This is a genomic window from Streptomyces fumanus (assembly GCF_014655295.1).
Taxonomy (GTDB): Bacteria; Actinomycetota; Actinomycetes; order Streptomycetales; family Streptomycetaceae; genus Streptomyces; species Streptomyces fumanus.
In genome coordinates, this window is record NZ_BNBI01000009.1 from 282,359 (window position 1) to 335,609 (window position 53,251).

Sequence of the window (53,251 nt, forward strand, 5' to 3'; positions counted from 1 at the left end):
TGACCCGCTTCACGCGGTCCGCGGCCCGCCGACGAGCACCGCGCCGGACTCCGCCCGATCCGCGTGTCCGTGACGTCCCGTCAGGTCCCGCGCATCGCTCTCACCCGCCCCCCGGCCGACCTGGGCCGCTCCTCGTGCTCCACCACCGACTACGTGTGCTGCTCGGCGTGGTCGCCGAGCAGGTCACCGGGCACTCGTGCGCCGTGGAGGCCGAGCGCCGTCTCATCGCTCCGCTGGGTCCGACAGATACCTCCTTCCCCGGTTCCCGGACTTCACCGCCCCGCCGCACGGCCGCGCCCGCACGGCCGGCGGTGCCGGCGGGCCGTCAAGCCACGGCCGCCCGGCGCCGGGTCCTCTCCTCCTCCCAGACCAGTCCGGCGGCGCGCATCCTCTCCAGTGCCTCCACCAGAGACGGCAGGGGGGCGCCGAGGTAGAGCCGGACGTAGCCCCGGGAGTCGTTCACCGGCAGGCCGGGGGTGGACATGTGGCCCTCGCCGAGGAGGACACCGCAGCGGTACAGGCAGTACCGCCGGAAGTCCGGCCGCGCACCGGGGGCCGCGTCCTGCGCGTACCACGGAGGTGTGCGCGCCAGCAGGAAGGGACCGCTCCGCCCGGGGAAGAAGGCCCCTTCCGGGTAGCCGAGGCCGTCCGTGAGGCGGCCGCCCACCTCCGCGCGCTTGGCCGCGTACTCCTCGCGCTGCCGGGCGAGGTACGCGTCGCTGGCGGGCGACCTCAGCCAGCGGGCCATCGCGGCCTGCAGGGGGACGGCGGAGACATAGGTGTACTGGGGCAGCAGGCGGGTGCAGAGCTGCGTCAGCGTACCGGGCGCGGCGGTCAGGGCGCCGATGCCCCAGCCGTTGCAGTGGTACTGCTTGCCGAGGGACCGTACCGCCAGCCAGCGGGGGCGGCGGGCCGGGGGCAGCCCGCCGACCTCCTCCAGCAGGATGCGCAGGGTGTTGGTGGGGGTGATGCCGGGGTCGTACACGGCGTAGAAGGCGTCGTCGACGAGCAGGTCGGCACCCGTCTCGACGGCGGCCCGGATCATGGCGCGCACGGTGTCCGGGGCCCAGTTGGCTCCCGTGGGATTGTGCTGGGCGTTGAGGATCAGCAGCACGGGGCCGTCGGTGTCCCGCCGTGCCCGGCGCAGCACTTGGGCCACTTCCTGGGGGTCGGGCTGGTAGCCGGTCTCCGGGGCGAGGGAGAAGTGCCGCATCTCGTAGCCGAGTGCCGTGCAGACGCCGGAGTAGTCCCAGGCCGGCGTGGAGCAGACGGCGACCGGCGGTCCCGTGACGGCTGCCGGGGTGGTCTCCCGCAGCCACCGGCCGAAGTGGAACATGGCGTTGCGGGTGCTGTTCTGGGAGACGCACACGTCGTAGTCGGTGCCGAGCGCGGCGGCGTCCGCAAGGCCGTGGTCGGCGCGGATGTAGGCCCGCAGGGCGCGTTGCAGCTCGGGCAGGCCGTACGGGCTGAGGACGTACCCGTGGCAGTACGCCGGCAGGGCCGAGGCGAGGATGTCACGCAGGCCCGGGGCGGCTTGCGTCCAGGTCTCGCCCAGGCTGAGGTAGATCACGTCCGCCGGGTCGTGTCCGGCGTCCTGGTACTCCATCAGCAGAGCGGCGTCTCCATAGGGATTCGGCAGGCCCCGGTCGGCGGTGATGTCGGCCAGTGGGTGCATGGAGGGCGTTCTCTTTCCTGTCTCCGTGGCGCGTGAGCGTGACGGCCGGTCGCCGCCGCGGTCGTGGCCCTCCGGCGCCCCGCCTGTTCGCGCGCGCGGCCGGTACCCCGCCATCCGACGCGCCGCCCTGACCCGGCCCGGAGAACTCGTCCGCGACGACGCCGTCCCTGCGCCTCCCGAAACGTGTTCCACCTCCGCGCGGTTCAGCGCGGCGAGCGAGACGGAGCAGGTGACGAGGGCGCGTGTCAGGGCGTCACGGCGGCAGCGCGGCGCCTCACAACGGCACGATGTCCGGCGCCCCCAGTCGTGCCGCGTCCGCCGTCAGGTCGTCGGGCTGGCGCTGGGACTCCCGTTCCGCCTCGACCCGCTTCTCGTAGTGCTCCACCTCGCGCTCCACCTGGTCCTCGTCCCAGCCCAGCACGGGCGCCATCAGCCCGGCCGCCGCACGGGCGCTGAGGGTGCCCCGGTCGAAGGTCTCGATGGAGATGCGGGTGCGCCGGGTCAGTACGTCGTCCAGGTGCCGCGCGCCCTCGTGCGAGGCGGCGTACACGATCTCGGCGCGCAGGTAGTCGTCGGCGGCGGGCAGCGGTTCGCCGAGCGAGGGGTCGGCGGCGATCAGCGCCAGGACCTCCTCGGCCAGGGTGCCGTAACGGTTCAGCAGGTGTTCCACGCGGACCACGTGCAGGCCGGTCCGGGCGGCGACCCGCGCCCGCGCGTTCCACAGCGCGCGGAAGCCCTCGGCGCCCAGCAGCGGCACGTCCTCGGTGACGCAGTCGGCGACCCGCTGGTCCAGGCCGTGCACCGCCGCGTCGACCGCGTCCTTGGCCATCACCCGGTACGTGGTGTACTTCCCGCCCGCCACGACCACCAGCCCGGGGACCGGATGGGCGACCGTGTGCTCGCGGGAGAGCTTGCTGGTGGCGTCCGACTCGCCGGCCAGCAGCGGCCGCAGCCCCGCGTACACCCCCTCGACGTCGTCCCTGGTCAGCGGCACGGCGAGCACCGAGTTGACGTGTTCGAGGAGGTAGTCGATGTCCGCGCTGGACGCGGCCGGGTGAGCCTTGTCGAGGTCCCAGTCGGTGTCCGTGGTGCCGATGATCCAGTGCCGGCCCCAGGGGATGACGAACAGCACGGACTTCTCGGTGCGCAGGATCAGCCCGGTCGAGGAGTGGATGCGGTCCTTGGGGACGACGAGGTGGATGCCCTTGGAGGCCCGGACGTGGAACTGGCCGCGCTCCCCCACCAGCGACTGGGTGTCGTCGGTCCACACCCCGGTGGCGTTGACCACCTGCCTGGCGCGGATCTCGTACTCCCCGCCGCCCTCGACGTCCCGCACGCGGGCGCCCACGACCCGCTCGCCCTCGCGCAGGAAGCCGGTCACCCGCGCACGGTTGGCGACCGGCGCGCCGTACGCCGCCGCGGTGCGCACCAGGGTGGCCACGAACCGGGCGTCGTCCATCTGCGCGTCGTAGTACTGCAACGCCCCGACCAGCGCGTCCTTCTTCAGCGCGGGTGCCACGCGCAGGGCGTGGCGGCGGCTGAGGTGGCGGTGGGCCGGCAGGCCCCGGCCGTGCCCGCGGGCCATCGACATCGCGTCGTAGAGCGCGACGCCGGACCCGGCGTAGAGCCGCTCCCAGCCCTTGTGGCGCAGCGGATAGAGGAACGGCACCGGCTTCACCAGGTGCGGGGCGAGCCGCTCCAGCAGCAGGCCGCGCTCCTTCAGCGCCTCCCGGACCAGCGCGAAGTCGAGCATCTCCAGGTAGCGCAGGCCGCCGTGGATCAGCTTGCTGGACCGGCTGGAGGTGCCGGAGGCCCAGTCGCGCGCCTCGACCAGGCCGGTGGACAGACCGCGGGTGACGGCGTCCAGGGCGGTGCCCGCGCCCACCACGCCGCCGCCGACGACCAGCACGTCCAGTTCCCGCTCGGCCATCGCCGCCAGCGACTCGGCGCGCTGCGCCGGGCCCAGTATCGCTGTCCTCACCGCTGCCTCCCGCTCGTCCGGTCGTCCCGGTCCATCGGTCGCGTCGGCCGCACCCGTGGGGCGAGGCCCGGTCGTACCGCGTACCCCCCATGCCCAGATTCTGACCGGCTTGCCCGACTTCAGCCACCACGAGTCCTCACCTGTGGACAACCGTCACACCAACACTCGGGGAGACTCGGCCGACCAATCCCGCAAATCGGTCATATTTACTCCTAGTCTGACCGTGTGCTCGCCCGGGTTGTCCACCGGGCTTGCGCGCCTGTCCCGCTTCGGTTACTGGGAAGGACGGCCCACGCCATGCCCGCAGATCTCGCCGTCATCGGACTCGGCCCCTACGGCCTGCCCCTGGCCCAGGCCGCCGTCGCCGCCGGCATCCCCACGCTCGGTTACCGCACCGGGCCCGAGGCCGGCTCCCTGACCCCCGCCGAACTGCGCCGGATGCTCGCCGGCGGCTTCCGGACCGCCGCCGGACCGGCCGAGCTGGGCCGGGTCCGCACCGCCGTCATCTGCGCGCCGACCCCGCCGGGCGCGGACGGCGGCCCGGACCTGGCCCAGGTGGAGGCCGCGGCCCGCACCCTCGCCGCCCATCTGCGCCCGCACACCACGGTGATCCTGGAGTCGCCGGTGCGCCCGGGGACGACGGAGGACTTCCTCCGCCCGGTCCTGGAACACGGATCGGGCCTGCGCGCGGGGCGCGACTTCCACCTCGCCTACTCCCCCAGCCGCGTCGACCCCGGCAACCGCGACTTCACCCCCGCGAACATCCCGAAGGTCATCGGCGGCCTCACCCCCGCCTGCACCGAGTCGGCCGCCGCCTTCTACGGCCGCCTGACCGACAAGGTGGTCCGCGCCCGGGGCCCCCGGGAGGCGGAGACGGTGCAGCTCCTGGAGACCAACTTCCGGCATGTGAACATCGCACTCGTCAACGAGATGTCCGTCCTCTGCCACGATCTGGGCGTCGACCTGTGGGACGTCATCCGCTGCGCCGAGACGAAACCGTTCGGATTCCAGACCTTCCGCCCCGGCCCCGGCGTCGGCGGCCACTCCGTCCCGCAGGACCTCACCGGCCGGGCCCCACACGCCCTGCGCATGGTGGAGCTGGCCCAGCGGGTCAACAGCCAGATGCCCCGCTACGTCGTCCAGCGCGCCGCCGCCCTCCTCAACGAGCACGGCAAGTCGGCCCGCGGCGCCCGCGTCCTCCTCCTCGGCGTCACCTACAAGGCCGACCTCGCCGACCTGCAGGCCGCCCCGGCCGAGGAGATCGCGACCCGGCTGGTGTCGATGGGCGCCGCGGTCAGCTACCACGACCCGCACGTCCCGTCCTGGTCGGTCCTGGACCGCCCGGTCCCCCGCGTCGACTCCCTGTACGAGGCCGCCGCCGACGCCGATCTGACCATCCTGCTCCAGCAGCACCGCACGTACGACCTCCAGGGCCTGTCGGTGAAGGCCCAGCTCCTGCTGGACACCCGCGGCGCCACGCCCACCGGGGCGGCCCACCGGCTGTGAGGGAACGCGCGAAGGGCCGGCCACCACCAGGTGACCGGCCCCTCGTCCGCGTACGCGGCTCAGCGGCGGTGCTGGGAGTCCGCCACCGTCACCTCGACGCGCTGGAACTCCTTCAGCTCGCTGTAGCCGGTGGTGGCCATGGCGCGGCGCAGGGCACCGAAGAAGTTCATCGAGCCGTCGGGGGTGTGGGACGGACCGATGAGGATCTCCTCTATGGTGCCGACGGTGCCGAGGTCGACCTTCTTGCCGCGCGGCAGCTCCTCGTTGACCGCCTCCATGCCCCAGTGGTGGCCCTTGCCCGGCGCGTCGGTGGCGCGCGCCAGCGGCGAGCCCATCATCACCGAGTCGGCGCCGCAGGCGATCGCCTTGGGCAGGTCGCCGGACCAGCCGACCCCGCCGTCCGCGATGACGTGCACGTACCGGCCGCCGGACTCGTCCATGTAGTCGCGGCGGGCCGCCGCCACGTCCGCGACGGCGGTGGCCATGGGGACCTGGATGCCCAGCACATTGCGCGTGGTGTGCGCGGCGCCGCCGCCGAAGCCGACCAGGACGCCGGCCGCGCCGGTGCGCATCAGGTGCAGGGCGGCGGTGTAGGTGGCGCAGCCGCCGACGATGACCGGGACGTCCAGCTCGTAGATGAACTGCTTGAGGTTGAGCGGCTCGTGCGAGCCGGAGACGTGCTCCGCCGAGACGGTCGTCCCGCGGATGACGAAGATGTCCACGCCCGCGTCGACCACGGCCTTGGAGAACTGGGCGGTGCGCTGCGGGGAGAGCGCGGCGGCGGTGACCACGCCCGAGTCGCGCACCTCCTTGATGCGCTGCCCGATCAGCTCCTCCTTGATGGGAGCGGCGTAGATCTCCTGCAGCCGGCGGGTGGCGGCCTCGACGGGCAGGCCGACGATCTCGTCGAGCAGCGGCCGAGGGTCCTCGTACCGGGTCCACAGCCCTTCGAGGTTCAGCACGCCGAGGCCGCCGAGCTCGCCGATGCGGATGGCGGTGGCCGGGGAGACGACCGAGTCCATCGGGGCGGCCAGGAACGGCAGCTCGAAGCGGTAGGCGTCGATCTGCCAGGCGATCGAGACCTCCTTCGGGTCCCGGGTACGGCGGCTGGGGACGACGGCGATGTCGTCGAAGGCGTACGCCCGGCGGCCGCGCTTGCCGCGCCCGATCTCGATCTCAGTCACGTCTGTGGCCTTTCCCTCTGCGTTTCAGCGTCTTCCAGTATCGCCGACGGGCACGGCAGGGCGTTGCTGCGGGATCTCCGTGGAAGAAGGAGCGGCGTTCGGTGCGTGCGCTCGGCGTGCGGTGTGAAGGGTCATGTGGCGGAGCCACCTGGCCCTTCACACCGTGCGGCGAGGGTGCGTGCCGGGCGTCGTGACGCCGCGGAGATCCCGCAGCAACGCCCTGGGCGGCCCCGGATCTCCCGGGACCGCCCTGGCAGGCGCCGGCTACTTGGTGCGGCTGTAGTTCGGTGCCTCGACCGTCATCTGGATGTCGTGCGGGTGGCTCTCCTTGAGGCCGGCGGAGGTGATCCGCACGAACCGGCCGTTGCTCTGCAGCTCCGGTACGGTCCGGCCGCCGACGTAGAACATCGACTGGCGCAGACCGCCCACCAACTGGTGGACGACCGAGGAGAGCGGGCCCCGGTAGGGCACCTGGCCCTCGATGCCCTCGGGGACGAGCTGCTCGTCGGAGGCGACGCCCTCCTGGAAGTAGCGGTCCTTGGAGAACGACTTGCGGTCGCCGCGGGTCTGCATGGCGCCCAGCGAGCCCATGCCCCGGTACGACTTGAACTGCTTGCCGTTGATGAACAGCAGCTCGCCCGGCGACTCCTCGCAGCCCGCGAGCAGCGACCCCAGCATCACCGTGTCGGCGCCGGCCACCAGGGCCTTGGCGATGTCGCCGGAGTACTGCAGACCGCCGTCGCCGATCACCGGCACACCGGCCTCGCGGGCGGCCAGGGACGCCTCGTAGATCGCGGTGACCTGCGGGACGCCGACGCCGGCGACCACGCGGGTGGTGCAGATGGAGCCGGGGCCGACACCGACCTTGATGCCGTCGGCGCCCGCGTCGACCAGGGCCTTGGCGCCGTCCCGGGTGGCGATGTTGCCGCCGATGACGTCGACGCCGGTGGAGTTGGACTTGATCTTGGCGACCATGTCGCCGACCAGCCGGGAGTGGCCGTGCGCGGTGTCCACGACGATGAAGTCGACGCCCGCCTCGATCAGCGCCTGGGCCCGCTCGTAGGCGTCGCCGGCCACGCCGACCGCGGCGCCGACCAGCAGCCGGCCCTCGGCGTCCTTGGAGGCGTTGGGGTACTTCTCGGCCTTGACGAAGTCCTTGACGGTGATCAGACCCTTGAGGACACCGCCGTCGTCGACCAGCGGCAGCTTCTCGATCTTGTGGCGGCGCAGCAGCTCCATCGCCTCGTGACCGGAGATGCCGACCTTGCCGGTGACCAGCGGCATCGGCGTCATGACCTCGCGCACCCGGCGGGCCCGGTCGGTCTCGAAGGCCATGTCGCGGTTGGTGACGATGCCGAGCAGCTTGCCGCCGCCGTCGGTGACCGGCACACCGCTGATGCGGAACTTGGCGCACAGGGCGTCGGCCTCGGCGAGCGTGGCGTCCGGGTGGATCGTGATGGGGTGGGCCACCATGCCCGACTCGGACCGCTTGACCAGGTCGACCTGGTTGGCCTGGTCCTCGATGGACAGGTTGCGGTGCAGCACGCCGACGCCGCCCTGGCGGGCCATCGCGATCGCCATGCGCGACTCGGTGACCTTGTCCATGGCGGCGGACAGCAGCGGGATGTTGACCCGCACGTTCTTGGAGACGTACGAGGCGGTGTCGATCTCGTCGGGTGCCATGTCCGACGGGCCCGGCAGCAGCAGCACGTCGTCGTAGGTCAGCCCGAGTGTCGCGAATTTCTCGGGCACTCCGTCGACGTTGGCAGTCATGACACCTTCCCCAAATGGCCTTGATCGGTGCGGATGTCCATGCTAACGGGGAATGGACGTGGGTCATTCCACGATCAAGGAGGCGGCGGGCCTTCGTAGCTTCGTACGGGCCTGGTCGGCGGCGGGTCCGCCGGCCCCGGGGCTACTGCTCCGCGAGCGCCCGCAGACGGCTGAGCGCCCGGTGCTGGGCGACCCGGACCGCGCCGGGTGACATTCCCAACATCTGGCCGGTCTCCTCGGCGGTGAGGCCGACGGCGATCCGCAGCAGCAGCAGCTCGCGCTGGTTCTCGGGCAGGTTGGCCAGCAGTTTCTTGGCCCACTCGGCGTCGCTGCTGAGCAGCGCCCGCTCCTCCGGGCCGAGGGAGTCGTCCGGCCGCTCGGGCATCTCGTCGGACGGCACGGCGGTGGAGCCGGGGTGGCGCATCGCGGCGCGCTGGAGGTCGGCGACCTTGTGGGCGGCGATGGCGAACACGAACGCCTCGAACGGGCGGCCGGTGTCCTTGTAGCGCGGCAGCGCGAGCAGGACCGCGACGCAGACCTCCTGGGCGAGGTCCTCGACGAAGTGCCGGGCGTCGCCGGGCAGCCGGGAGAGCCGGGTGCGGCAGTAGCGCAGGGCGAGCGGGTGGACATGGGCGAGCAGGTCGTGCGTGGCCTGCTCGTCCCCGTCGACGGCCCGGTGGACGAGCGCACCGACCGTCCCCCCTTGCTCGGGGGCCGCCTCGTCGTCACGCATCGGTCCATGGTGCCCTGCGGCCGTCCGATCCGTGACACCGCGTCCGGTGTTGTGCACCGAAGCGTTATGAGCAGGTGCGCCGGAACTCATCCCCTGCGCCCTCCCCTTCCGCTCGACCGACTCGTCCCCGAGGAACTCCACACCTCAAGGATGCGGCATCCGCGGCGAAACGAGCAGCGGGCACCGACAGGGCTACGTGACCGGCCCCGCTCCCGCGCCCCGGGGGGCGCGGGGCCGTGGCGACCCGTGGCCCGCGCCGGCCCGTCCGACCGGCGGCGATGTCCTGCGGGCGCCGGACGGTACGGCGCGGCGGCCGGGGAACCTAGCGGACCAGGCCCCAGCGGAAGCCGAGGGCCACCGCGTGGGCGCGGTCCGAGGCCCCGAGCTTCTTGAACAGCCGCCGGGCGTGCGTCTTGACGGTGTCCTCGGAGAGGAACAGCTCGCGGCCGATCTCGGCGTTGGACCGGCCGTGGCTCATGCCCTCCAGCACCTGGATCTCCCGCGCGGTGAGCGTCGGCGCGGCGCCCATCTCGGCGGAGCGCAGCCGCCGCGGGGCGAGCCGCCAGGTCGGGTCGGCGAGGGCCTGGGTGACCGTGGCCCGCAGTTCGGCGCGCGAGGCGTCCTTGTGCAGATAGCCCCGGGCGCCGGCGGCGACCGCGAGGGCCACGCCGTCGAGGTCCTCGGCGACGGTGAGCATGATGATGCGCGCGCCGGGGTCGGCGGACAGCAGCCGCCGGACGGTCTCGACACCGCCCAGGCCGGGCATGCGCACATCCATCAGAATCAGGTCGGAGCGGTCGGCGCCCCAGCGGCGGAGGACTTCCTCGCCGTTGGCAGCCGTCGTCACGCGCTCGACGCCGGGCACGGTCGCGACCGCGCGGCGGAGCGCCTCTCGGGCAAGCGGGGAGTCGTCGCAGACGAGGACGGATGTCATGACCGTCCTCCGCAGCTAGTGCGCGTCACCTTGAGCCTCCAGGCTGGTACGGAATCGTCACCTGTGCGGTCGACCGTCTCGGACACCCGCCCGAGCACTTGTCCTTCAACCGCCTCCGCACTCTCAACGACGGTCACTCGAAAGAGTTACGGGGCTGTGTGTCGTCTTCGGCACTCTACGTGAGGGGACGGACACGAGTCAGTCACACGCAGCGAACCCACAATCTTTCATCACAACCTATGCCCCATTTGGCCGCTTTTCTTCCGCTTCGGCGGTGTCTGCGACTAGATTCGCAATGAGTCATATTTTCATCTCCTTAGACCGTAGTTGTACGGTCGTGGATTTCGTATCCACCCAGATCGGTTGCAAGGGGTCACGCCATGGCAGATTTCTCCCGCCTTCCCGGACCGAACGCGGACCTGTGGGACTGGCAGCTCCTGGCTGCGTGCCGCGGGGTGGACAGCTCGCTCTTCTTCCATCCGGAGGGCGAGCGCGGCGCGGCCCGCAGCGCTCGTGAGAACTCGGCCAAAGAGGTCTGCATGAGGTGCCCGGTCCGCGCGGAGTGCGCGGCGCACGCGCTGGCGGTGCGCGAGCCGTACGGCGTGTGGGGCGGACTGACCGAGGACGAACGGGAAGAGCTGATGGGGCGCGCGCGCAACCGGCTGGTGTCGGCCTCGCCGGCCGGCGGCGACTCCGCCGCGCACACCTGAAAGAACGTTTCTCCAACGCCGGACGCCGGACGCCGCTCGCCGCTCGCCGCACGCCGCACGCCGGGCCCCGCACCGCCCGGCGCCCGGGCGGGTCACGCGCCCGCGGCCCGCGCCAGCTCGTCCAGCGTCGCCGCCACCGCCGGCACCTGGGCCAGGTCGGGCAGCGTCAGGGCGACGATCTCCCGGCGCACCACGGGTTCCAGCCGGACCGTGCGGGCGCCGCGCGGGCGGACCGAGTCCACCGCGAGCTGGGGCAGCACGGCGACCCCGAGACCGGCGCCGACCAGGCCGACGACGGCCGGGTAGTCGTCGGTGGCGAAGTCGATGCGGGGCGCGAAGCCGGCCGCCTCGCACACCTCGACCAACTGGCCCCGGCAGCGCGGGCAGCCCGCGATCCAGGACTCCCCGGCCAGTTCGCCGATGGCCACCGACCCGGCGCGGGCCAGCGGATGCCGCTCGGGCACCAGCGCCACCAGCCGGTCGCTCAGCAGCGGCCGGACCACCAGGTCGTCCCACTCCTCCGCGCCCGCCGCCCCCTCGTAACGGAACGTGAGGGTCACATCGCAGTCGCCCTCGCGCAGCCGTTCGACGGAGGCCGGGGGCTCGGCCTCCTCCAGGGAGACCCGGGTGCCGGGGTGGGCGGCCCGCAGCGCGGCGAGGGCGGTGGGGACGAGGGTGGAGCTGCCGCTGGGGAAGGAGACCAGCCGGACCCGGCCGGCCCGCAGCCCGGCGATGGCGGCGACCTCCTCCTCGGCGGCGGTGAGCCCGGCGAGGATGCCGGAGGCGTGCCGCACCAGCGCCTCGCCGGCCTGGGTGAGCCGCATCTCCCGGCCCGCGCGGACCAGCAGGGGGGTGCCGACGGAGGCTTCCAGGGCCTTCATCTGCTGGCTGACGGCGGGCTGGGTGCAGCCCAGCTCACGCCCCGCCGCGGAGAAGGAGCCGGTGGCGGCGACGGCACGCAGTACCCGGAGATGACGAGCCTCGATCACGCCCCCGAGGATAAGCCCTGCTTTGATACGGCGGCGAATAATCCGTCGACGCTTTGAGGCCGCGTTGTCTACCGTGCCGCCATGGAACTTCTGTCCGTGAACCTGGGCCGGCCCGAGGCCGTGCCGTACACCGACCATCCGCAGGGTGTGACCGGCATCGACAAGCGGCCCGTCGAGGGGCCGGTGCGGGTGGCGGCGCCGGGGCCGAAGGGGACCGGTGGCAGCGGGCTCGCCGGGGACGCGGTGTGCGACACGCGGCACCACGGCGGTGACGACCAGGCGGTGTACGCGATGGCCCGCGAGGACCTCGACGACTGGGAGCGGGAGCTGGGCCGGCCGCTGCGCAACGGCGCGTTCGGCGAGAACCTCACCACCCGGGGCCTGGACGTGTCCGGCGCGCTGATCGGCGAGCGCTGGCGGGTCGGCGCGGACGTGGTCCTGGAGGTGACCAGCGGGCGGATACCCTGCCTGACCTTCCAGGGCCATCTGGGTGAGAAGCAGTGGGTGCGGCGGTTCACCCGCAAGGGAGCGCCGGGCGCGTACTTCCGGGTGATCGAGCCCGGTGAGGTGCGGGCGGGCGATCCGGTGGAGATCGTGCACCGGCCGAGTCACGGGGTGACGGTGGCCCTGCAGTTCCGCGCACTGACGACCGAGCGCGAGCTGCTGCCGGAGCTGCTGGCGGCGGCCGACGCGCTGCACCCGCTGGCGCTGGAGACGGCACAGAAGTACGTGGCCGGGCACGCCTCCTGACGGACGGACGCCGGACCGTCTTCACCGGGGCTTCACCGACCGGGGGGCTCGGTGTGCGGAGCGCGCCCGCCCGGTCCGGGTCACTAACCTTGCGCCATGACAACGGCATTGATTACGGGATCGACGGCGGGCATCGGCGCCGCGTTCGCCCGGAAGCTGGCGGCCGACGGGCACGACCTGGTGCTCGTCGCCCGCGACACCGAGCGGCTGCGCGAACAGGCGACCGAACTGCACGACCGGCACGGCATCGAGGCCGAGGTGCTGGCGGCCGACCTGGCGACGGACGACGGCATCGAGGCGGTGGCCGCCCGGCTCGGCGACCGCAAGAACCCCGTCGACCTGCTGGTCAACAACGCCGGTTTCGGTAACAAGGGCCTCTACCTGGAGGTGCCCCTCGCCGACGAGCTGCGGATGCTCAAGGTGCACTGCGAGGCGGTGCTGCGGCTGACCTCGGCGGCGGCCGGGGCGATGCGGGAGCGGGGGCGCGGCGGGATCGTGAACGTGGCCTCGGTCGCCGCGTTCGTACCGCGCGGCTCGTACGGCGCCTCCAAGGCGTGGGTGGTGCAGTTCACCCAGGGCGCGGCACGGGACCTGGCGGGCAGCGGCGTACGGCTGATGGCGCTGGCCCCCGGCTTCGTCCGTACCGAGTTCCACCAGCGGGCGGGCATGGGCACGGACGGCATCCCGAACTGGATGTGGCTGGACGCCGACAAGCTGGTCGCCGCGGCCCTCACCGACCTGGCCCGCGGCAAGACCCTCTCCATCCCCGACCCCCGGTACAAGGCCCTGATGGGCGCGGCCAAGCTGGTCCCCCGGGGACTGCTGGGCGGGATCAGCTCCCGGACCGGCCGCAAGTACGGCCCGCGGTAGCCCGTGGACGCGGAGAGGCCCGGCGCCCCCGAGGGGTGCCGGGCCTTTCCGGAAGGGGTGGGGCTCAGTGGGCGTGGCCGTGGCCGTGGCCCGCGGCGGCCGGCTCTTCCTCTTCCTTCTTCTCGACGACCAGGGTCTCGGTCGTCAGCAGGAGGGAGGCGATGGAGGCGGCGTTCTCCAGGGCGGAGCGGGTGACCTTCACCGGGTCGATGACTCCGGCCTTGACCAGGTCGCCGTACTCGCCGGTGGCGGCGTTGTAGCCGCTGCCCTTCTCCAGCTCCTTGACCTTGGAGACGATGACGTAGCCCTCCAGGCCCGCGTTCTCCGCGATCCAGCGCAGCGGCTCGACCACGGCGTTGCGGACGACGGAGACGCCGGTGGCCTCGTCGCCGGTCTTGTCGAGGTTGCCCTCCAGGACCTTGGAGGCGTGCACCAGGGCGGAACCGCCACCGGAGACGATGCCCTCCTCGACCGCGGCGCGGGTCGCGGAGATGGCGTCCTCCAGACGGTGCTTGCGCTCCTTCAGCTCCACCTCGGTGGCGGCGCCGACCTTGATCACGCACACGCCGCCGGCCAGCTTGGCGAGGCGCTCCTGGAGCTTCTCGCGGTCCCAGTCGGAGTCCGTGGTCTCGATCTCGGCCTTGATCTGGTTGACGCGGCCCTCGACGTCGGCCTTGTCACCGGCGCCGTCGACGATGGTGGTGTCGTCCTTGGTGACGGTGACGCGGCGGGCGGAGCCGAGCACGTCCAGGCCGACCTGGTCGAGCTTGAGGCCGACCTCCTCGGAGATGACCGTGGCGCCGGTGAGGACCGCCATGTCCTGGAGCATGGCCTTGCGGCGGTCGCCGAAGCCGGGGGCCTTCACCGCGACGGCGTTGAAGGTGCCGCGGATCTTGTTCACGACCAGGGTGGAGAGCGCCTCGCCCTCGACGTCCTCGGCGATGATCAGCAGCGGCTTGGAGGAGTTGGCCTGGATGACCTTCTCCAGCAGCGGCAGCAGGTCGGCGATGGAGGAGATCTTGCCCTGGTTGATGAGGATGTACGGGTCCTCCAGGACGGCCTCCATGCGCTCCTGGTCCGTCACGAAGTACGGCGACAGGTAGCCCTTGTCGAAGGCCATGCCCTCGGTGAAGTCCAGCTCCAGGCCGAAGGTGTTGGACTCCTCGACGGTGATCACACCGTCCTTGCCGACCTTGTCCATCGCCTCGGCGATCAGCTCGCCGACCTGCTGGTCCTGGGCGGACAGCGCGGCCACGGCGGCGATGTCGGACTTCTCGTCGATCGGCCGGGCGGTGGCGAGGAGGTCCTCGGAGACGGCGGCGACGGCCGCGTCGATGCCCTTCTTCAGGGCGGCCGGGGAGGCGCCCGCGGCGACGTTGCGCAGACCCTCGCGGACCAGCGCCTGGGCCAGCACGGTGGCGGTGGTCGTACCGTCACCCGCGATGTCGTTGGTCTTGGTCGCCACCTCCTTCACGAGCTGGGCGCCGAGGTTCTCGTACGGGTCCTCGATCTCGACCTCGCGGGCGATCGTGACACCGTCGTTGGTGATGGTCGGGGCGCCGAACTTCTTGTCGATGACGACGTTGCGGCCCTTGGGGCCGATCGTCACCTTCACCGTGTCGGCGAGCTTGTTGACGCCGCGCTCGAGGGCGCGACGGGCGTCCTCGTCGAACTTCAGGATCTTCGCCATGGGAGCGTGAGCCCTCTTCCGGAATCTGGGTTAACGACGCTGCGCCCCGGGCGCCCGGCTTCTCAAGTGACGCGGGGGGCCAGGGGCGCAGCAGCAAAGCATTGAAGCGAAGTGCTTCGGTGAATTACTTCTCGACGATCGCGAGGACGTCGCGGGCCGAGAGGACGAGGTACTCCTCGTTGTTGTACTTCACCTCGGTGCCGCCGTACTTGCTGTAGAGGACGACGTCGCCGACCTTGACGTCGAGCGGAAGGCGGTTGCCGTCCTCGAAGCGGCCCGGGCCCACGGCCAGGACGACGCCCTCCTGGGGCTTCTCCTTGGCAGTGTCCGGAATGACCAGGCCAGAGGCCGTGGTCTGCTCGGCGTCCAGCGGCTGGACCACGATGCGGTCCTCGAGCGGCTTGATGGCAACCTTGGAGCTGGCGGTCGTCACGATCCGACCTCCCCCTTCGGAGATCTCACGGGGTTAACTGTCTGAGGTGGCGACCAGGTCGATCCGTCGTCGCGGGTGCCGGACCTGCCCGTCGCTGTGTTGGCACTCTCCTGGGGGGAGTGCCAGACCTGAGACTATGACCGGGGTTAGCACTCGGTCAAGCGGAGTGCCAATTGCCTGCGGCGCGTCGGGGGGGATCGGCCTGCGGCCTCGTCCTCGAACGCCGGACGGGCTGGAGGGCGGGCGTGCGGGTCGCCGTCCGGCTTCCTCGCGATCGAAAAGATCTACAGGTAGTCGTCCAGGCTTGCCACCCTCAGGTTGTGGCGGGCGAGGTGGGCCAGGAGGGCCTCTGTGCGGGGGGCCAGGGGTGGGTACGGCAAGGTGATGATGTCGCCGGGGTGGAGGCGGGGCTCGCCGCGGGTGTAGGTGAGGGTGCCCGTGGGGGTCACCGCGGCGCGCCAGTGGACGACGGCGGTGATGCCGCAGTCGGCGGCCGCGCGCAGCGTGGTGGTGTCGTACCTGCCGTAGGGCGGGCGGAAGAGGCGGGGGCGGACGCCGAAGCGGGAGGTGAGCTTGTGCTGCTGGCCGCAGATCTCGGCGCGCTGCCCGGCGTACGGCAGGCCGCGCAGGGCGGGGTGGTCGAGGGTGTGGTTCTGCAGGCTCGCGCCGACCGAGCGGAGCCCGGCGAGGCGGCCGTAGGCCGGGCCGGCCACGGTGTCGGTGAGGAACAGGGTGACCGGCAGTTGGCGGGCGCGGACCAGGTCGACCAGGGCGGGGTCGCGTTCGGCGCCGTCGTCGTAGGTGAGGAAGACGACCCGGTCGCGGGTGCGGACGTGGTCCACGACGGGCGGCAGGTCCCGGGCCCGGGGCGGCTTCGCGCCGGCGTACGCGCCGGTGCCGGTGGTGAGCGGGGCGCAGCCCGTCAGGAGGGCCGCCGCGAGGACGGCGGCCCCGGCGAGCCGGGCGCGGCTCACAGGTAGTCCTCCAGGCGGGCCACCGCGTACCCCTCGGCGGTGACCTTGTCGAGGAAGCGGCGGGCCATGTCGGCCATGGTGCCGCCCCAGTCGCCCCGGCCCCGGAAGTGGGTGAGCACGATGTCGCCGCGGTGCAGTTCGCGGTCCCACTCGCGGTAGTCCCAGTGGTCGGCGAAGACCTCCTCGTTCCAGAGGGGTACGTGGGTGATGCCGCAGCTCTTGGCGGCGAGGAGGGTGTTCTCGTCGTAGTTGCCGTAGGGCGGGCGGAAGACGGTGGGGCGCTTGCCGAAGTGCCGGCGGATCACCTTCTGCATGCCGCAGATCTCGCGCTTCTGCCGGGCGTAGGAGAGGTCCGGCAGGTACGGGTGGTGCAGGGTGTGGTTGTTGAGGGTGACGCCCCGGTCCTGCATCCGCTTGAAGTAGCCGTAGTCCTCCTTGGCCAGGTAGTCGCTGAGGAAGGCGGTGTACGGGACCTTGAGGTCGGTCATCATCCGCAGGAACGCGCGGTCCTTCTCGGCGCCGTCGTCGATGGTGAGGAAGACGACCTTGCGTTGGGTGGGCACGGTCGTGAAGACCGGCGGCAGCCCGCGTTCGGCGTGGTCGTCGACCTCGAAGCCGTCGCGGGTGGTGATCTGCGGCTTCTTCGCGGGCGGCGGCGGGGCGGGGAGCGGGACGCGCTTGAGGCCCCAGCGGTTCGCGGCGGCGACCCGGGCGGCGTGCGCCGCGCGCAGCCCGGTGGCGTACGCGTCGAGCGCGCGGGCCGGGGGCGCCTGGAGGGGCTGCTGGCCGGCGGCGGACCGCACCTCGCCGGCGCCCTGCGCACAGCCCGGGACCAGGGCGGCGACGGCGAGCGCGGCGAGGCAGCCCCGGAGCCGAGCCGCCCGGAACACCCGAGATTTATCGTTTTGTACGACTGCTCGCATGGTGCCGGATCCTCGCAGTCGGCCGCGCCGGAGCCCGGCCGACACCGCGGCCGGCGGCGCACGGTCCACCGACTGGCCCACAATGACCCGGTGAACGACCTCGACGCCCTCCTCACCCCCGAAGGCCGCGCCCTCCTCGACGAGGTCCGCGACACCGACCCCGCACGCGAACTCGCCGTCGCCACGAAGCTGCGGCGCGCGCACCCGGCCGGCCTGGTGTCGGCGGCGCTGGGGCAGGCGAGGCTGCGGCAGCGGGCGGTGGCGAAGTTCGGGGCCGAGGACGCGGGGCGGATGTTCTTCACCCCGAACGGGGTCGAGCAGTCGACCCGGGCGAGCGTGGCCGCGTACCGCGCCCGGCGGTTCGGCGAGCTGGGCGTGGCCTCCGTGGCCGACCTGTGCTGCGGGATCGGCGGGGACGCGATCGCGCTGGCCCGCGCGGGCATCCGGGTGCTCGCCGTGGACCGGGACCCGGCGGCGGTCGCGGCGGCCCGCGCCAACGCGGAGGCCCTGGGGCTGGCCGGACTGATCGAGGTGCGCGAGGCGGATGTGACGGAGGTGGACACCGGTGCCTACGACGCGGTCTTCGTCGACCCGGCCCGGCGAGGGGGCCGGGGCCGGATCTTCGACCCCGAGGCGTACGCGCCGCCGCTGTCCTGGGCGGTCGGCGCGGCCCGTACGGCGTCCGTCGCCGCCGCGCTGAAGGTCGCGCCCGGCATCCCGCACGAGGCCGTGCCGGAGGAGGCCGAGGCCGAGTGGATCTCCGACGGCGGGGACGTGAAGGAGGCGGTGCTGTGGTTCGGCACCGATCCGGGCGCCGTGCGGGCCACGCTGCTGCCGGGGCCGCGCACCCTGCGCTCCCGGCGCCTGCCCGACCCGCCGGTCCGCCCGCCCGGCCGGTACCTGTACGAGCCCGACGGCGCGGTCGTGCGGGCCCATCTGGTCGCCGAGGTCGCCGAGGCGGTCGGCGGCGGGCTGCTCGACGCGACGATCGCCTACGTCACCGCGGACGCCCCGCACCCGACGCCGTACGCCACCGCGTACGAGATCACCGACGTCCTGCCGTTCAACGTCAAGAAGCTGAAGGCACTCCTGCGCGAGCGGGGCGTCGGCACGCTCACCGTGAAGAAGCGCGGCTCGGCGGTGGAACCGGAGGAGCTGCGCCGCAAGGTGAAGCCGCAGGGACCGCACGCCGCCACCGTGTTCCTGACCCGGGTGGCGGGGGCGCCGTCGATGCTGATCGGGGGGCCGGTGCGCTGACGGCGCTCCTCGGCGCGGCGGGCGGGCGGCCGGTGCCCGTCCGTGCTCAGCGCAGCGACTCCCACAGCTCCCCCGCCTCCGGCTGCCGCGCCACCACCCGGTTGGCGTCGCTCGGGGCCGGGTCCACCGGCATGGTGAGGGTGCGGACGTCGTCCGCCGCGAGGCCGCGGAGGCTGCGGCCGAGGCCGATCAGGTCGCTCAGGGAGTCCAGTCCGGTGTCGGTGGTGAGGCCGCCGGTGACCGCGTCGGCGACCCGGTACAGCTCGGCGGGGTCGGTGAGCAGGTCGGTCCTGGAGATCTGGGTGAGCAGGGCCTTGACCAGTTGCTGCTGGAGGCCGATGCGGGCCAGGTCGCTGCCGCCGGCGATGCCGTAGCGGGTGCGGGCGAGTCCGAGGGCCTGCTCGCCGTCGAGGTGGTGGGTGCCCGCGTCGAGGTGGAGGTGGCTCTTGTCGTCGTCGATGTCCTCCTCGACGGTGACGGTGACGCCGCCGAGTTCGTCGACCAGCTTGGCGAAGCCGGAGAAGTCGATCTCGATGTAGTGGTCCATGCGGACGCCGGTGAGCGCCTCGGCCGTCTTCACCGCGCACACCGGACCGCCCACGGCGTAGGCGGAGTTGAACATCACCTGGTGCGCCTCGGCGGTCGATCCCCCGTCCGGCCGCGGGCAGGCCGGGCGGGTGACGAGCGTGTCGCGGGGGATGCTGACCACGGTGGCGGCACTCCGGCCGGCGTCGAGGTGGACGACCATCGCGGTGTCGGAGCGGGCGCCCTCGCTGTCGCCGCCGCCCAGCTTGCTGTTCTCCGCGCCGCTGCGCGAGTCGGAGCCGAGCACCAGGATGTTCAGCGCCCCGGTGGGCACCTCGGAGGCCGAGGCGGAGGGTGCCGGGGCGGTCGGGCGGGCCGGGCGGTCGTCGCCCAGCGCGCTGTTGATGTCGACGCTGGTGATGTTGTCGTTGAGGTGCCAGTAGACCCAGCCGGCCGCCGCGATACCGAGCACCAGCGCGCCCGCCAGCGTCAGTCCGGCAGCCTTCAGCACCCTCGACCGGCCGCCCATGTGCCCGCCCCCGTCCCGGTGTTCGCGTCCATGACCCACTGCCCCGCCACGAGGAACGTAAGTCCGAATTGTTGCGAGGGGCGACGGACGACCGGTATTTCTGCGGGAATTCTCAGACTCTCAGGCTCGCCTCAGCATCGTCTCGGGCAAACGGTCGAAACTTTCGACACCCGAGCCGACCGGCTTCGCTACAGCACCGGGGGCGCCGCCGTGCTGCTGCGCACCACCAGGCTCGTCGCCAGCTCGACCCGGGTGGCCGCCGCGGAGCCCTCGTCGCGCCCGAGGTCCAGCACCAGGCGGGCGGCGGCCTCGGCCATCTCGGTCAGCGGCTGCCGTACGGTCGTCAGCGGCGGCCCCACCCAGCGGGCCACCGGCAGGTCGTCGAAGCCGACCACGCTGAGGTCCTCCGGCACCCGCAGCCCCAGTTCGCGGGCGGCCTCGTACAGGCCGAGCGCCTGGAGGTCGTTGCCGGCGAAGATCGCGGTGGGGCGGTCGGGGCGGCGCAGCAGTTCCAGGCCCTGGCGGTAGCCGGTCTCGTGGTGGAAGTCGCCGGTGCGCACCAGGCCCGGGTCGGCGGGCAGCCCGGCGGTCTCCAGGGCCGCCCGGTAGCCGTCGACACGGGCGCGGCTGCACATCATCCGGGTGGGCCCGCTGATCGCCCCGATCCGGGTGTGGCCGAGTTCGATCAGGTGCCGGGTGGCGGCCAGCCCGCCCTGCCAGTTGGTGGCGCCGATGGACGGCACGTCACCGCCCGGGTCGCCGGCCGGGTCCATCACCACGAACGGGATGGACCGGCTGGTCAGCAGCGCGCGCTGGGACTGGTCCAGCCCCGACAGGACCAGCACCACGCCGTGCGGGCGGCGGGCGGCGACCTGGTCGGCCCAGGTCCGGCCGGGGGTGAGCCGGCCCGCGCTCTCGGAGAGCACCACGCTCAGCCCGGTCTCCCGGGCCACGTTCTCCACGCCCCGGATGACCTCCATCGCCCAGGCGCTCTCCAGCTCGTGGAAGACCAGGTCGATCAGGGGCGAGCGGGTCGCCTCGGCGCGGCGGCGCCGGTAGCCGTGGGCGCGCAGCAGCTCCTCCACCCGGGCCCGGGTGGCCGGGGCCACATCGGCACGGCCGTTGAGCACCTTCGAAACAGTCGGCGCCGAGACACCGGCCTCGCGGGCGATCTCGGCGAGGGTGGCCGTCTGCGCGGACCGCCCTCGCGTCCGGGTTTCAGCGGGCTGGGGGGATGTCATGGCGGCGATCGTATCCCTGCGGGCCCTCTTGACGAAGTCCTCGGCGGGCCATAGGTTCCCGGAACATTCGGATGATTAATCGAAACATTCGAAAGCGGCACGTCCGAGCGACCGTACGCGGCACGTGTCAGCACCGTGTGAGAGGGCCGTCCGTCCACCCGACAGGAGTTCCATGACCACCGCGCCCTGGCGTGACCCCGCCCTGCCCGCCACCGCCCGTGTCGACGACCTCCTGGCGCGGATGACCCTGGAGGAGAAGGCCGCCCAGTTGTACGGCGTGTGGGTGGGCGCGGAGACGGACGGCGACGGCGTCGCCCCCCTCCAGAGCGAGATGAGCGCCGACTACGACTGGGACGAGCTGATCACCCACGGACTGGGCCAGCTCACCCGCCCCTTCGGCACCGCCCCCGTCGACCCGGCCGTCGGCGCCCGGGCGCTGGCCAACGCCCAGCGGCGGATCACCGCGGCCGGGCGCTTCGGCATCCCGGCGCTGGCCCACGAGGAGTGCCTGGCCGGGTTCACCACCTGGCGGGCCACCGCCTACCCGGTGCCGCTGGCCTGGGGCGCCACCTTCGACCCGGGCCTGGTCGAGGAGATGGCCGGGCGGATCGGCCGCGACCTGCGCTCGGTCGGCGTCCACCAGGGCCTCGCGCCCGTCCTGGACGTCGTCCGCGATCCGCGCTGGGGCCGGGTGGAGGAGACCATCGGCGAGGACCCGTACCTGGTCGGCACGGTCGGTGCCGCGTACGTACGGGGCCTGGAGTCGGCCGGGATCGTCGCGACGCTGAAGCACTTCGCCGGGTACGCCTCCTCGGCCGGGGCCCGGAACCTGGCGCCGGTGCGGGCCGGGGTGCGGGAGTTCGCGGACGTGACCCTGCCGCCGTTCGAGCTGGCGCTGCGCGAGGGCGGGGCGCGGTCGGTGATGGCGGCGTACACCGAGACCGACGGCGTCCCGGCCTCCGCGGACCCGGTGCTGCTGTCCGGGCTGCTGCGCGGCGAGTGGGGCTTCGAGGGCACGGTGGTCGCCGACTACTTCGGCATCGGCTTCCTGGAGAGCCTGCACCGCGTCGCCGGCTCCCCCGCCGAGGCGGCGCACCTGGCGCTCACCGCCGGCATCGACGTGGAGCTGCCCACCCTGAAGTGCTACGGCCGTCCGCTGCTGGACGCGGTCCGCGCGGGCCGCGTCCCCGAGGACCTGGTGGACCGGGCGGCCCGCCGGGTCCTGCTGCAGAAGTGCGAGCTGGGCCTGCTGGACGAGGACTGGACCCCCGAGCCGCCCGGCGACCCGGCCGCCGTCGACCTGGACTCCCCCGGCAACCGCGCCCTCGCCCGGCGCCTGGCCGAGGAGTCGGTCGTCCTGCTGGACAACCCGGACGGCCTGCTGCCGCTCGCCCCCGACACCCGGATCGCGGTGGTCGGGCCGCGCGCCGCCGACGCGCTGGCGATGCTCGGCTGCTACTCCTTCCCGTCCCATGTGCTGCCCCGGCACCCCGAGGTGGCCACCGGCATCGACATCCCCACCGTGCTGGACGCGCTGCGCGCCGAACTGCCCGACGCCAAGGTGACGTTCGCCGAGGGCTGCGACACCTCCGGGCCGGACACCTCCGGCTTCGAGGAGGCGGTCGCGCGCTGCGCCGAGGCGGACGTGTGCGTGGCCGTGCTGGGCGACCGGGCGGGCCTGTTCGGCCGGGGCACCTCGGGCGAGGGCTGCGACGCCAGCGACCTGGCCCTCCCCGGCGTGCAGTGCGAGCTGCTGGACGCGCTGGTCGCCACCGGCGTGCCGGTCGTCCTGGTGCTGCTGACCGGACGGCCGTACGCGCTGGGCCGCTGGCACGGCAGGCTGGGCGCCGTCGTCCAGGCGTTCTTCCCCGGGGAGGAGGGCGGCCCGGCGGTCGCGGGGGTGCTCTCCGGCCGCGTCACCCCCTCGGGGCGGCTCCCGGTGAGCGTCCCGAGGCTGCCCGGCGGCCAGCCCTGGACCTACCTCCAGCCGCCCCTGGGCCTGGCGGGCGAGGTCAGCAACCTGGACCCGACCCCGCTGTACCCCTTCGGCCACGGCCGCTCGTACACGACGTTCGCCTGGGAGGACTTCACCGGCGGCCCGGCCGAGGTGCTCGGCACGGACGGCTCGTACGACCTCTCCGTCACCGTGCGCAACACCGGGGACCGGGCGGGCGCCGAGGTGGTCCAGCTCTATCTGCACGACCCGGTGGCGAGCGTGACCCGGCCCGACGTCCGGCTGGTCGGCTACCAGCGGCTGGACCTGGCGCCGGGACAGGCGCGCCGGGTGACGTTCCGCTTCCACGCGGACCTGTCGGCCTTCACCGACCGCTCCGGCCGGCGCGTGGTCGAGCCGGGCGCCCTGGAGCTGCGCCTGGCCGCCTCCAGCGCGGACGTACGCCACACCGCGCACCTCACCCTGACCGGCCCGGAACGCGTCCTGGGCCCGGACCGCGAGCTGCGCTGCGGGACGGAGGTCGCGGAGGTGACGGGCTGACGGGGGCGGCGGACGGGACGGGGGCGGCGGACGGGACGGGGGCGCCGGGGTCGGCGTCCCCGCTCAGTCGTCCACCGTCTCGAACCGCCACCGGTGCACCGCCCGGGTGACCAGCTCCCCGTCGGGTTCGGGGAGTTCGGGCAGGTCGCTGTCGTACTCCGCGTCCCACCAGGTGATCACCAGGACCCGGTCCTGGGGGGCGCGGAGGGTCTCGCGGCGCAGCGGCTCCGCGGGCAGCGCCTGGGCCCGGGCCCAGGCCAGCAGGTCCGCGCCCCGGCCGGGGACGGCGCGGGCCTCCCACATCAGGGCGACGGTCATGAGTACAGGTTCTCCTTGGCGGTCTCGTGCACATGGTCGTGGCCGGGGACGTGCGGGTCGGTCACCGGCAGCGAGGAGTCCGCGGACAGCTCCCAGTCGGAGACGGGCCGGTCGCGGGCGACCATCTCGGCGCCGAGGGCGGCGACCATCGCCCCGTTGTCCGTGCACAGCTTGGGCCGGGGCACCCGCAGCCGGATGCCGGCCGCCTCGCAGCGCTCCTGCGCCAGGGCCCGCAGCCGCGAGTTGGCGGCGACGCCGCCGCCGATCATCAGGTGGTCGACGCCCTGGTCCTTGCAGGCCCGGACCGCCTTGCGGGTCAGCACGTCGACGACGGCCTCCTGGAAGGAGGCGGCCACGTCCCGCACCGGCACCTCCTCGCCCGCCGCCCGCTTGGCCTCGATCCAGCGGGCCACGGCCGTCTTCAGCCCGGAGAAGGAGAAGTCGTACGCGGGGTCGCGGGGCCCGGTCAGGCCGCGCGGGAACGCGATCGCCGCCGGGTCGCCCTCGCGGGCGTACCGGTCGATGACCGGACCGCCGGGGAAGCCCAGGTTCAGCACCCGGGCGATCTTGTCGAACGCCTCGCCGGCCGCGTCGTCGATGGTCGCGCCCATCGGCCGGACGTCGGAGGTGATGTCGGAGGAGAGCAGCAGCGAGGAGTGGCCGCCGGAGACCAGCAGCGCCATCGTCGGCTCGGGCAGCGGCCCGTGCTCCAGTTGGTCCACGCAGATGTGCGAGGCGAGGTGGTTGACGCCGTACAGCGGCTTGCCCAGCGCGTAGGCGTACGCCTTCGCCGCCGAGACGCCGACCAGCAGCGCGCCGGCCAGGCCGGGGCCGGCGGTGACGGCGATGCCGTCGAGGTCGCGGGCGCTCACCCCGGCCTCGGTCAGGGCGCGCTCGATGGTGGGGACCATCGCCTCCAGGTGGGCGCGGCTCGCGACCTCGGGGACGACACCGCCGAAGCGGGCGTGCTCGTCGACGCTGGAGGCGACGGCGTCGGCCAGCAGCGTGGTGCCGCGCACGATGCCGACACCGGTCTCGTCGCAGGAGGTCTCGATCCCCAGGACCAGGGGTTCGTCAGCCATTGTTCTCGGTTCCTTGTACGGAGGTCGAAGGGTCGGTGAGGCGCATCACCAGGGCGTCCACGTTGCCCGGCTGGTAGTAGCCGCGCCGGACGCCGACGGGCCGGAAGCCGAAGCGCTCGTAGAGCTTCTGCGCGCGGACGTTGTCCACCCGGCACTCCAGCAGCACCTCGGCGCACTCGAAGGCGGTGGCCGCGCGGAGCAGCTCGGTCAGCAGCAGCGAGCCGAGGCCGGTGCCCCACTGGTCGCGGGCGACGGCGATGGTCTGCACATCGGCCTGCTCGCTGGAGGAGGCGACCAGCCCGGCGTACCCGACGATCCGGCCGCCGGGCTCCTCGGCGACCACGTACCGGCGGGTCGCCCCCGGTCCCCGGGCGTGGGCCAGCTCGGACCAGAACATGCCCCGGGACCAGGCGTCCTCCGGGAACAGCTCGCGTTCCAGGGTCAGCACCGGGTCGATGTCCCACCAGCGCATCTCGCGCAGCACGGCGGTCGCTGTCCCGGTCACCTGGGGGTGACCACCTTGTAGTTCCTGGGCACCTGCGCGTCGGGCCGGCGCAGGTACAGCGGCCGGGGCGCCAGGAGTTCCTCGCCGGCCGCGAGCCGCTCGGCGGCCAGGGCGGCCAGGGCGGCGGCGGACACGTGCTCGGGCGCGTGCGCCCGGGGGAAGGTGTCCGGGTAGAGCAGCGCGCCCGCGCCGACCGCGGGCAGCCCCGCCACCTGGCCGGCGAGGTCGGCGGGACGGTCGACGGCCGGGTCGGTCAGGCGGGTGCGGGAGTCGGCGTAGCGGGCCCAGTAGACCTCCTTGCGGCGGGCGTCGGTCGCCACCACGAAGGGGCCGTCCAGGTCGGCGGCGTAGGCCAGGCCGTCCAGCGTGCACACGCCGTGCACGGGCACGCCGAGCGCCAGCCCGAAGGTCTCCGCGGTCATCAGGCCGACCCGCAGCCCGGTGTACGGGCCCGGCCCGACGCCCACGACGATGCCGGTGACGGCGTCGAGCCGGCGGCCGGCCCGGTCCAGCACCCGGTCGACGGCGGGCAGCAGCAGCTCACCGTGGCGGCGGGCGTCGACCTGGCTCGACGAGGCGATGACGTCCGTGCCGTCGTGCAGGGCGACGGTCACGGCGGGAGTGGCGGTATCCAGAGCGAGCAAGAGCACGCGAACAGCCTACGGCGGCCCGGGGACCCGTGTCGGCCGACCCGGTCCGGCGGTCACCGGCTGCTACCGTCGCCGCACCAGCAGCACGTACGACGCCGAGGTGGTCGCCAGTGCCCAGCAGCAGCTCCGCAGTCGTCACCGGGCTCACCGCGGCGGCCCTGGGGACCGTCGGCGTCCTCGCCTACCAGGCGTCGGCGAACGCCCCCGCCGGCCTGGACCGGCCCCGCGCCAGCGCGAGCCCCGCCCCCGGCCCCGGCGCCACGAAGGCCCCCCGCGACAGACGGCACCCGCACGCCCTGCCCGCCGGGTCCGGTACGGGTGAACGGGTCGTGTACTCGGTGGACGACGACCGGGTCTGGCTGGTCGGCGCGGGCGACCGGGTCCGGCGCACGTTCGCGGTCGCGCCCGGCGCGGTGGACCCCCGGCCGGGCGTCTACGCGGTCACCTCCCGCTCCAACCGGGTCACCGGCTCCGACGGCGTCCCCGTGGAGCACGTGGTGCGCTTCACCAGCGTGGACGGCGTGGTGGTCGGCTTCAGCGCGGCGGTGGACGGCTCCCCGGCGAGGCCCCCGGCGGCCGGGGCGCGCACCGGCGGCATCCGGGAGAGCCGCGAGGACGGCGCGGCGATGTGGGACTTCGCGACGATCGGCCAGAAGGTGGTCGTCGTCCGCTGAGACGTGTCCCTCGTCGCCTGAGCCGTCTCTCTCGTCGCCTGAGCCGTGTCCCTCGCCGCCGGGATTCCGACAAGACGTCGGGAAAACGTTGCGCTCCGCTTCCCCGGCGTGGTCACATGGTATCCAGTCCGTGGTTAGGTATGCCTAACCACGTCCGCCCCCGCCCCTCAGGAGGCGACCATGTCGGCTTCCCAGCCCCAGGCCCGGCCCCCGCTGCCGGTCCCGTCCGAGGTGTCGATGCGCGACCTGCTCGCGTCGTGCGCCGCGGCGGCGGCCGTCTCGACCCCGCCGCGCGCCCCCGAACCGGAGCCCCGCCGGCGGGCCGGGGAGCAGCGCGAGGCGGCCTGACCGCTACCCGGTGAGGGTGCTCAGGCCGGCCGTGGCCCAGCGGGCGCCGACGCCGGTCACGGTGACGTGCCGGACCTCGTCGGCGGTGTCCCCGACGGCCCGGTGGATCACCAGGTGGAGCCGGTCCTCGGTGAGTTCCTCGACCTTGCCCTCGCCCCACTCCACGACGACCACGGACTCGGGCAGGGAGACGTCCAGGTCCAGGTCCTCCATCTCGTCCAGCCCGCCGGACAGCCGGTAGGCGTCGACGTGGACCAGCGGCGGCCCGTCGCCGAGCGAGGGGTGCACCCGGGCGATCACGAACGTCGGCGAGGTGACCGCGCCGCGCACGCCGAGGCCCTCGCCGAGCCCCCGGGTGAGCGTCGTCTTGCCCGCGCCCAGCTCCCCGCTCAGCATCACCAGGTCCCCGGCCCGCAGCAGCCCGGCCAGCCTGCGGCCCAGCTCCCGCATCCGCTCGGGGGAGGTGACGGTGATCTCGACGACGGGGGCGGGCTCAGCGGGGCCGCGCGCTGCTGCTGGTGCTTCCATAGCCGTCCACGGTAGTACCTGCCGGGACGGCACCGGCGCGCACCAGCAGGTCGGCGAGGCGGTCGGTGACCAGCTCCGGGTGCTCAAGCATCACCAGGTGCCCGGCGTCCGGGACGAGGACCAGTTCGGCGCCGGGCAGCAGGTCGGCGATGGCCTCGCTGTGCTCGCTGGGCGTGACCAGGTCCCGCACCCCGGCCAGCACCAGCACGGGCAGCTCCGCGAACCGGGCCAGCGCCGCGGTCTTGTCGTGGTCGTCGAAGGCCGGGTAGAACTCGGCGACCACGTCTATCGGCGTGGCCTCGATCATCCGCTCGGCGAACCGGGCGACGGCCGGATCGACGTCCCGGGCCGCGAACGAGTACCGCTTGATGACCCCGGCGAACAGGTCCGCGGTCGCCCGGCGCCCCCTCTCCACCAGCTCCGCCCGCTGTCCCAGGGCCTTCAGCACCCCGGGCAGCACCCGCCGCACCGCGTTGACCCCGGCCACCGGCAGCCCGAAGTTGACCTCCCCGAGCCGCCCCGACGAGGTGCCCACCAGCGCCACCCCGACGACCCGGTCGCGGATCAGCTCGGGGTACTGGTCGGCCAGCGCCATCACGGTCATCCCGCCCATGCTGTGCCCGACCAGGACGACCGGCCCCTCGGGCACCGCCGCGTCGAGCACCGCCTTCAGGTCCCGGCCCAGTTCGTCGATGCTGACCGGCGCGCCGCCCCGCGCCTGCGCCACGCCCCGCCCGGAGCGGCCGTGGCTGCGCTGGTCCCAGTAGACGGCCCGTACGGCACCGCGCAGCGCCTCGCGCTGGAAGTGCCAGGAGTCCTGGTTGAGGCAGTAGCCGTGGCAGAAGACGACGGTCGCGGGGGCGGGGGTCTTGCGGCCGAACAGCCGGCGGCGGCGCGGCGCGGGGCCGCCCTCCGGCTCGATGTCGTCCACCTCGTAGTACAGCTCGGTGCCATCGTCGGCGTACGCCTGGCCGGGTGTGCCGCGCAGCGCGCCGTAGGGTCCGGCGGAGTCCAGGGCGAGGCGGGCCTTGCGGCGGATGCCGCGGCCGACCGTCAGCCGTTCTATCGCCACCCCGGCCGCGGCTCCCGCCGCGACCACGCCGATCACCGCCCCCGCCAGGCCGGTCGCCCGGCGCCGGCCGCCGGCGGCGGCACCGGCCGCGGCCTCGGTGGCGGAGGCGACGGCCGCCGCGGCGACGTCCGCGACGGCCTGCCCGCTGCTCTCGCTCACGTACCGCTCCTCTTCGCCGGCCCGGCCCCGTGCCGCTGGCCCCTAGGGCTCTGGTTCACCCGAAAGTGTGCGTCATGCACACGCCGGGGTCACTCGTTCACATAGACCCGGGGAACGCGCGCACCGATGCGGGTGACGATCTCGTACGCGATGGTGCCGGCCGCCTGGGCCCAGTCCTCGGCGGTGGGCTCGCCCCGGTCGCCCGGTCCGAACAGCACCGCCTCGGCGCCGGCCGCGGGCCGGTCGCCGCCCAGGTCGACCACGAACTGGTCCATCGCGATCCGCCCGGCGACCGTGCGCCACTTGCCGTCGACCAGGACGGGGGCGGCGGAGGAGGCGTGCCGGGGGATGCCGTCGCCGTAGCCGAGGGGGACCAGGCCCAGGGTGGTCTCGCCGGGGGTGGTGTAGTGGTGCCCGTAACTCACCCCGTGCCCGCCGGGCACCCGCTTGACCAGCGCGAGCGAGGCGGCCAGCGTCATCGCCGGGCGCAGTCCGAAGTCGGCGGGGGTGCCGACCTCGGGGCTGGGCGAGATGCCGTACAGGGCGATGCCGGGGCGGACGAGGTCGTAGTGCGCCTCGGGGAGCGTGAGGGTGGCGGGCGAGTTGGCGATGTGCCGCACCTCGGGCCGGACGCCCTCGCCCTCCGCGTACGCGGTCATCTCCCGGAACAGGTCGAGCTGGGCGCGGATCGAGGGGTGGCCGGGCTCGTCGGCGCGGGCGAAGTGGGACCAGAGGCCGGTGATCCGGACCAGTCCCTCGGCCTCGGCGCGCAGCGCGGCGCCGACCAGTTCCCGCCAGTCCGGTCCGGGCTGGCAGCCGTTGCGCCCGAGGCCGGTGTCGGCCTTGAGCTGAACGCGGGCGGGGCGTCCGGCGCGGCGCGCGGCGGCGGTGACCTCGGTCAGCGCCCACATCGCGCTGACCGACACGTCGAGGTCGGCCTCGATCGCCTCCTGCCAGGGGCCGCCGGGCGTCCAGAGCCAGCACATGATCCGCAGGTCGTCCGGCAGCCCGCCGGCACGCAGCGCCAGCGCCTCCTCCGGGGTGGCGGTGCCCAGCCAGGTCGCACCGGCCTCGACGGCGGCGCGGGCGCACGGGAGGGCGCCGTGGCCGTACCCGTCGGCCTTCACCACGGCCATCAGCGCGGCGCCGCCGATCCGCCCGCGCAGCGCCCGCACATTGCTCCGCAACGCGCCCAGATCCACCTCGGCCCAGCCCCGCACCGACGCACCCCGCTCCACACTCTCGCTCAATCAGAGACTCCCAGTCTCTCAGAGCGGCCCGGCGGGGGTTCTAGAGCGTGAGGGTGGCGCCCGGTGCGAGGCGGGTGACCGGGACGCCGGTGAGGCCCTGCTCGCCCAGGAGACGGGCGGTGGAGGTCTGGCCCAGCTCGCTGAGCATCAGCTCGTGGATCTGGACGACGCGGTCGGGCCGGACGGCGCGGACGTACTCGGCGGCCTCGCCGAGCTTGGTCCAGGGGCCGCTGGTGGGCAGCAGCAAGGTGCGTACGGGGGCGTCGGGTACGTGATAGGCGTCGCCGGGGTGGTAGAGGGCGCCGCCGTCCAGGAGGTAGCCGACGTTGTCCGGGCGGGGTACGTCGGCGTGGATCGGGGCGTGCCGGTGGCCGTGCACGGCGACGGCGACCGGGCCGACGGCGAAGGTGTCACCGGCGGTGACGGCACGCACCCGCTCGTCGCCGCCCAGGGCCCGCGCGACGGCGGCCGTGCCGTAGACGCGCAGCTCGGGCCGGGCGTCCAGGGCGGCGGCGATCAGCTTCTCGTCGAAGTGGTCGAAGTGCTCGTGGGTGACCAGAACGGCGTCCGCCCGCGCGACGGCCTCCGCCGCGTCCGGGGTGAGCGTGCCGGGGTCGATGACCAGCCGGGTGCCGTCCTTCTCGACGGTGACACAGGCGTGGGCGTGCTTGGTGAGGCGCACGGGGTTCCTCTCGGGGGCGGTATGTCGGGCGCATGTCTACAGCAAAACTGTACAACCATTCTCTACACCTTGGCTGTACAGTTTGGGTGCAGAGAATCGGTAGACTCCCGCCATGGATGACCAGCGACTGGCCGAGGAACTCCGTTCGACCATCGGGCACCTGGTGCGCACGGTGCGGGGCGCCGACACGATGCCCTCCGGCGAGGCCGCCGTCCTGGGCCACCTGGACCGCGGTGGCCCGCTGACCACCGCCGATGTCGCCCACCGGTGGGGCGTGAGCCACCAGTCGGCGGCGCGGGCCGTCAAGGACCTGCTGGCCCAGGGCCTGGTGCGGTCCGAGGCCCACCCGAGCGACGGGCGCAAGCTGCTGCTGCACCTCACGCCGGCCGGCCGCGACCGGCTGGCCGCGGAGCGCCGCCGCCGCGCGGACTGGCTCGGCGCCGCGATCGGCGAGGCCCTCACCCCGGAGGAACGGCACACCCTCGCGGCGGCCCTGCCCCTGCTGGGCCGCTTGGACGCCTACCTGAAGGGCAAGTAGGCGGGGCGAGGGCGGGCCGCGGTCAAGCGACCCCGTCCCCCACCTCCCGGACGTCCCGCCAGACCCGCCCCACCGCGCCCGCCACGTCCTCCGCCGATACCGGCGCCCCCTGCGCCGTCACCCGGCCCGCCAGCCCGTGCAGGTACGCCCCCACGCTCCCCGCGTCCACCACCGACAGCCCCGCCGCCAGCAGCGACCCCGCCAGCCCGGACAGCACGTCCCCGCTCCCGGCCGTGGCCAGCCAGGGCGTCCCCGTCGGGTTGACCCGTACCGGTCCCCCGGCCGGACCGGCCACCACCGTGGTCGACCCCTTGAGCAGCACCGCCGCCCCGTACCGCCGGGCCAGTTCCCGTGCCGAGGTGACCCGTGCGGCCTCGACCTCCTCCCGGGACACCTCCAGCAGCGCCGCCGCCTCTCCCGCGTGCGGCGTCATCAGCGTCGGCGCCGACCGCCGCCGTACCGCGTCCGCGTCCGCCAGCCGCAGCCCGTCCGCGTCGATCAGCACCGGTACGTCCGCCGCCACCACCTCCGCCACCGTGCCCGCGTCGTCCCCGATCCCCGGCCCGACGACCCACGCCTGGACCCGCCCGGCCCGCGCCGGCCCCCGGTCGGACACGAGGGTCTCGGGGAACCGGGCGATCACCGCGTCCCCGGCCGGACCGACGTACCGCACCGCCCCGGCCCCGCCCCGCAGCGCGCCGGAGACGGCGAGGACGGCGGCGCCCGGGTACCGGGCCGAGCCCGCCGCGATGCCGACCACGCCCCGCCGGTACTTGTCGCTCTCGGCCCCCGGCACCGGCAGCAGCCGGGCCACGTCGGCGTGCTGGAGCGCCTCCGCCTCGGCCCGCCCGGCCGGCAGCGACAGCCCGATGCCGACCAGCCGCACCGAGCCCGCGTACTCCCGTGCCGGGTCGATCAGCAGCCCCGGCTTGTGCGCGCCGAACGTCACCGTCAGATCGGCCCGGACCGCTTCGCCCCGCACCTCGCCGGTGTCGGCGTCCACCCCGCTCGGCAGGTCGACCGCGACGACGGCCGCCCGGGACCGCCGGGCCGCCTCGGCGAGCGGTACCGCCGCCGGCCGCAGCCCGCCCTTGCCACCGATGCCGACGATCCCGTCGAGGACCAGGTCGGCCCGTTCGATCAGTGCCTCCCCCGCCCCGGCCGCCGCGACCCGGCCGCCGGCCCGGCGCAGCGCCGCGAGTCCCCCGGCGTGCGCCCGCTCGGGCGCGAGCAGCACCGCGTGCACGCCCGCGCCGCGCCGGGCGAGCCGCGCCCCGGCGTACAGCGCGTCGCCGCCGTTGTCGCCGCTGCCGACCAGCAGCACGACCCGGCTGCCGTACACCCGCCCGAGCAGTTCGGCGCAGGCGGCGGCGAGTCCGGCCGCCGCCCGCTGCATCAACGCTCCCTCGGGGAGCCGGGCCATCAGCTCCCGCTCCGCCGCCCTGACCGTCTCCACGCTGTACGCAGTCCGCATACGCCCGAGTCTCCCGTACCTCACCGGTCCCGTCGTGTCCCTTGACACCTTGCCCACCGACCGGCGACGACACGGTCCTCATCCAGGGCGTCCCGGCGTCACCCCTCCGCGATCACCACCGCCGACGCCACCCCGGCGTCATGGCTCAGCGACACATGCCACGTCGCGACGCCCAGCTCCGCCGCCCGCGCCGCCACCGTCCCCGTCACCCGCAGCCGGGGCCGCCCGCTGTCCTCGACGTACACCTCGGCGTCGGTCCACAGCAGCCCGCCCGGCGCGCCGAGCGCCTTGGCCAGCGCCTCCTTCGCCGCGAACCGCGCGGCCAGCGAGGCGACCCCGCGCCGCTCCCCGCTCGGCAGTCGCAGCTCACTGTCCAGGAACAGCCGCCGCGCCATCCCCGGCGTACGCTCCAGCGCCGCCCCGAACCGCTCGATCTCGGCCACGTCGATCCCGACCCCGATGATGCTCATGCGGAGACCTTACGAGGCGGTCCCGTCCGACTCCCCGAGAAAGAGGTCCTCGACCCGCTCGACCGTCACGGCCCGCCCGAGCCATTCGTCGAGCCGGGCGAGATCCGTGCACGTGACGACCCGCTCCCGTACCTCATCGGAAACAGCGATCCCCCGCACCTCCAGCACCCGCAGGACGCCTTCCGCCTTGCCCTTGGCCTCCCCTAGGACTTTGCCCTGCGCCTCACCCGCAGCTTTACCCTTGGCCTCACCTTCGTAGTAAGCCTCCTCAAAGACCGTTCCCCTGCCCGGGAAGTAAGAAATAACCACTCGGTCACCCCTTCGAGCGCCGGATCACCATTGACGCCACCCGCTTCGAAGCGCCCAGTTCACACCAGACGACCTTCCCGCGAGCACCCTTCCGTGCCAGCGGCTGCCAGCCCCACACGTCGGCACAGGCCCGCACCAGGGCCAGGCCCCGGCCGTCCTCGGCGTCCACGTCCGCGAAGGCGAGCGGCGGCTCCGGCGGCGACGGGTCCGCGTCCCACGCGCCGATGCGCAGTACGCCGTTCCCCGACCAGCACACGCGCAGAGCGGCCGGCCCCTCGGTGTGCCGTACGGCGTTCGAGACCAGCTCCGTGGCCAGCAGTTCCGCGACGTCGACCAGGCCGATCAGGCCGTGCACCGTGAGGATCAGCCGGAGAGTGCGGCGGCAGACGGTGACGGCACGGACGTCGTTCGGGATGTGGAGGGAGTACTCCCACGGGTCATTTCCGAGCATGCGGCGACTCCAGCGTGCTTGCGTGGTCGAAGGTGGTGGCCGGTGTCGGTGCCGCATCCACAAGGGCAGGGCGAAGCGGTGCACTTCCGGCACGTGAGTGGCGCACAGAGTGTGCGTCACGTCACTGACCGTAGACCTTGAATGAAATACCAAGCAAGCGAACCGCGTAATCTGCCCTCGAATGAGGAGCGTTCTCGGGCGCGTTGAACCTAGGAGACGTTCATGGCTTTGCGGCGAGATCCCACGGCGCGCCAGAAGCGCCTGGCAACCGAACTGCGCCGACTGCGCGATGCCGCGGGTCTCAAAGCTGGTGAGGCCGCGGAGCTGCTCGGAGTGAGTCGAGTTCAGATCAGCCAGATCGAAACCGCCCTGGCAGGTGTGAGCGAGACCCGTCTGCGCCGCCTCGCGGCCCACTACATGTGCACGGACGAGCGACTGATCGACGCCCTGGTCGCCCTGGCGACCGACCGTACCCGCGGCTGGTGGGAGGAGTACCGATGGCTGCTGCCGACTCCCTTCCTCGACCTTGCCGAACTGGAGCACCACGCCACGTTCCTGCGGGAGGTCCAGTTCCAGTTCATCCCCGGCCCGCTCCAGACCGAGGACTACGCACGCGCAGTCTTCTCCTACCGCGTCCCCGAACTCCCCCGTACGGAGGTGGAGTTGCGCGTCCGCCACCGGATGCGACGCAAGACGGCGCTCGAAGGGACCCCGTACGAGGCGATCATTCACGAGGCCGCACTGCGCATCATGGTCGGAACCCGTGCCGCATCACGCGCGCAGCTCGACCACCTGCTGCGCCTCACGGAGGCCGATCACGTCACCGTGCGCGTCATCCCCTTCTCCTTGGAGGGGTTCGCCGGTGCCGCGAGCGCGATGGTGTACGCGGGTGGCTCCGTCCCCCAGTTGGACACCGTCGCACGCGACGCACCGCACGGTACGACGTTCATCGACTCAGAGGCACAACTCGGCGCCTTTCGAACGCTGTTCCATAAGGTGGAGAGCGCGTCGCTCGATCCCGCTCGGTCGCGCGACTTCATCCACAGGCTGGCGAAGGAGCTGTGAGACACCCATGGGCACCCCCGGCAACTGGCGCAAGTCGTCCTACTCAGGTCCCGGCGACGGCAACTCCTGCGTAGAGATAGCCGACACCCGCACCCAGGTGGCCGTCCGGGATTCCAAGAATCTCGCCTACGGCGCCCTCACCTTCCCCGTCGCCGCCTTCGCCCCCTTCCTCGACGCGCTCAAGCAGCCTCACTCCACCGTCACCGACTTCGCCAGGTTGCGCGGCTGATCGACCTCGTTGCCGCGGGCCGTCGCCAGTTCGCAGGCGAAGACCTGGAGGGGGACCGTGGCGACCAGGGGCTGGAGCAGGGTGGGGGTGGCGGGGATGCGGATGAGGTGGTCGGCGTACGGCTCGACCGTGGCGTCGCCCTCCTCCGCGATGACGATCGTGCGGGCGCCCCGGGCGCGGATCTCCTGGATGTTGGAGACGATCTTGTCGTGCAGCAGGGACCGCCCGCGCGGCGAGGGCACCACCACGACGACCGGCACGTCCTGCTCGATCAGCGCGATCGGCCCGTGCTTCAGCTCGCCGGCCGCGAAGCCCTCGGCGTGCATGTAGGCGAGTTCCTTGAGCTTGAGGGCGCCTTCCAGGGCGACCGGGTAGCCGACGTGCCGGCCGAGGAAGAGCACCGTGTCCTTGCCGGCCAGGGACCGCGCCAGCTCCCGTACCGGCTCCATGGTGCCCAGGACCTGGTCGACCGCGCCGGAGATCCGGGCCAGGTCACGGACGACCGCGCGGATCTCGTCGCCCCACTTGGTGCCGCGGACCTGCCCGAGGTAGAGGGCGACGAGGTAGCAGGCGACCAACTGGGTCAGGAACGCCTTGGTCGAGGCGACGGCGACCTCGGGACCGGCGTGCGTGTAGAGCACCGCGTCGGACTCGCGGGGGATGGTCGAGCCGTTGGTGTTGCAGATGGCCAGCACCCGGGAGCCCTGCTCGCGGGCGTGCCGCAGCGCCATCAGGGTGTCCATGGTCTCGCCGGACTGGGAGATGGCGATCACCAGGGAGCGCGGGTCCAGGATGGGGTCGCGGTAGCGGAACTCGCTGGCCAGCTCCACCTCGCAGGGAATCCGCGTCCAGTGCTCGATGGCGTACTTGGCGATCAGCCCGGCGTGGAAGGCCGTACCGCAGGCGACGATGACCACCTTGTCGATCTCGCGCAGCTCCGCGGCCGGGATGCGCACCTCGTCCAGCGTCAGCGACCCCGCCTCGTCGATCCGGCCGAGCAGGGTGTCGGCGACCGCCTTCGGCTGCTCGGCGATCTCCTTGAGCATGAAGGAGGCGTACCCGTCCTTCTGCGCGGCGGAGGCGTCCCAGTCGACGTGGTAGGCGCGCACGTCGGCGGGCCGGCCGTCGAAGCCGGTCACCGTCACGCCGTCCCGGCGCAGCTCGACCACCTGGTCCTGGCCGAGTTCCACGGCCTCCCGGGTGTGCGCGATGAACGCCGCCACATCGGAGGCGAGGAACGCCTCGCCCTCGCCGATCCCGACCACCAGCGGCGAGTTCCGCCGGGCGCCGACCACCACGTCCGGCTCGTCCGCGTGCACCGCGACCAGCGTGAACGCCCCCTCCAGGCGCCGGCAGACCAGCCGCATCGCCTCGGCCAGGTCGGCGCAGGAGGAGAACTCCTCGGCGAGCAGATGGGCGACGACCTCGGTGTCGGTCTCGGAGGCGAGGCCGTGGCCGCGCCCGGTCAGCTCCGCCCTGAGCGCGGCGAAGTTCTCGATGATGCCGTTGTGGACCACGGCGACCCGGCCCGCGTTGTCCAGGTGCGGGTGGGCGTTGGCGTCGGTGGGGCCGCCGTGGGTGGCCCAGCGGGTGTGGCCGATGCCGGTGGTGCCGGTCGGCAGCGGGCGCTCGGACAGCTCCTTCTCCAGGTTGACGAGCTTCCCGGCCCGCTTGGCGGGGGCCAGCCCGCCGTCCGCGAGCACGGCGACGCCCGCCGAGTCGTACCCCCGGTACTCCAGCCGCTTCAGTCCGGCCATCACGACATCGAGCGCCGACTGCGACCCCACGTAACCCACGATTCCGCACATGACCGGCAGCCTACGGTCAGCTCCGATCACGAACCCGTCATTCCGTGCCCGAAATCGGAAATTCCCACCGGGGTACGAACGCCGTCGCGCGCATCCTCCGGCGTGACGCACTCCACCCGCCACCCCGTTCGAACTCCGTTAACAATGGAATGTGATCTCTCCGGTCCCCTCGATACCCCGGAGCGCCCACCGGCATCGGCCGGAGGCGACTCCCTACGTCGATCTCACCCGTGCCGAGTGGAGCGCGCTGCGCGACAAGACGCCGCTGCCGCTCACCGCCGAGGAGGTCGAGAAGCTGCGCGGCCTCGGTGACGTCATCGACCTCGACGAGGTGCGGGACATCTACCTCCCGCTCTCCCGCCTGCTCAACCTCTACGTCGGCGCCACCGACGGCCTGCGCGGCGCGCTGAACACCTTCCTCGGCGAGCAGGGCTCCCAGTCCGGCACCCCCTTCGTCATCGGCGTGGCCGGCTCGGTCGCGGTCGGCAAGTCCACCGTCGCCCGCCTGCTCCAGGCGCTGCTGTCCCGCTGGCCCGAGCACCCGCGGGTCGAGCTGGTCACCACGGACGGCTTCCTGCTGCCGACCAGGGAGCTGGAGGCCCGGGGCCTGATGTCCCGCAAGGGCTTCCCCGAGTCGTACGACCGCCGGGCCCTGACCCGGTTCGTCGCCGACATCAAGGCCGGGAAGGCCGAGGTCACGGCACCGGTCTACTCCCACCTGATCTACGACATCGTGCCGGGCGAGAAGCTGACCGTGCGCCGCCCCGACATCCTGATCGTCGAGGGCCTGAACGTCCTCCAGCCCGCCCTGCCCGGCAAGGACGGCCGCACCCGGGTGGGCCTCGCCGACTACTTCGACTTCAGCGTGTACGTCGACGCCCGCACCGAGGACATCGAGCGCTGGTACCTGGACCGCTTCAAGAAACTGCGCGCGACCGCCTTCCAGAACCCCTCCTCGTACTTCCGCAAGTACACCCAGGTCTCGGAGGAGGAGGCGCTGGAGTACGCCCGCACCACCTGGCGGACGATCAACAGGCCCAACCTGGTGGAGAACGTCGCCCCGACCCGCGGCCGGGCCACCCTGATCCTGCGCAAGGGCCCCGACCACAAGGTGCAGAGGCTGCGGCTGCGCAAGCTGTGACACGCGGTTGAATGGGTGCCATGCTGCATCTGCGCCTGATCACCCCGGCCGAGAAGACCGACGCCGTGGTCCGCCTGATCGACCGGACGGTCGGCACCGCCCACCTGGTCGTCCTGCCCGGCGCCGCCCACCGGCCGGCCGGTGACGTCGTGATGTGCGACGTGGCGCGGGAGGCCGCTGACGAACTGATCGACGGGCTGCGCGCGCTGGACCTCGACACCTGCGGCGCGATCACCGCCGAGAACATCGACCTGTCGCTGTCGGAGTACGCCGACCGGGCCGAGCGGGAGGCGCCGGGCGAGGGCGCCGACGCGGTGCTGTGGGAGCAGTTGGCGGAGGCCACGCACGAGGAGTCGACCCTGTCGGTCACCTACGTCGCGTTCATCACCCTCGCCACGATGATCGCGGCCTGCGGTGTGGTGCTGGACAACGCGATCCTGATCGTCGGCGCGATGGCGGTGGGCCCGGAGTTCGGGCCGCTGGCCGGTATCTGCACGGCGGTCGTGCAGCGCAGCCCCAGGCTGGCGCTGCGCTCGGTGACCGCGCTGCTGGTGGGCTTCGCCGTGGCCATGACGATCACCGCCGGGTTCGGCCTCTTCATGGACGCCGTCGGCCTGTTCAGCGAGGGGCGACTGGAGGCCGAACGGCCCAACACCGGCTTCATCTACGCCCCGGACTGGTTCTCGTTCGTCGTGGCGGTCCTCGCGGGCGCCGCGGGCACCCTCTCCCTGACCTCGGCCAAGTCGGGCGCCCTGGTCGGCGTCGCCATCTCGGTCACCACGGTCCCGGCCGCCGCGAACGCGGCCATCGCCCTCCTCTACGGCGACACCCACCAGGGCTGGCGCTCAGCCGAACAGCTCCTCCTCAACCTCCTGGGCATCATCCTGGCCGGCACCCTGACCCTGCTCCTGCAAAAGGCCCTGTGGTCAACAAAGAAACGCCGGACGAGCTGAAGCGCCCCCATAGGGGCGCGGGGCTGTATCGATATGCGGCTCCGCCGCGTGGGCGCGATCAACCACGACGCACCCGCGGCCCGCACACCACCGCACCCCCCACCCCGAACCCGCCCCGAAGAACTACCCCAGCGCAGACTTCACCGCATCCGCCAACCGCCCCGCCACAGCCCGAGCCTGCTCGATATCCGCCGCCTCCACCATCACCCGCACCAGCGGCTCCGTCCCGGACGGCCGCAGCAGCACCCGCCCGGTCCCCCCCAGCTCCCGCTCCGCCTCGCTCACCGCCGTCGCCAGCTCCGCCGACGTCGACACCCGCCCCTTGTCCACGTCGGGCACATTGACCAGCACCTGCGGCAGCCGCGCCATCACGGAGGCCAGCTCCCGCAGCGTACGGCCGGTCTGCGCGACCCGCGCCGCCAGCAGCAGCCCGGTCAGCGTGCCGTCCCCGGTGGTGGCGTGGTCCAGCACGATGACGTGCCCGGACTGCTCGCCGCCGAGGGCGTACCCGTGTTCTTTCATCTCCTCCAGCACGTACCGGTCGCCGACCGCGGTCTGGACGAGGTGGATGCCCTCGCGTTCCATGGCGAGCTTGAAGCCCAGGTTGGACATGACGGTGGCGACAACGGTGTCGGAGCGCAGCGCGGACCGCTCCCGCAGCGCCAGCGCGAGCACCGCCAGGATCTGGTCGCCGTCGACCTCCTCGCCGGTGTGGTCCACGGCCAGGCACCGGTCGGCGTCGCCGTCGTGCGCGATGCCGAGGTGCGCGCCGTGCTCGACGACGGCGGTCTTGAGCAGGTCGAGGTGGGTGGAGCCGCAGCCGTCGTTGATGTTGAGGCCGTCGGGGGCGGCACCGATGGTGACGACCTCGGCGCCGGCCCGGGTGAACGCCTCGGGCGATACTCGGGCGGCGGCGCCGTGCGCCTCGTCAAGGACGATCTTCAGCCCGTCGAGCCGGTTCGGCAGGGCGCCGACGAGGTGGGCGATGTACTGCTCGGTCCCCTCCAGGTAGTCCCGCACCCGGCCGACACCGGCGCCGGTCGGCCGGTCCCAGGGGGCGCCGGTGCGGTGCTCGGCGTAGACCGACTCGATGCGGTCCTCCAGCTCGTCGGCGAGTTTGTGGCCGCCGCGGGCGAAGAACTTGATGCCGTTGTCGGGCATGGCGTTGTGGCTGGCGGAGAGCATCACGCCGAGGTCGGCGCCGAGCGCACCGGTGAGGTGGGCGACGGCGGGGGTCGGCAGCACGCCGACCCGCAGCACGTCCACGCCGGCGCTGGCCAGACCCGCGACCACGGCGGCCTCCAGGAACTCCCCGGACGCGCGCGGATCACGGCCGACCACGGCGGTCGGCCGGTGTCCCTCGAACGTGCCCGCCTCGGCCAGTACGTGCGCCGCGGCGACGGAGAGGCCGAGTGCCAGCTCGGCCGTCAGGTCCGCGTTGGCGACGCCGCGCACGCCGTCCGTGCCGAAGAGTCGTCCCACTTGTCCTCCTGAGGAAGCGTCAGATGCTGAGCCGCACCGACAATCCGATCACACAAGCCTTTGAGCGTCTTGTGCCGTTATACGCCCCCGGCTGGGGATAAACGAACGCCCCGGGGGCACGAAAGGCGTGCCGCCGGGGCGTTCGGAGTACGCGCAGCGCGTCGGAGATTTAGCGCTTGCTGTACTGCGGGGCCTTGCGGGCCTTCTTCAGACCGGCCTTCTTCCGCTCGACCGCACGGTCGTCGCGGCGCAGGAAGCCGGCCTTCTTCAGCGGGCCACGGTTGTTGTCGACGTCGGCCTCGTTGAGGGCGCGCGCGACACCGAGGCGGAGGGCACCGGCCTGGCCGGAGACGCCGCCACCGGCGATGCGGGCGATGACGTCGTAGCGGCCCTCCAGCTCGAGCACCTTGAAGGGCTCGTTGACCTCCTGCTGGTGCACCTTGTTCGGGAAGTAGTCCTCGAGGGTGCGGCCGTTGATCTTCCACTTGCCGGTGCCCGGGACGATCCGGACACGGGCGATGGCGTTCTTGCGGCGGCCCAGGCCGGCGGCCGGCTGGGGCTCGCCGAAGCGGGAGGCCAGGGACTCCGAGGTGTACTCGCCCTCGACGGGGACCTCGGACTCGGTGGTGTAGCTGTCGATGTCAAGCTCTTCGAGCGGCTGCTCGGCAGTGGTCTCGGCCACGATTCTCCTCAGATTCTCTTCAGTCTTAGGGGGTGGCCGGACTTACTGCGCGACCTGGGTGATCTCGTACGGCTGCGGCTGCTGCGCGCCGTGCGGGTGCTGGTCACCCTTGTAGACCTTCAGCTTCGAGAGCATCTGACGGCCCAGCGTGTTCTTGGGGAGCATGCCCTTGACGGCCTTCTCGATGGCCTTCTCGGGGTTCTTGTCCAGCAGCTCGTCGTAGCGGACCGAGCGCAGACCGCCCGGGTAGCCGGAGTGGCGGTAGGCCATCTTCTGGGTCCGCTTGTTGCCGGAGAGGTGCACCTTGTCGGCGTTGATGATGATGACGAAGTCACCGGTGTCGACGTGGGGCGCGTAGATCGGCTTGTGCTTGCCCCGCAGAAGGGAGGCCGCGGTGGAGGCGAGACGACCCAGGACGACGTCCTGAGCATCGATGACGTGCCACTGGCGCGTCACATCGCCGGGCTTGGGGCTGTACGTACGCACGGTTCGTAGCCTTCGCTTCGAGTGAATGGTCCTGACAAGGTCACCGAAACGATCACGACAGCCTTGACCGCACGGCGGCGACGCAAACCGCACACGTGGAGTCGCTGGTCATCGGCCCGGTGGACCGGTGTAAGGGCCCGTCCCGTGAGAATGAGCAAGCCAATACACAACGAACAAGCAGGATACCGGGGTGCCCCAGGAGGGTCAAAACGAGGGATCGCCGTCACCCGGTGCCACTGCTGTCCACCTCTACTGTACGTGCCCGCCGCGGTAGACCGGCGCGGGCGCCTTCCGGGACCCGGCCGGCCCGGCCCCGTACGGAGTGCAGGGCGACCGTGGCGGCCAGCGCACCGAGCGTGAAGGCGTCCTTGAGGGCGCGCTGCCGGGGCGCCTCCAGACCGGGCCAGGTGACCCCGGGCAGTTGCGGGACCAGGGCGAGCCAGAACCAGGGCCGCCGGGCGACACCGTCCTCGTAGGGCACTCCGGCCAGCAGCAGGGGCACCACGACCAGGAGGTAGTGGTCGTAGGAGGGGCGGGAGACCAGGAACGCGGAGAGCATCAGGCCGGCCCCGGTCTCGGCGAGGCGGAGCGGGCCGGGGCCGGCCCGCCGCCAGCGCCGGCGGGCGCAGAGCACCCCGGCGCCGGCCGCGAGCAGGGCGATCACCTGGGCGAGCGGGCCGGGTACGCCGAGGCGGGGCAGGACGGCCGGGAGGGACGCCTCCCAGGAGCGGACGAAGCCGTCGTCGCCGTGGAGCAGGAAGGGCAGGGTGCGGGTGAAGAAACCGGCCGGGTCGGGCATCAGCAGCGCCGCCGCGCCGGAGGCCAGGGCCGGCACCAGGACCGCCGCCGCCAGCGCCCGCCACCGCCCGGCCAGCAGGAACAGCAGGGCGACCGGGGCGAGCAGCGGCTTGAGCGCCACGGCGGCGCCGAGCACCGCGCCCGCCGCGACCCAGCGGCCCCGGTCCGCCAGCAGCAGGCAGAGCGGCAGCGCGGCGGCCGCGGTGACCGTCCAGTTGCCCAGGTGGATCAGGTGCCCGAAGGGCGCGAACCCGGCCGCCAGCGCGGTCAGGCCGAGCACGCCGAGCCTGCTGGTGCCCGGCACCCGGTGCAGTTGCAGGGCGCAGCCCCAGCCCGCGGTGAGCAGGACGGTCACGGCACAGGGCACCAGCGCGCGCAGCGCCGCGTCGGGCAGCAGGGCCTGCGGGACGGCGGCCAGCACGGCGCTCGGGAAGTAGAGGAAGTGCGGGTCGTCGTAGGGGTCGCCGCCCGCGAGCCAGGCGCGGGCGGCCCGGACCACGATCGCGTTGTCCATCCCGCCGTCGGGTCTGGCCCGTGCCGTGCTCGCCGCCAGTGCCGCCAGCACCGCCGCCAGGGCCGCCCACGCGGCCCCACCCGCCGGTCGTACCAACCACCCGGAGATGTCGCTTTTGCCCGTCCGCATGGGAGGAACGCTAGGCGCTGCGGGGCCCGTTGAGGCGGACCAGCGCGCCGCCCGGCCCGTCTAAGATGCGGCCCATGAGCTTTGGGCAGGGGGGACCCGACTCCGGGTGGGATCCCTGGAAACCGCAATCGCAGCAGCAGTCCTGGAGCGGCGGCGGCGACGCGCCGGACTGGGCCGCGCTCGCCGAGGCGTCCGAGGCCCGCGCCAAGCGGCGCAGGCTGCTGTTCATCTGCGGCGGGGCGCTGGCCACGGTGGCGGTGGCGGCCGCCGTCGCGGTGGCGGTGGTCTCGGCGGACGGCACCGGTTCGGCCTCCGACCAGCCGTCCTCGCAACTGCCGTCGACGGCCGGGCTGCCGAGCGCGACCGCGACGGCCCCCTCGTTCGCGCCGACCAGCGCGCCGCCGCCGCTGGACCCGAAGGACTTCATCGCCAGCGCCAAGAAGGACACCGCGCCGCTCGGCCCGGACGTCCTCTTCCCCGGCACCCAGCTCACCATGAACGAGACGGTCTACAAGAAGGGCCCGACCGCCGACACCCGCACCTGCTCCGGCGCCGCCCAGCAGAGCCTGCCGCCGCTGCTCACCGCCAACGGCTGCACCCGTATGATCCGCGTCACTTACACCAAGGGCGACATCGCGGTGACCGTCGGGGTGGCCGTCTTCGACACGGAGGCGCAGGCCACGGCGACCAAGTCGCAGGCGGACACCAAGAGCAACATCCGGTCGCTCTCCGGCGGCGGGGTGGACCCGTTCTGCACCGGCCAGATCTGCCGGTCCACCACCAACTCCTACGGCCGGTACGCCTACTTCACCCTGGCCGGCTTCACCAGCGGCAAGGACGTCACCGAGCAGGACACCGCGGTCTTCCGGGCCGGCGACGACCTGGCGCGGTTCACCTTCGACCAGATCCACCGGCGCGGCCAGGCCCAGGCATCGGCGGCGGCCACCCGCTAGGAAGCGGGGGGACCTGGGGGGCTAACACCCCGCGCAACCGGCCGCCCCGGGCAGGGAGCGCCGGTTGCGCGCCTCCCGGCTGCGGGCCGCGAGCAGCTCGTCCGCCGGATAGCCGACCTCCTCCAGCGTCAGCCCGTGCGGCCGTACGACATGCACCGCCGAGTCCCGTACGCCGCCCGCCAGCACCTTCCCCGGCCAGTCCGGCGTCCGGTGCCCGTCCCCGACGAACAGCAGCGCGCCGATCAGCGAGCGCACCATGTTGTGGCAGAAGGCGTCGGCCCGCACGGTGGCGGTGATCACCCCGTCCGCCCCCCGGACCAGGCTCAGCTCCTGGAGCGTACGGATGGTGGTGGCGCCCTCCCGCCGCTTGCAGTACGCGGCGAAGTCGTGCTCCCCGAGCAGCGCCCGCGCGGCCTCATTCATGGCGTCCACGTCGAGCGGCCAGTCGTGCCACAGCACATGTCCGCGCAGCAGCGGGTCGACGCCGCCCGGATGATCGGTGACCCGGTAGGCGTAGCGCCGCCAGATGGCGGAGAACCGCGCGTCGAACCCGTCCGGTGCCGGTCTGACCGACCAGATCCGCACGTCCTTGGGCAACCGCCCGGCGAGCCGCTTCAGCAGCTTCTCCCGGTGCGCGTCCCAGACCTCCCGCGGCAGATCCACATGCGCGACCTGGCCCCGGGCGTGCACCCCGGCATCGGTCCGCCCGGCCACGGTCAGCTCGTACGTCCGTTCCGACCGCGTGACCGTCCGCAGGGCGTCCTCGATCTCCCCCTGCACGGTCCGCCGCCCCCCGGCCTGCTTGGCCCACCCGGAGAACCCGGCCCCGTCGTACGACAGATCGAGCCGCACCCGCACTTCATCACTCACAACCAGTTCCTCTCAGCACCGAAAAGCGGGCCCGCCCCCGGGAAAGGGACGGACCCGCCAACGCCCTGAAGGGGCGCGGGGAACTGCGCGACCAGCCACGACGAACCCGCGGCCGACCGCACAGCCCCCGCCAGAACGCTTACGCGTCCTTGGACTCCTCGGCCGGCGCCTCGGCGGCCTCGTCGGCCTTGGTCTCCTCGACCTTGGCCTCCTCGGACTCCTTGACCGCGCGCTTCGTCGCGGCCTCGGCCTCGCCCGTCGCCTGCTGGGCGACGGTCAGCGCCTCGACCAGCTCGATGACGGCCATGGGCGCGTTGTCACCACGGCGGTTGCCGATCTTGGTGATACGGGTGTAGCCACCGGGACGGTTCTCGTACCGCGGGCCGATCTCGGTGAAGAGCGTGTGGACGACGCTCTTGTCCGTGATGACCTGGAGCACCTGACGGCGGTTGTGAAGGTCGCCCTTCTTCGCCTTGGTGACCAGACGCTCGGCGTACGGACGCAGCTTGCGCGCCTTCGCCTCGGTCGTGGTGATGCGGCCGTGCTCGAACAGCGACTTCGCGAGGTTCGCGAGCAGCAGCTTCTCGTGCGCGGCGCTGCCGCCCAGACGGGCACCCTTGGTGGGCTTCGGCATGGTGTCTCTCCTAGGTGTCTGCCCCGGCCGTATCAGGTACCGGAGTCAGTATCCGAGCAGGCGGACGCCTGTCGGAGATCCGGGCCGGGCCCCGAGGGGGCCGGTCCGGAAGGGGCGCGGGGCGGTGTCGATGTGCGACTCCGTCGCGTGGGCGCGACAAGCCGCAGCGCACCCGCACCCACAACGCATCGTCAGTACTGCTCGGTCTCCACGAACCCGGCGTCCGCGTCGTCGTCCGCGCCGAACGCGTCCGCCGCGGCGGTCGGGTCGAACCCGGGGGGCGAGTCCTTGAGCGCCAGGCCCATGCCCGCCAGCTTCGCCTTGACCTCGTCGATCGACTTGGCGCCGAAGTTGCGGATGTCGAGCAGGTCCGCCTCGGACCGCGCGACCAGCTCGCCCACGGAGTGGATGCCCTCGCGCTTCAGGCAGTTGTACGACCGGACGGTCAGCTCCAGCTCCTCGATCGGGAGCGCGAGGTCGGCCGCCAGCGCCGCGTCCGTCGGGGACGGACCCATGTCGATGCCCTCGGCGTCGATGTTCAGCTCGCGGGCGAGACCGAACAGCTCGACCAGGGTCTTGCCGGCCGAGGCCATGGCGTCGCGCGGACGCATCGCCTGCTTGGTCTCGACGTCGACGATCAGCTTGTCGAAGTCGGTGCGCTGCTCGACACGCGTCGCCTCGACCTTGTACGTGACCTTGAGGACCGGCGAGTAGATCGAGTCGACCGGGATACGGCCGATCTCCTGGCCGACCTGCTTGTTCTGCACGGCGGAGACATAGCCGCGACCGCGCTCGACGGTCAGCTCCATCTCCAGCTTGCCCTTGCCGTTGAGCGTGGCGAGGACCAGGTCGGGGTTGTGCACCTCGACACCGGCCGGGGGCGCGATGTCGGCGGCGGTGACCAGACCCGGGCCCTGCTTGCGCAGGTACATCACGACCGGCTCGTCGTGCTCCGAGGAGACCACGAGCTGCTTGATGTTGAGGATCAGGTCGGTGACGTCCTCCTTGACGCCCGGCACGGTGGTGAACTCGTGCAGCACGCCGTCGATCCGGATGCTGGTGACGGCGGCACCGGGGATCGAGGAGAGGAGGGTCCGGCGGAGGGAGTTGCCGAGGGTGTAGCCGAAGCCCGGCTCCAGCGGCTCGATCACGAACCGGGAGCGGAACTCGTCGACGACCTCTTCGGTCAACGAGGGACGCTGAGCGATCAGCATGTGTGTTCCTTCAGTCAGGGGCGCCCGCTATATGACGCCCGACTTGGTACTGCAAGGGTACGGGCGATACGGCCCCTTTCGGGAGCCGTACCGCCCGGAAAGTCCCTGCAAAGCGCAATCAGACGCGACGGCGCTTCGGCGGACGGCAGCCGTTGTGCGGGGTCGGGGTGACGTCCTGGATGGAGCCGACCTCGAGACCGGTCGCCTGGAGGGAACGGATCGCGGTCTCACGACCGGAACCCGGGCCCTTGACGAACACGTCGACCTTGCGCATGCCGTGCTCCTGGGCGCGGCGGGCGGCCGACTCGGCGGCCATCTGCGCGGCGAACGGCGTGGACTTCCGGGAGCCCTTGAAGCCGACGTGGCCGGCGGAGGCCCAGGAGATCACGTTGCCGGTCGGGTCGGTGATCGACACGATCGTGTTGTTGAACGTGCTCTTGATGTGCGCGTGGCCGTGAGCGACGTTCTTCTTTTCCTTGCGGCGCACCTTCTTGGCAGCGCCCTGACGACCCTTGGGGGGCATCTATAACTCCTACGGGGAGGTGGTCGGTCCTACAGCGAAGACCGCTGATGAAGCGTTGTCCGCTGAGGACTACTTCTTGCCCGGCTTCTTCTTGCCGGCGATGGCGCGACGCGGGCCCTTGCGGGTACGCGCGTTCGTGCTGGTGCGCTGACCGCGGACGGGCAGACCACGACGGTGACGCAGACCCTGGTAGGTACCGATCTCGACCTTGCGGCGGATGTCGGCCTGGATCTCGCGACGGAGGTCACCCTCGGTCTTGATGTTGTTGTCGACGTACTCGCGGATCGCGACGAGCTGCTCTTCGGTGAGGTCGCGAACACGGGTGTTCGGGTCCACGCCGGTGGCAGCGAGCGTCTGCTGCGAGAGGGTCCGGCCGATGCCGAACACGTAGGTGAGGGCGATCTCCACACGCTTTTCGCGCGGGATGTCAACACCGGAAACGCGTGCCATTCAATGGCTCCTGGTGATCTTCGGAGGTCTTCCACAGGACCGGCTCCCAGCCGCCGTACGAGGTACGAACTGGGTCCCCGGCCTCCGAACCGGGGGTGTCAGGCGCCGAGGCGCCCGGGACCTGCGTATGAACATATTCAGCTCGCGTCGCGCGAATCTCTGCGGAGAAGCAGAGGGTCTGGTTCTGCGGTCAGCCCTGGCGCTGCTTGTGGCGCGGGTTCTCGCAGATGACCATGACCCGACCGTGACGGCGGATCACCCTGCACTTGTCGCAGATCTTCTTGACGCTCGGCTTGACCTTCATGGGATGTGAGGTTCTCCGGGTCAGTTGCCGGCCGTCCCTCGTCGTTGCCGCCGCGGGACGTGGGCAAGATCTACTTGTACCGGTAGACGATCCGGCCACGCGTCAGGTCGTACGGAGACAGCTCCACCACGACCCGGTCGTCAGGGAGGATACGGATGTAGTGCATACGCATCTTGCCGCTGATGTGTGCCAGGACCTGGTGGCCGTTCTGGAGCTCGACCTTGAACATGGCGTTCGGCAGAGACTCGACGACAGTGCCCTCGATCTCGATGGCACCCTGCTTCTTGGCCACGCTTCGCCCTTCGAATCGACTACCTTGATCGACCCCCGGGCACCCCTAGGCGCATGCAGACATGCGGGTGCACAAGAGCCGACGAGTCAGTCTACGACAGCACTCCCGAAAAGGCGAAACGAGGAAGTCTGCCCCAGCCCCTAGATCGTTACGCAAGCGGGTCCGGCGCCGCCGTGATCCCGTACTCGGCGAGCTTGGCCTTGCCGCCGTCGGGGGCGGTCAGCACCAGGGGGCCGTCCTCGGTGAGGGCGACGGAGTGCTCCCAGTGGGAGGACCAGGTGCCGTCCGTGGTGATGACGGTCCAGTCGTCCTGGAGCACCTCGGTCTTCGGCGTGCCCAGCGACACCATCGGCTCGATGGCCAGGCAGAGGCCGGGGACCAGCTTCGGGCCCTTGCCGCGCCGGCGGTCGACGTAGTTCAGCAGGTGCGGGTCCATGTGCATCTCGGTGCCGATGCCGTGGCCGCCGTAGTCCTCGATGATCCCGTACCGGCCGCCGCCCGGCTTGGGCTGGCGGCGGATGTAGGTCTCGATGGCCCGGGAGATGTCCACCAGGCGGTTGCCCTGCTTCATGGCCGCGATGCCGGCCCACATGGACTCCTCGGTGACCCGGGACAGCTCGACCAGCTCCGGAGCGTGCCCGGAGCCGACGAAGGCCGTGTACGCGGCGTCGCCGTGCCAGCCGTCGATGATCGCGCCGCAGTCCACGGAGATGATGTCCCCGTCCTTGAGCACCACCTCGTCGGAGGGGATGCCGTGCACCACGACCTCGTTCACGGAGGTGCAGATGGTCGCGGGGAAGCCGCCGTAGCCGAGGAAGTTCGGCTTGGCGCCGTGGTCGGCCAGCACCTTGCGGGCCACCTGGTCCAGGTCCCTGGTGGTGGCACCGGGCACCGCCGCCTCCCGCGTGGCCGCGTGGATGGCGGCGACGACCAGCCCCGCCTCACGCATCTTGGCGATCTGCTCGGGGCTCTTGATCTGCACCATGGGGGCTGCGGCCTTTCTCGGACCAGGAAAACGACGAACAACGACGGACACCGACAACGATACGGGGCACCCCACACCACAGCCGCGGCCCGCCCGGAGGCGGACCGCGGCTGCGCACGGCGTGCGGGACCTACTTCTCGCGCTTGAGCGCCTCCAGCGCGCGGCCCGTGACCTCGTCCACCGGCCCCATGGCCGAGATGGTCACCACCAGGCCCTGCGCCTTGTAGTAGTCGATAATCGGCTCGGTCTGCGTGTGGTAGACCTCCAGCCGCTTGCGGACCGTCTCCTCGGAGTCGTCGTCGCGCTGGTACAGCTCGCCGCCGCAGACGTCGCAGACGCCCTCCTGCTTCGGCGGGGTGTACGTCACGTGGAAGACGTGCGCCGAATTGTTCCGGCACACCCGTCGTCCCGCGATGCGCTTGACGACCTCCTCCTCCGGCGCCTCCAGGTCCAGTACCGCGTCGAGCCCCATGTCCTCGGTCTCGAGCAGCTCGTCCAGCGCCTCCGCCTGCGACACGTTCCGCGGGAAGCCGTCCAGCAGGAAGCCGCCCTCGGCGTCGGGCTGCTCCATGCGGTCCTTGGCCATCGCGATCGTGACCTCGTCCGGCACCAGGTTGCCCGCGTCCATGTAGGACTTGGCGAGCTTGCCCAGCTCGGTCTGCTGGCTGATGTTGGCGCGGAACAGGTCACCCGTGGAGATGTGCGGGATGTGCAGCGTCTCGGCAAGCCGGGTGGCCTGCGTTCCCTTACCGGCGCCCGGCGGCCCGACGAGGACGATTCGCATCAGCGGAGGAACCCTTCGTAATTGCGCTGCTGGAGCTGGCTCTCGATCTGCTTCACCGTTTCGAGACCGACACCCACGATGATCAGGATGCTCGTCCCGCCGAACGGGAAGTTCTGGTTTGCCCCGAAACCAACCAACGCCATCGTCGGTACGAGAGCGATCAGACCCAGATACAGCGAACCCGGCCAGGTGATCCGGTTGAGTACGTAGCTCAGATACTCAGCGGTCGGTCGGCCAGCCCGGATGCCCGGGATGAAGCCACCATACTTCTTCATGTTGTCCGCGACTTCCTCGGGGTTGAAGGAGATCGCCACGTAGAAGAACGCGAAGAAAACGATGAGCAAGAAGTACAGCGTGATGTAGATCGGGTGGTCGCCCTTGACCAGGTTGGCCTCGATCCAGGTCTTCCACCCGGATGTGCCGCTGGAGAACTGGGCGATCAGCGCCGGGATGTAGAGCAGCGACGACGCGAAGATGACGGGGATCACGCCCGCCTGGTTCACCTTGAGCGGGATGTAGGTGGACGTGCCCCCGTAGGAGCGGCGGCCGACCATCCGCTTGGCGTACTGCACCGGGATGCGGCGCTGGGCCTGCTCCACGAAGACCACCAGGCCGACCATGACCAGGCCGACCACGATCACGGTGCCGAACTCGATCCAGCCGCCGGCCAGGTCGCCCTGGGTCTTGATGGCCCACAGCGCGGACGGGAAGGTGGCGGCGATCGAGATGAACATCAGGATCGACATGCCGTTGCCGATGCCGCGGTCGGTGATCAGCTCACCGAGCCACATGACACAGGCCGTGCCGGCGGTCATGCAGATCACCATGACGACGGTGTAGAAGATCGCGCGGTCCGGGACGATCTGGTTGGCGACCGTGCAGCCGGAGAACAGGGCGCCGCTGCGGGCGGTGGCGACCAGGCCGGTGCCCTGCAGGATGGCGAGCGCGATGGTCAGGTACCGGGTGTACTGCGTGATCTTCGCCGTGCCGGCCTGGCCCTCCTTCTTCAGGGCCTCCAGGCGCGGGATCACCACGGTGAGCAACTGCAGAATGATGCTCGCGGTGATGTACGGCATGATGCCGAGCGCGAAGACCGTGATCTGGAGCAGCGCGCCGCCGCTGAACATGTTGACCAGACCGAAGAGGCCCTGGTTGCCCGACGCCTGGTCCACACATTCCTGGACGTTCTTGTAGTCGATGCCGGGAATCGGGATGTGGGTACCCACTCGGTACACCACGATGATGCCGAGCGTGAAGAGCAGCTTCTTGCGCAGGTCGGGCGTCTTGAACGCCCGGGCGAACGCGGTGAGCACGGTGCCTCCTGCGACCCCCGCGCTGGCGCGTCAAGGGTGACGGTCTTGAGGTTCGACTGACGACTTAACAGGTAACGGTCAACTGCCGCTCAGGGTGCCCCATGTGCGGCACCCGGGAAAGAGGGCAGTGCAGGCCACCTTACCGGCGACACCACCGCCCTAGGAACGACCAACCGGGGATACCCCATTTGTGGGTATCCCCGGTCGGGATCGCTCAAGTCATCGAGACGCCTGTGGTGTTCAGACGAGCTCGGTGACGCTGCCGCCGGCGGCGGCGATCTTCTCCTTGGCGGAGGCGGAGGCCCGGTCGACCTTCACCTCGACCGCCACGGAGATCTCGCCCTCGCCGAGGACCTTGACCAGGCTGTTCTTGCGAACGGCGCCCTTGGCGACCAGGTCCTCGACCGTGACCTCGCCACCCTGCGGGTAGAGCTTGGCCAGCTTGTCGAGGTTCACGACCTGGTACTCGGTCTTGAACGGGTTCTTGAAGCCCTTCAGCTTCGGGAGACGCATGTGGAGCGGCATCTGGCCACCCTCGAAGCTCTCCGGAACCTGGTAACGGGCCTTGGTGCCCTTCGTACCACGACCGGCCGTCTTACCCTTCGACGCCTCACCACGACCCACACGGGTCTTGGCGGTCTTGGCGCCCGGGGCGGGACGGAGGTTGTGGATCTTGAGCGGGTTGTTCTCCGCCATGATCAGTCGACCTCCTCGACCGTCACGAGGTGGCGGACGGTGTGCACCATGCCGCGGAACTCGGGACGGTCCTCCTTGACGACCACGTCGTTGACCTTCTTCAGGCCAAGCGAACGCAGGGTGTCACGGTGGTTCTGCTTGCTGCCGATGTACGACTTCGTCTGCGTGATCTTGAGCTGAGCCATTACGCAGCCCCCGCCCCGGCACGCGCACGCAGCAGGGCCGCGGGGGCGACGTCCTCGAGGGGCAGACCGCGGCGGGCCGCGATCTCCTCGGGACGCTGCAGGCCCTTCAGGGCCTCCACGGTCGCGTGCACGATGTTGATCGCGTTCGACGAGCCGAGCGACTTCGACAGCACGTCGTGGATGCCGGCGCACTCCAGCACCGCGCGCACCGGGCCACCGGCGATAACACCGGTACCGGGGGACGCGGGCTTGAGCAGCACGACACCGGCCGCCTTCTCACCCGTGATCGGGTGCGGGATGGTGCCCTGGATGCGGGGGACCTTGAAGAAGTGCTTCTTGGCCTCCTCGACACCCTTGGCGATGGCGGCCGGCACCTCCTTGGCCTTGCCGTATCCGACACCCACGGTGCCGTCACCGTCGCCCACCACGACCAGCGCGGTGAAGCTGAAGCGACGACCACCCTTCACAACCTTGGCGACGCGGTTGATCGCGACGACGCGCTCGACGTACGCGGTCTTCTCGGCGGCAGCAGCGCCGCCGTCACGGCCCTTCCGGTCCCGCCGCTCGCCGCCACCGGCACCGCTTCCGCGGCGCTGGGGTCCAGCCATTGGATTACCTCTCTCTTTCCGCTAGCTACAAGCGGCTCAGAACTTGAGCCCGGCCTCGCGGGCGGCGTCCGCCAGGGCGGCGATGCGCCCGGCGTACTGGTTGCCACCACGGTCGAACACGACGGCCTCGACACCGGCGGCCTTGGCGCGCTCGGCGACCAGGGCACCGACCTGCTTGGCCTGCGAGGACTTGTCGCCCTCGGCACCGCGGATCGAGCTGTCCAGGGTGGACGCCGACGCCAGGGTGTGGCCCTTGAGGTCGTCGATCACCTGCGCCACGATGTGGCGGTTGGAGCGGGTCACGACCAGACGGGGACGCTCCGCCGTACCCGCGACCTTCTTGCGGATGCGGATGTGACGGCGCTTGATCGCGGCGCGCTTGTAGGCGTCGCCCTTGAGGATCTTCTGCCCGTATGCCATGGCTTACTTACCCGCCTTTCCGACCTTGCGGCGGATGACTTCGCCCTCGTAC

At 72.2% G+C, this 53,251-nt stretch carries 59 protein-coding genes (1 of these 59 only partly in view); 14 read left to right on the forward strand and 45 right to left on the reverse strand.

Going from position 1 to position 53,251, the window contains the following annotated elements:
* Positions 1–325: 325 nt before the first annotated feature.
* Together IE316_RS21345 and IE316_RS21350 are read right to left on the reverse strand one after the other, a co-directional pair.
* On the reverse strand, positions 326–1,675 hold the full coding sequence (locus tag IE316_RS21345) for an aminotransferase class I/II-fold pyridoxal phosphate-dependent enzyme (protein ID WP_190206036.1): 1,350 nt from the start codon (positions 1,673–1,675) through the stop codon (positions 326–328).
* Positions 1,676–1,949: 274 nt separating this feature from the next.
* Positions 1,950–3,656 (reverse strand): glycerol-3-phosphate dehydrogenase/oxidase, encoded by a 1,707-nt coding sequence (locus tag IE316_RS21350; RefSeq protein WP_190206037.1) that lies wholly within the window; start codon positions 3,654–3,656, stop codon positions 1,950–1,952.
* 297 nt (positions 3,657–3,953) lie between these two features.
* Between IE316_RS21350 and IE316_RS21355 the strand changes: the two genes are divergently transcribed.
* Positions 3,954–5,162, forward strand: a complete 1,209-nt coding sequence (locus IE316_RS21355) for a nucleotide sugar dehydrogenase (protein WP_190206038.1) — start codon at positions 3,954–3,956, stop codon at positions 5,160–5,162.
* Between the two features lie 59 nt (positions 5,163–5,221).
* Here IE316_RS21355 and IE316_RS21360 read toward each other — a convergent pair whose 3' ends face one another.
* The 4 genes from IE316_RS21360 to IE316_RS21375 form a co-directional block, all read right to left on the reverse strand.
* Complete coding sequence (locus tag IE316_RS21360) at positions 5,222–6,346, reverse strand: GuaB3 family IMP dehydrogenase-related protein (protein ID WP_190206039.1); 1,125 nt, start codon at positions 6,344–6,346, stop codon at positions 5,222–5,224.
* A 264-nt stretch (positions 6,347–6,610) separates the two neighbouring features.
* The gene (gene guaB, locus IE316_RS21365) at positions 6,611–8,119 is read right to left on the reverse strand and encodes an IMP dehydrogenase (protein WP_190206040.1); all 1,509 of its coding nucleotides are present in this window, start codon (positions 8,117–8,119) and stop codon (positions 6,611–6,613) included.
* 142 nt (positions 8,120–8,261) lie between these two features.
* Complete coding sequence (locus IE316_RS21370) at positions 8,262–8,852, reverse strand: sigma-70 family RNA polymerase sigma factor (RefSeq protein WP_190206041.1); 591 nt, start codon at positions 8,850–8,852, stop codon at positions 8,262–8,264.
* A gap of 322 nt (positions 8,853–9,174) precedes the next feature.
* On the reverse strand, positions 9,175–9,786 hold the full coding sequence (locus IE316_RS21375; RefSeq protein ID WP_003948568.1) for a response regulator transcription factor: 612 nt from the start codon (positions 9,784–9,786) through the stop codon (positions 9,175–9,177).
* Between the two features lie 380 nt (positions 9,787–10,166).
* Here IE316_RS21375 and IE316_RS21380 point away from each other — a divergent pair, with 380 nt between their 5' ends.
* The gene (locus IE316_RS21380) at positions 10,167–10,496 is read left to right on the forward strand and encodes a WhiB family transcriptional regulator (protein ID WP_190206042.1); all 330 of its coding nucleotides are present in this window, start codon (positions 10,167–10,169) and stop codon (positions 10,494–10,496) included.
* A 92-nt stretch (positions 10,497–10,588) separates the two neighbouring features.
* Here the strand turns inward: IE316_RS21380 and IE316_RS21385 are convergent, their stop codons facing one another.
* Positions 10,589–11,485, reverse strand: a complete 897-nt coding sequence (locus IE316_RS21385) for a LysR family transcriptional regulator (RefSeq protein WP_190206043.1) — start codon at positions 11,483–11,485, stop codon at positions 10,589–10,591.
* 81 nt (positions 11,486–11,566) lie between these two features.
* Between IE316_RS21385 and IE316_RS21390 the strand changes: the two genes are divergently transcribed.
* Together IE316_RS21390 and IE316_RS21395 are read left to right on the forward strand one after the other, a co-directional pair.
* Positions 11,567–12,235 carry an MOSC domain-containing protein gene (locus IE316_RS21390; RefSeq protein WP_190206044.1) on the forward strand — a complete coding sequence of 223 codons (669 nt, stop codon included), beginning with the start codon at positions 11,567–11,569 and terminating at the stop codon, positions 12,233–12,235.
* A 96-nt stretch (positions 12,236–12,331) separates the two neighbouring features.
* Complete coding sequence (locus IE316_RS21395) at positions 12,332–13,105, forward strand: SDR family NAD(P)-dependent oxidoreductase (protein WP_190206045.1); 774 nt, start codon at positions 12,332–12,334, stop codon at positions 13,103–13,105.
* Between the two features lie 64 nt (positions 13,106–13,169).
* On the opposite strand, the gene groL is transcribed toward IE316_RS21395, so the two are convergent.
* The 4 genes from groL to IE316_RS21415 form a co-directional block, all read right to left on the reverse strand.
* Positions 13,170–14,795, reverse strand: coding sequence for a chaperonin GroEL (gene groL / locus IE316_RS21400; protein WP_190206046.1), 1,626 nt, complete (start codon positions 14,793–14,795; stop codon positions 13,170–13,172).
* A 124-nt stretch (positions 14,796–14,919) separates the two neighbouring features.
* Complete coding sequence (groES, locus tag IE316_RS21405; RefSeq protein ID WP_190206047.1) at positions 14,920–15,228, reverse strand: co-chaperone GroES; 309 nt, start codon at positions 15,226–15,228, stop codon at positions 14,920–14,922.
* 284 nt (positions 15,229–15,512) lie between these two features.
* Positions 15,513–16,202, reverse strand: coding sequence for a polysaccharide deacetylase family protein (locus IE316_RS21410; protein WP_190206048.1), 690 nt, complete (start codon positions 16,200–16,202; stop codon positions 15,513–15,515).
* Positions 16,199–17,125: a polysaccharide deacetylase family protein gene (locus tag IE316_RS21415; RefSeq protein WP_190206049.1), complete on the reverse strand. Its 927-nt coding sequence runs from the start codon at positions 17,123–17,125 to the stop codon at positions 16,199–16,201. The genes IE316_RS21410 and IE316_RS21415 overlap by 4 nt, the downstream gene beginning before the upstream one ends.
* A gap of 90 nt (positions 17,126–17,215) precedes the next feature.
* On the opposite strand from IE316_RS21415, the gene IE316_RS21420 reads away from it, so the two are divergent.
* Positions 17,216–18,382 (forward strand): class I SAM-dependent methyltransferase, encoded by a 1,167-nt coding sequence (locus IE316_RS21420; RefSeq protein WP_434094241.1) that lies wholly within the window; start codon positions 17,216–17,218, stop codon positions 18,380–18,382.
* A 46-nt stretch (positions 18,383–18,428) separates the two neighbouring features.
* Here the strand turns inward: IE316_RS21420 and IE316_RS21425 are convergent, their stop codons facing one another.
* Together IE316_RS21425 and IE316_RS21430 are read right to left on the reverse strand one after the other, a co-directional pair.
* Entirely contained in the window at positions 18,429–19,436 is a 1,008-nt protein-coding gene (locus IE316_RS21425; protein ID WP_190206051.1) for an LCP family protein, read from the reverse strand.
* Between the two features lie 188 nt (positions 19,437–19,624).
* Entirely contained in the window at positions 19,625–20,677 is a 1,053-nt protein-coding gene (locus tag IE316_RS21430) for a LacI family DNA-binding transcriptional regulator (protein ID WP_190206052.1), read from the reverse strand.
* 172 nt (positions 20,678–20,849) lie between these two features.
* Here IE316_RS21430 and IE316_RS21435 point away from each other — a divergent pair, with 172 nt between their 5' ends.
* Positions 20,850–23,171 carry a beta-xylosidase/alpha-l-arabinosidase gene (locus tag IE316_RS21435; protein WP_190206053.1) on the forward strand — a complete coding sequence of 774 codons (2,322 nt, stop codon included), beginning with the start codon at positions 20,850–20,852 and terminating at the stop codon, positions 23,169–23,171.
* Positions 23,172–23,234: 63 nt separating this feature from the next.
* Here IE316_RS21435 and IE316_RS21440 read toward each other — a convergent pair whose 3' ends face one another.
* Genes IE316_RS21440 through tsaB form a run of 4 tightly spaced genes read right to left on the reverse strand, consistent with a single transcriptional unit; the run spans position 23,235 to position 25,726 of the window.
* Entirely contained in the window at positions 23,235–23,489 is a 255-nt protein-coding gene (locus IE316_RS21440) for a hypothetical protein (protein ID WP_190206054.1), read from the reverse strand.
* Positions 23,486–24,571, reverse strand: coding sequence for a tRNA (adenosine(37)-N6)-threonylcarbamoyltransferase complex transferase subunit TsaD (gene tsaD, locus IE316_RS21445; protein ID WP_190206055.1), 1,086 nt, complete (start codon positions 24,569–24,571; stop codon positions 23,486–23,488). The genes IE316_RS21440 and tsaD overlap by 4 nt, the downstream gene beginning before the upstream one ends.
* Positions 24,564–25,043 (reverse strand): ribosomal protein S18-alanine N-acetyltransferase, encoded by a 480-nt coding sequence (gene rimI, locus IE316_RS21450; protein WP_190206181.1) that lies wholly within the window; start codon positions 25,041–25,043, stop codon positions 24,564–24,566. The genes tsaD and rimI overlap by 8 nt, the downstream gene beginning before the upstream one ends.
* Positions 25,044–25,072: 29 nt before the next feature.
* A complete protein-coding gene (tsaB, locus tag IE316_RS21455; protein WP_190206056.1) occupies positions 25,073–25,726 on the reverse strand; it encodes a tRNA (adenosine(37)-N6)-threonylcarbamoyltransferase complex dimerization subunit type 1 TsaB in 654 nt (217 codons plus the stop codon).
* A gap of 110 nt (positions 25,727–25,836) precedes the next feature.
* Here tsaB and IE316_RS21460 point away from each other — a divergent pair, with 110 nt between their 5' ends.
* The gene (locus IE316_RS21460) at positions 25,837–26,400 is read left to right on the forward strand and encodes a hypothetical protein (protein ID WP_190206057.1); all 564 of its coding nucleotides are present in this window, start codon (positions 25,837–25,839) and stop codon (positions 26,398–26,400) included.
* A 180-nt stretch (positions 26,401–26,580) separates the two neighbouring features.
* Complete coding sequence (locus IE316_RS21465; RefSeq protein ID WP_190206058.1) at positions 26,581–26,748, forward strand: hypothetical protein; 168 nt, start codon at positions 26,581–26,583, stop codon at positions 26,746–26,748.
* A 3-nt stretch (positions 26,749–26,751) separates the two neighbouring features.
* Here IE316_RS21465 and tsaE read toward each other — a convergent pair whose 3' ends face one another.
* The 4 genes from tsaE to IE316_RS21485 all read right to left on the reverse strand — a co-directional run bounded on the left by tsaE (position 26,752) and on the right by IE316_RS21485 (position 30,439).
* Positions 26,752–27,276 carry a tRNA (adenosine(37)-N6)-threonylcarbamoyltransferase complex ATPase subunit type 1 TsaE gene (tsaE, locus tag IE316_RS21470; protein WP_190206059.1) on the reverse strand — a complete coding sequence of 175 codons (525 nt, stop codon included), beginning with the start codon at positions 27,274–27,276 and terminating at the stop codon, positions 26,752–26,754.
* Entirely contained in the window at positions 27,242–28,507 is a 1,266-nt protein-coding gene (locus IE316_RS21475) for an alpha/beta fold hydrolase (RefSeq protein ID WP_190206060.1), read from the reverse strand. The genes tsaE and IE316_RS21475 overlap by 35 nt, the downstream gene beginning before the upstream one ends.
* An 89-nt stretch (positions 28,508–28,596) precedes the next feature.
* Entirely contained in the window at positions 28,597–29,757 is a 1,161-nt protein-coding gene (gene alr, locus IE316_RS21480) for an alanine racemase (protein WP_190206061.1), read from the reverse strand.
* Positions 29,758–29,797: 40 nt separating this feature from the next.
* On the reverse strand, positions 29,798–30,439 hold the full coding sequence (locus IE316_RS21485) for an MBL fold metallo-hydrolase (RefSeq protein WP_190206062.1): 642 nt from the start codon (positions 30,437–30,439) through the stop codon (positions 29,798–29,800).
* A 112-nt stretch (positions 30,440–30,551) separates the two neighbouring features.
* On the opposite strand from IE316_RS21485, the gene IE316_RS21490 reads away from it, so the two are divergent.
* The gene (locus IE316_RS21490; RefSeq protein ID WP_190206063.1) at positions 30,552–30,977 is read left to right on the forward strand and encodes a MarR family winged helix-turn-helix transcriptional regulator; all 426 of its coding nucleotides are present in this window, start codon (positions 30,552–30,554) and stop codon (positions 30,975–30,977) included.
* 22 nt (positions 30,978–30,999) lie between these two features.
* On the opposite strand, the gene IE316_RS21495 is transcribed toward IE316_RS21490, so the two are convergent.
* The 4 genes from IE316_RS21495 to IE316_RS21510 form a co-directional block, all read right to left on the reverse strand.
* Positions 31,000–32,451: an NAD(P)H-hydrate dehydratase gene (locus IE316_RS21495; RefSeq protein WP_190206064.1), complete on the reverse strand. Its 1,452-nt coding sequence runs from the start codon at positions 32,449–32,451 to the stop codon at positions 31,000–31,002.
* Positions 32,452–32,549: 98 nt separating this feature from the next.
* Complete coding sequence (locus IE316_RS21500) at positions 32,550–32,921, reverse strand: holo-ACP synthase (RefSeq protein ID WP_190206065.1); 372 nt, start codon at positions 32,919–32,921, stop codon at positions 32,550–32,552.
* 9 nt (positions 32,922–32,930) lie between these two features.
* Complete coding sequence (locus IE316_RS21505) at positions 32,931–33,230, reverse strand: RpnC/YadD family protein (protein ID WP_190206066.1); 300 nt, start codon at positions 33,228–33,230, stop codon at positions 32,931–32,933.
* Positions 33,231–33,234: 4 nt separating this feature from the next.
* Entirely contained in the window at positions 33,235–33,681 is a 447-nt protein-coding gene (locus tag IE316_RS21510; protein WP_190206067.1) for an ATP-binding protein, read from the reverse strand.
* 222 nt (positions 33,682–33,903) lie between these two features.
* Here IE316_RS21510 and IE316_RS21515 point away from each other — a divergent pair, with 222 nt between their 5' ends.
* Both IE316_RS21515 and IE316_RS21520 read left to right on the forward strand, forming a co-directional pair.
* Complete coding sequence (locus IE316_RS21515) at positions 33,904–34,746, forward strand: helix-turn-helix domain-containing protein (RefSeq protein WP_190206068.1); 843 nt, start codon at positions 33,904–33,906, stop codon at positions 34,744–34,746.
* Positions 34,747–34,753: 7 nt separating this feature from the next.
* Positions 34,754–34,975 carry a DUF397 domain-containing protein gene (locus IE316_RS21520; protein WP_190206069.1) on the forward strand — a complete coding sequence of 74 codons (222 nt, stop codon included), beginning with the start codon at positions 34,754–34,756 and terminating at the stop codon, positions 34,973–34,975.
* Here IE316_RS21520 and glmS read toward each other — a convergent pair.
* On the reverse strand, positions 34,936–36,783 hold the full coding sequence (gene glmS / locus IE316_RS21525) for a glutamine--fructose-6-phosphate transaminase (isomerizing) (protein WP_190206070.1): 1,848 nt from the start codon (positions 36,781–36,783) through the stop codon (positions 34,936–34,938). The genes IE316_RS21520 and glmS overlap by 40 nt on opposite strands.
* A gap of 151 nt (positions 36,784–36,934) precedes the next feature.
* Between glmS and coaA the strand changes: the two genes are divergently transcribed.
* Entirely contained in the window at positions 36,935–37,924 is a 990-nt protein-coding gene (gene coaA, locus IE316_RS21530; protein WP_190206071.1) for a type I pantothenate kinase, read from the forward strand.
* Positions 37,925–37,944: 20 nt separating this feature from the next.
* Positions 37,945–38,877, forward strand: coding sequence for a DUF389 domain-containing protein (locus IE316_RS21535; RefSeq protein WP_190206072.1), 933 nt, complete (start codon positions 37,945–37,947; stop codon positions 38,875–38,877).
* Positions 38,878–39,000: 123 nt separating this feature from the next.
* On the opposite strand, the gene glmM is transcribed toward IE316_RS21535, so the two are convergent.
* From glmM to IE316_RS21555, 4 genes are all read right to left on the reverse strand, one after another.
* A complete protein-coding gene (glmM, locus tag IE316_RS21540; RefSeq protein WP_190206073.1) occupies positions 39,001–40,359 on the reverse strand; it encodes a phosphoglucosamine mutase in 1,359 nt (452 codons plus the stop codon).
* 169 nt (positions 40,360–40,528) lie between these two features.
* Positions 40,529–41,041: a 30S ribosomal protein S9 gene (gene rpsI / locus IE316_RS21545; protein ID WP_003998795.1), complete on the reverse strand. Its 513-nt coding sequence runs from the start codon at positions 41,039–41,041 to the stop codon at positions 40,529–40,531.
* A gap of 42 nt (positions 41,042–41,083) precedes the next feature.
* Positions 41,084–41,527 (reverse strand): 50S ribosomal protein L13, encoded by a 444-nt coding sequence (gene rplM, locus IE316_RS21550; RefSeq protein WP_190206074.1) that lies wholly within the window; start codon positions 41,525–41,527, stop codon positions 41,084–41,086.
* A 223-nt stretch (positions 41,528–41,750) separates the two neighbouring features.
* The gene (locus tag IE316_RS21555) at positions 41,751–42,968 is read right to left on the reverse strand and encodes a glycosyltransferase 87 family protein (protein WP_190206075.1); all 1,218 of its coding nucleotides are present in this window, start codon (positions 42,966–42,968) and stop codon (positions 41,751–41,753) included.
* A gap of 74 nt (positions 42,969–43,042) precedes the next feature.
* Between IE316_RS21555 and IE316_RS21560 the strand changes: the two genes are divergently transcribed.
* Positions 43,043–43,921 carry a hypothetical protein gene (locus IE316_RS21560; RefSeq protein WP_190206076.1) on the forward strand — a complete coding sequence of 293 codons (879 nt, stop codon included), beginning with the start codon at positions 43,043–43,045 and terminating at the stop codon, positions 43,919–43,921.
* 21 nt (positions 43,922–43,942) lie between these two features.
* Here IE316_RS21560 and truA read toward each other — a convergent pair whose 3' ends face one another.
* The 15 genes from truA to rplF all read right to left on the reverse strand — a co-directional run.
* Positions 43,943–44,791, reverse strand: a complete 849-nt coding sequence (gene truA, locus IE316_RS21565; protein WP_229910506.1) for a tRNA pseudouridine(38-40) synthase TruA — start codon at positions 44,789–44,791, stop codon at positions 43,943–43,945.
* A gap of 139 nt (positions 44,792–44,930) precedes the next feature.
* Positions 44,931–45,425 carry a 50S ribosomal protein L17 gene (rplQ, locus tag IE316_RS21570; protein ID WP_190206077.1) on the reverse strand — a complete coding sequence of 165 codons (495 nt, stop codon included), beginning with the start codon at positions 45,423–45,425 and terminating at the stop codon, positions 44,931–44,933.
* A gap of 191 nt (positions 45,426–45,616) precedes the next feature.
* Positions 45,617–46,639 (reverse strand): DNA-directed RNA polymerase subunit alpha, encoded by a 1,023-nt coding sequence (locus IE316_RS21575; RefSeq protein WP_003966937.1) that lies wholly within the window; start codon positions 46,637–46,639, stop codon positions 45,617–45,619.
* Between the two features lie 118 nt (positions 46,640–46,757).
* Positions 46,758–47,162 carry a 30S ribosomal protein S11 gene (rpsK, locus tag IE316_RS21580; protein ID WP_003948617.1) on the reverse strand — a complete coding sequence of 135 codons (405 nt, stop codon included), beginning with the start codon at positions 47,160–47,162 and terminating at the stop codon, positions 46,758–46,760.
* A gap of 69 nt (positions 47,163–47,231) precedes the next feature.
* Positions 47,232–47,612, reverse strand: coding sequence for a 30S ribosomal protein S13 (gene rpsM, locus IE316_RS21585; protein ID WP_006130767.1), 381 nt, complete (start codon positions 47,610–47,612; stop codon positions 47,232–47,234).
* 190 nt (positions 47,613–47,802) lie between these two features.
* Positions 47,803–47,916 carry a 50S ribosomal protein L36 gene (gene rpmJ / locus IE316_RS21590; RefSeq protein ID WP_003998809.1) on the reverse strand — a complete coding sequence of 38 codons (114 nt, stop codon included), beginning with the start codon at positions 47,914–47,916 and terminating at the stop codon, positions 47,803–47,805.
* A 70-nt stretch (positions 47,917–47,986) separates the two neighbouring features.
* Entirely contained in the window at positions 47,987–48,208 is a 222-nt protein-coding gene (gene infA / locus IE316_RS21595; protein WP_003948620.1) for a translation initiation factor IF-1, read from the reverse strand.
* Positions 48,209–48,356: 148 nt separating this feature from the next.
* Entirely contained in the window at positions 48,357–49,193 is an 837-nt protein-coding gene (map, locus tag IE316_RS21600) for a type I methionyl aminopeptidase (RefSeq protein ID WP_190206078.1), read from the reverse strand.
* A gap of 130 nt (positions 49,194–49,323) precedes the next feature.
* A complete protein-coding gene (locus IE316_RS21605; RefSeq protein WP_190206079.1) occupies positions 49,324–49,977 on the reverse strand; it encodes an adenylate kinase in 654 nt (217 codons plus the stop codon).
* Positions 49,977–51,290, reverse strand: a complete 1,314-nt coding sequence (gene secY / locus IE316_RS21610; protein WP_190206080.1) for a preprotein translocase subunit SecY — start codon at positions 51,288–51,290, stop codon at positions 49,977–49,979. The genes IE316_RS21605 and secY overlap by 1 nt, the downstream gene beginning before the upstream one ends.
* Positions 51,291–51,530: 240 nt before the next feature.
* Positions 51,531–51,986 carry a 50S ribosomal protein L15 gene (gene rplO / locus IE316_RS21615; RefSeq protein WP_190206081.1) on the reverse strand — a complete coding sequence of 152 codons (456 nt, stop codon included), beginning with the start codon at positions 51,984–51,986 and terminating at the stop codon, positions 51,531–51,533.
* Between the two features lie 2 nt (positions 51,987–51,988).
* A complete protein-coding gene (gene rpmD / locus IE316_RS21620) occupies positions 51,989–52,171 on the reverse strand; it encodes a 50S ribosomal protein L30 (RefSeq protein ID WP_190206082.1) in 183 nt (60 codons plus the stop codon).
* Positions 52,171–52,779 carry a 30S ribosomal protein S5 gene (gene rpsE / locus IE316_RS21625; protein WP_108954805.1) on the reverse strand — a complete coding sequence of 203 codons (609 nt, stop codon included), beginning with the start codon at positions 52,777–52,779 and terminating at the stop codon, positions 52,171–52,173. The genes rpmD and rpsE overlap by 1 nt, the downstream gene beginning before the upstream one ends.
* 36 nt (positions 52,780–52,815) lie before the next feature.
* A complete protein-coding gene (gene rplR, locus IE316_RS21630) occupies positions 52,816–53,199 on the reverse strand; it encodes a 50S ribosomal protein L18 (protein ID WP_190206083.1) in 384 nt (127 codons plus the stop codon).
* A gap of 3 nt (positions 53,200–53,202) precedes the next feature.
* On the reverse strand, positions 53,203–53,251 hold the final stretch of the coding sequence (gene rplF / locus IE316_RS21635) for a 50S ribosomal protein L6 (protein ID WP_190206084.1). Its footprint extends 491 nt past the window's final position; only the last 49 of its 540 coding nucleotides appear in the window; the start codon falls outside the window, past its right edge; its stop codon occupies positions 53,203–53,205.

What these genes read in the sequence shown, in the direction of transcription:
- rimI (WP_190206181.1), bottom strand. Translation starts at nt 25,043, where the DNA reads ATGCGCTGGTGGGACATCGACCCGGTGCTGACCCTGGAACGCGAGCTG.
- IE316_RS21520 (WP_190206069.1), top strand. Translation starts at nt 34,754, where the DNA reads ATGGGCACCCCCGGCAACTGGCGCAAGTCGTCCTACTCAGGTCCCGGC.
- rpmD (WP_190206082.1), bottom strand. Translation starts at nt 52,171, where the DNA reads ATGGCTCAGCTCAAGATCACGCAGACGAAGTCGTACATCGGCAGCAAG.
- rplR (WP_190206083.1), bottom strand. Translation starts at nt 53,199, where the DNA reads ATGGCATACGGGCAGAAGATCCTCAAGGGCGACGCCTACAAGCGCGCC.
- IE316_RS21510 (WP_190206067.1), bottom strand. Translation starts at nt 33,681, where the DNA reads ATGCTCGGAAATGACCCGTGGGAGTACTCCCTCCACATCCCGAACGAC.
- rpmJ (WP_003998809.1), bottom strand. Translation starts at nt 47,916, where the DNA reads ATGAAGGTCAAGCCGAGCGTCAAGAAGATCTGCGACAAGTGCAGGGTG.
- IE316_RS21495 (WP_190206064.1), bottom strand. Translation starts at nt 32,451, where the DNA reads ATGCGGACTGCGTACAGCGTGGAGACGGTCAGGGCGGCGGAGCGGGAG.
- IE316_RS21535 (WP_190206072.1), top strand. Translation starts at nt 37,945, where the DNA reads ATGCTGCATCTGCGCCTGATCACCCCGGCCGAGAAGACCGACGCCGTG.
- IE316_RS21490 (WP_190206063.1), top strand. Translation starts at nt 30,552, where the DNA reads ATGGATGACCAGCGACTGGCCGAGGAACTCCGTTCGACCATCGGGCAC.
- IE316_RS21465 (WP_190206058.1), top strand. Translation starts at nt 26,581, where the DNA reads ATGTCGGCTTCCCAGCCCCAGGCCCGGCCCCCGCTGCCGGTCCCGTCC.
- IE316_RS21515 (WP_190206068.1), top strand. Translation starts at nt 33,904, where the DNA reads ATGGCTTTGCGGCGAGATCCCACGGCGCGCCAGAAGCGCCTGGCAACC.
- IE316_RS21355 (WP_190206038.1), top strand. Translation starts at nt 3,954, where the DNA reads ATGCCCGCAGATCTCGCCGTCATCGGACTCGGCCCCTACGGCCTGCCC.
- guaB (WP_190206040.1), bottom strand. Translation starts at nt 8,119, where the DNA reads ATGACTGCCAACGTCGACGGAGTGCCCGAGAAATTCGCGACACTCGGG.
- rplO (WP_190206081.1), bottom strand. Translation starts at nt 51,986, where the DNA reads ATGGCGGAGAACAACCCGCTCAAGATCCACAACCTCCGTCCCGCCCCG.
- IE316_RS21345 (WP_190206036.1), bottom strand. Translation starts at nt 1,675, where the DNA reads ATGCACCCACTGGCCGACATCACCGCCGACCGGGGCCTGCCGAATCCC.
- rpsM (WP_006130767.1), bottom strand. Translation starts at nt 47,612, where the DNA reads ATGGCACGCGTTTCCGGTGTTGACATCCCGCGCGAAAAGCGTGTGGAG.
- rpsK (WP_003948617.1), bottom strand. Translation starts at nt 47,162, where the DNA reads ATGCCCCCCAAGGGTCGTCAGGGCGCTGCCAAGAAGGTGCGCCGCAAG.
- tsaD (WP_190206055.1), bottom strand. Translation starts at nt 24,571, where the DNA reads ATGGCTGACGAACCCCTGGTCCTGGGGATCGAGACCTCCTGCGACGAG.
- rplQ (WP_190206077.1), bottom strand. Translation starts at nt 45,425, where the DNA reads ATGCCGAAGCCCACCAAGGGTGCCCGTCTGGGCGGCAGCGCCGCGCAC.
- IE316_RS21500 (WP_190206065.1), bottom strand. Translation starts at nt 32,921, where the DNA reads ATGAGCATCATCGGGGTCGGGATCGACGTGGCCGAGATCGAGCGGTTC.
- IE316_RS21435 (WP_190206053.1), top strand. Translation starts at nt 20,850, where the DNA reads ATGACCACCGCGCCCTGGCGTGACCCCGCCCTGCCCGCCACCGCCCGT.
- map (WP_190206078.1), bottom strand. Translation starts at nt 49,193, where the DNA reads ATGGTGCAGATCAAGAGCCCCGAGCAGATCGCCAAGATGCGTGAGGCG.
- IE316_RS21370 (WP_190206041.1), bottom strand. Translation starts at nt 8,852, where the DNA reads ATGCGTGACGACGAGGCGGCCCCCGAGCAAGGGGGGACGGTCGGTGCG.
- tsaE (WP_190206059.1), bottom strand. Translation starts at nt 27,276, where the DNA reads ATGGAAGCACCAGCAGCAGCGCGCGGCCCCGCTGAGCCCGCCCCCGTC.
- IE316_RS21575 (WP_003966937.1), bottom strand. Translation starts at nt 46,639, where the DNA reads ATGCTGATCGCTCAGCGTCCCTCGTTGACCGAAGAGGTCGTCGACGAG.
- IE316_RS21380 (WP_190206042.1), top strand. Translation starts at nt 10,167, where the DNA reads ATGGCAGATTTCTCCCGCCTTCCCGGACCGAACGCGGACCTGTGGGAC.
- IE316_RS21415 (WP_190206049.1), bottom strand. Translation starts at nt 17,125, where the DNA reads ATGCGAGCAGTCGTACAAAACGATAAATCTCGGGTGTTCCGGGCGGCT.
- IE316_RS21555 (WP_190206075.1), bottom strand. Translation starts at nt 42,968, where the DNA reads ATGCGGACGGGCAAAAGCGACATCTCCGGGTGGTTGGTACGACCGGCG.
- IE316_RS21430 (WP_190206052.1), bottom strand. Translation starts at nt 20,677, where the DNA reads ATGACATCCCCCCAGCCCGCTGAAACCCGGACGCGAGGGCGGTCCGCG.
- IE316_RS21605 (WP_190206079.1), bottom strand. Translation starts at nt 49,977, where the DNA reads ATGCGAATCGTCCTCGTCGGGCCGCCGGGCGCCGGTAAGGGAACGCAG.
- glmS (WP_190206070.1), bottom strand. Translation starts at nt 36,783, where the DNA reads ATGTGCGGAATCGTGGGTTACGTGGGGTCGCAGTCGGCGCTCGATGTC.
- IE316_RS21375 (WP_003948568.1), bottom strand. Translation starts at nt 9,786, where the DNA reads ATGACATCCGTCCTCGTCTGCGACGACTCCCCGCTTGCCCGAGAGGCG.
- groL (WP_190206046.1), bottom strand. Translation starts at nt 14,795, where the DNA reads ATGGCGAAGATCCTGAAGTTCGACGAGGACGCCCGTCGCGCCCTCGAG.
- IE316_RS21395 (WP_190206045.1), top strand. Translation starts at nt 12,332, where the DNA reads ATGACAACGGCATTGATTACGGGATCGACGGCGGGCATCGGCGCCGCG.
- IE316_RS21390 (WP_190206044.1), top strand. Translation starts at nt 11,567, where the DNA reads ATGGAACTTCTGTCCGTGAACCTGGGCCGGCCCGAGGCCGTGCCGTAC.
- IE316_RS21440 (WP_190206054.1), bottom strand. Translation starts at nt 23,489, where the DNA reads ATGACCGTCGCCCTGATGTGGGAGGCCCGCGCCGTCCCCGGCCGGGGC.
- rpsE (WP_108954805.1), bottom strand. Translation starts at nt 52,779, where the DNA reads ATGGCTGGACCCCAGCGCCGCGGAAGCGGTGCCGGTGGCGGCGAGCGG.
- IE316_RS21560 (WP_190206076.1), top strand. Translation starts at nt 43,043, where the DNA reads ATGAGCTTTGGGCAGGGGGGACCCGACTCCGGGTGGGATCCCTGGAAA.
- IE316_RS21425 (WP_190206051.1), bottom strand. Translation starts at nt 19,436, where the DNA reads ATGGGCGGCCGGTCGAGGGTGCTGAAGGCTGCCGGACTGACGCTGGCG.